This is a genomic window from Streptomyces sp. NPDC044044 (genome assembly GCF_056434405.1).
Window position 1 is genome coordinate 902787 of record NZ_JBWKFG010000003.1, and the last position, 57671, is coordinate 960457.

The window sequence follows — 57671 nt, forward strand, 5'->3', positions numbered from 1 at the left end:
GAGGCCGGCGGCTGCGGCTCCTGGGAGACGATCCTTTCCCCGTACGTCGAGGACCGCTGGGAGTACACACGGCTCGGCGTCAACTACCGCACGCCGGTGGAGATCATGGACGTGGCCGCCGAGGTGCCCCGCGTCGAGTACCCCGATTTCCAGCCGCCCAGCTCCGTGCGGTCCACGGGCGTGGTGCCGTGGGCGCGCCGCACCGACGACCTGGCGACGGCCGTGGCCGACGCGGTGGCCGCCGAGACACGGGACGACGGCCGCCTCGCGGTCATCGCCCCAAGCGAGCTGCACGACGAGCTCGCCGGAAAGCTCCCCGGGGTGACGGCCGGGGATGCCCCGGACCTGACGCGGCCGGTCGTCCTGATCGACCCGCGTCAGGCCAAGGGCCTGGAGTTCGACACGGTCCTGGTGGTGGAGCCGGGCCGCTATGGAACGAGCGACCTGTACGTGGCCCTGACCCGGGCCACGCAGCGGCTGGGCATCCTGCACGCGCAGGAGCTTCCGGTGGCGCTCAAACAGGTCGCAGCCACACCGTAGCCAGCGGTGGCAGGGTGAGGCGCAGGGACGCGGGGCGGCCGTGCGACGCCACCGGCTCGGTCTTGACCGGGTCGGGGTTGGTGACGTCGCCGCCGCCGTAGCGCGCCGCGTCCGTGTTCAGGACCTCGTGCCATGCGGTGAACTCGCCGGGGACGCCCAGGCGGTACTCGTGCCGCACCACCGGCGAGAAGTGCGAGATGGCCAGGAGCGGCGCGCCGTCCGTGCCGTCGGCGGCCTCGGTGGCATACCGCAGGAACGCGAAGACGTTGTCCTCGGCCGCATCGCCCTCGACCCAGGCGAAGCCGCCGGGGTCGGTGTCGCGCTGCCAGAGGCACGGCTCGCGGCGGTAGACGGTGTTCAGGTCGCGTACGAGGTCGCGTACGCCCCTGTGGTCGGCCTCGGCCCCGTAGGCGGGGTCGAGCAGCCACCAGTCGGGGCCGTGCCCCTCCGCCCACTCGGCTCCCTGCGCGAACTCCTGTCCCATGAAGAGGAGTTGCTTGCCGGGGTGGGCCCACATGAAGCCGAGATAGGCGCGGTGGTTGGCGCGCTGCTGCCACCAGTCGCCCGGCATCTTCGACACCAGGGACCGCTTGCCGTGCACGACCTCGTCGTGCGAGATCGGCAGGACGTAGTTCTCGCTGTACGCGTACACCATCGAGAACGTCATCTCGTTGTGGTGGAACTTGCGGTGCACGGGCTCCTTCGACACGTAGTCGAGCGAGTCGTGCATCCACCCCATGTTCCACTTCAGGCCGAAGCCGAGCCCGCCGAAGCCGCCCGGTCCCTCGTGGTGCGTCGCGCGGGTCACGCCGTCCCAGGCCGTGGACTCCTCGGCGATCGTGACGACGCCGGGGGCACGGCGGTAGACGGTGGCGTTCATCTCCTGGAGGAAGGCGACGGCGTCGAGGTTCTCGCGGCCCCCGTGCACGTTCGGGGACCACTCGCCCTCCTCGCGCGAGTAGTCGAGGTACAGCATCGAGGCGACGGCGTCGACGCGCAGGCCGTCGATGTGGAACTCCTCGCACCAGTAAGTCGCGTTTGCGACAAGGAAGTTGCGAACCTCCTTGCGGCCGTAGTCGAACTCCAGGGTGCCCCAGTCGGGGTGCGCGGCCCGGTTCGGGTCCTCGTGCTCGTACAGCGTCCGCCCGTCGAACTCCGCGAGCGCCCAGTCGTCGCGCGGGAAGTGCGCGGGCACCCAGTCCATCAGGACGCCGATGCCCGCTCTGTGCAGGGCGTCGACCAGGTACTTGAAGTCGTCGGGCGGGCCGAGGCGGGCCGTCGGCGCGTAGAAGCCGGTGACCTGATAGCCCCAGGAGCCGCCGAAGGGGTGCTCGGCCACGGGCATCAGCTCGACGTGCGTGAACCCCAGGTCGGCCACGTACGCGGGCAGCTGCTCGGCCAGCTGGCGGTAGGTCAGGCCCGGTCGCCAGGACGCCAGATGCACCTCGTACACGGAGAACGGTGCCTCGTGGACCGGCACCTCCGCACGGCGCGTGAGCCATTCCGCGTCATGCCACTCGTGGTGCGACTCGTGCACGATGGAGGAGTTCGCGGGCGGGGTCTCCGTGCGGCGGGCCAGCGGGTCGGCGCGCAGCGTCGTCGAGCCGTCGGGCCGCGTGATCTCGTACTTGTAGAGCTCGCCCTCGCCGACCGAGGGCACGAAGAGCTCCCAGACACCGCTGCCGCCGAGCGAGCGCATCGGGAATCCGGTGCCGTCCCAGAAGTTGAAGTTCCCCACCACGCGCACGCCCTGGGCGTTGGGCGCCCACACCGTGAAGCGCGTGCCGGTCGCCCCCTCGTGCACCATCGGGCGTGACCCGAGCGCGTGCCACAGCTGCTCGTGCCGGCCCTCGCCGATCAGATGGAGATCGAACTCGCCGAGCGCGGGCAGGAAGCGGTACGCGTCGTGGATCTCCAGCTCGGTGTCCTCGTACGTGATCCGGAGCCGGTAGTCGTCGGGAATCTCCCGCAGCGGAAGCACCCCGGAGAAGAACCCTTCCCCGTCGTCCTGCAGCTCCGCCCGCAGATCCTTGGCGACGACGGCGACGGAGCGCGCGTACGGCCGCAGCGCGCGGAAGGCTATGCCCTCGCGCACGACGTGGGCGCCGAGCACCCCGTGCGGGTCATGGTGCGTGCCGCCCAGGAGGCGGGCACGGTCGGCCCGGGGGACGGGCGACGTGGGGCGGCTGCTCTTCGGCCTCTGCTTCGGTCGGTCGGGCTCCGGTTTCCGCTTGCCCTTCTTGCTGGCCTCGTCGGACGGTTTGCGCGGCTGCGGGCGGGGGGTCACGGGGGAGCCTCCTCGGCGATGGCAGGTCAGTGGGGTTCGGTGGCGGGGCCGTTCGTGGCGAGGCGCTTGATCGCGGCGAGGGGCACGGGGAGCCAGTCGGGGCGGTGGCGGGCCTCGTAGAGGACTTCGTAGACCGCCTTGTCCGTTTCGTAGGCGCGCAGCAGCACCGGGTCCATACGGGGATCGCGGCCGGCGACCTCCGCGTACCCCGTGCAGTACGCGGCCCGGCAGTCGCCCGCCCAGTCGGTCGCCCACGGCTCGCGCGAGCGCGCCGCGTAGTCGAAGGACCGGAGCATGCCCGCCACGTCGCGCACCGGCGGCTGCGGCATCCTGCGCTCGGACAGCGCGCGCGAGGGCTCGCCCTCGAAGTCGATGAGCGACCACTCCCCGGCGGGCGAGCGCAGGCACTGCCCCAGGTGCAGGTCCCCGTGGATGCGCTGGGCCGTCCACTGGGCCTCGCCCCGGCCCAGGTCGGCGAGGGCCTCGAAGGTCGTGTGCAGGGCGGCGGCGTACGGCTGCAGGGCGGGCACCGCCTTGGCCGCCGCGTCCAGGCGGTCCGCCATGCCCCCGGCGACCAGCTCCATCTGGGCGCGGCCCAGGGTGACGGTGGGCAGCGCGCGGGCGAGCGCCAGGTGCACGTCGGCGGTCGCGCGGCCGAGCGCCCGCGCCTCGCCGCTGAAGTCCCGGCCGGCGGTGAGCTCCCGCAGGGCCAGCTCCCAGCCGTCCGCCGTGCCCTTCAGATAGGGCTGGAGCACCCCGAGGACGTTCAGATCGTCCGCGACGTCCGCAAGCAGCCAGGCGGCGGGCGCGGGCACCTGCGCGCAGCCCTCGCGGGCCAGCATCAGGGGCAGCTCCAGGTCGGGATTGACCCCGGGGACGATGCGGCGGAACAGCTTCAGGATGAACGTGTCGCCGTACACGAGCGAGGAGTTGGACTGCTCGGCGGCAAGCACACGCGGCGCGAGGTCGTCGCCGATGTCCTTGCGCGGGTCGCGCTCGAAGCGGAGCTTTCCGACCCGCGCCTGCATCCGCAGCGCCTCCAGGAGGAACCCGGACATGCGGGCGTCGTGCATCGCCTCATAGACCGTGAACCCGGCGAGGGGCCCGCGCGTCACATGGCCGATCAGCGCGGGCGCGAGCCGTGGCGGCAGCTCGCGCCGTACGCCCAGGAGGAGTTGGTAGCAGTCGGCGGGAGGAGCGGGCGCGCCGCCCGGGGTCTGCGCGGGCACCTGCGGCTGCCGCACCCGTACGAGCAGGTGAAGAAGGCCCAACTCGGAGGTCGGCGGCAGCAGTTCGGTCGCCGTGACCAGGGCGAAGTCGGTGATGGGATGGCCCTTGCCCGCGAACCAGCGCTGCCGTGGCAGCCACGCGCGCAGCAGCGGATCGAGCGAGGCGAGCAGCGCGTCCGTGGTGATGCCCGGGCGGGTGACGGCTTCCGACATGGCGTCGCGTCCTTTCCGCGGTGCGGACAAGGGAGGAGTGCGGGAGTGCCGGTTGTGCGGGAGAGTGCCCAGGGCGGGGCGGTGGAAACCGCCCCGCACAGGAGTAGCAGGGGTGGAGCCTACGCCGCGTCCCCGCGCAGCCGGAACCAGTAGAAGCCATGTCCCGCCAGAGTCAGCAGATAGGGCAGCTCGCCGATGGCCGGGAAGCGCACGCCACCGATCAGCTCCACCGGGTGGCGGCCGTTGAAGGTCTGCAGATCCAGTTCGGTGGGCTGCGCGAACCGCGAGAAGTTGTGCACGCACAGCACGAGGTCGTCCCCTCCTTCCTCCGATGGAGGGGCCTCGCGCAGGAACGCGATCACCGCCGGGTTCGACGACGGCAGTTCCGTGTACGAGCCGATCCCGAACGCCGGGTTCTGCTTGCGGATCTCGATCATCCGGCGCGTCCAGTGCAGGAGCGAGGACGGCGACGACATGGACGCCTCGACGTTCGTGACCTGGTACCCGTAGACCGGATCCATGATCGTGGGGAGGTAGAGCCGTCCCGGGTCGCAGGAGGAGAAGCCCGCGTTGCGGTCGGGCGTCCACTGCATCGGCGTACGCACCGCGTCGCGGTCACCGAGCCAGATGTTGTCGCCCATGCCGATCTCGTCGCCGTAGTACAGGATCGGCGATCCGGGCAGCGAGAGGAGCAGGGCCGTGAACAGCTCGATCTGGTTGCGGTCGTTGTCCAGGAGCGTGGCAAGGCGCCGCCGGATGCCGATGTTGGCGCGCATCCGCGGGTCTTTGGCGTATTCCGCGTACATGTAGTCGCGCTCTTCGTCCGTGACCATTTCGAGGGTGAGCTCGTCGTGGTTGCGCAGGAAGATGCCCCACTGGCAGCCCGAGGGGATGGCCGGGGTCTTGGCGAGGATCTCGGAGACCGGATAGCGGGACTCGCGGCGCACGGCCATGAAGATGCGCGGCATGACGGGGAAGTGGAACGCCATGTGGCATTCGTCGCCGCCGTCCTTGAAGTCGCCGAAGTAGTCGACGACGTCCTCGGGCCACTGGTTGGCCTCGGCGAGCAGCACCGTGTCCGGGTAGTGGGCGTCGATCTCGGCCCGTACGCGCTTGAGCAGGCCGTGCGAGCGGGGGAGGTTCTCGCAGTTGGTGCCCTCCTCGGCGAAGAGGTAGGGCACGGCGTCCAGGCGGAAGCCGTCGATGCCCAGGTCGAGCCAGAAGCGCAGGGCCGAGATGATCTCCTCCTGGACGGCCGGGTTCTCGTAGTTGAGATCCGGCTGGTGGGAGAAGAAGCGGTGCCAGAAGTACTGCTTGCGCACCGGGTCGAAGGTCCAGTTCGACGCCTCGGTGTCGACGAAGATGATGCGGGCGTCCTGGTACTGCTTGTCGTCGTCCGCCCAGACGTAGTAGTCGCCGTAGGGCCCTTCGGGGTCGCTGCGGGACTCCTTGAACCACGGGTGCTGATCGCTGGTGTGGTTCATCACGAAGTCGATGATCACGCGCATGCCGCGCTGGTGCGCGGAGTCCACGAACTCCACGAAGTCGGCGAGGTCGCCGAACTCGGGCAGGACCGCGGTGTAGTCCGATACGTCGTAACCGCCGTCCCGCAGAGGTGACTTGAAGAACGGCGGCAGCCACAGGCAGTCCACGCCAAGCCACTGCAGATAGTCCAGCTTGGAGGTGATGCCCTTGAGGTCGCCGATGCCGTCGCCGTTGCTGTCCTGGAAGGACCGCACCAGGACTTCGTAGAACACGGCGCGCTTGAACCACTCGGGGTCGCGGTCCTTGGCGGGCGTGTCCTCGAAGGTGTCCTGGACGGGCTCGTTGATGATCATGGTGTGGGTGACCCTCCGATCAACGGTGAGGACGGTCGCAGGACCCTGAAGACGTGCGCGGGCGTGCGGCCCGGTTCGAGGCGCACATAGTTGGCCCTGCCCCAGTGGTAGGTGACGCCGGTGAGCTCGTCGCGCACCGGCACGGTCTCGTGCCAGTGGAGGCCGAGTGTCGGCATGTCCAACGAGACCGTGGCCTCCTGGGTGTGGTGGGCGTCGAGGTTCACGACCACCAGAACCGTGTTCGATCCGTCCGTGTCGTCGGCCGTCTTCGAGTACGCGATCACAGCTTCCTGGTCCGTGGGGTGGAAGTGCAGGTCACGCAGTTGCCGCAGGGCGGGGTTGGCGCGCCGCACGCGGTTCAGCGTGGTGATGAGGGGCGCGAGGGTGGAGCCGGTGCGCTCTGCCGACTTCCAGTCACGCGGGCGCAGTTGATACTTCTCCGAGTTCAGATACTCCTCGCTGTCGGCCCGCGCCGGGGCGTTCTCGCACAGCTCGTATCCGCTGTAGACGCCCCACGTCGGCGCGAGGGTTGAGGCGAGCACGGCGCGGACCTCGAAGGCGGGTCGTCCGCCGTTCTGGAGGTAGGCGTGCAGGATGTCGGGGGTGTTGACGAAGAAGTTCGGCCGGAGGTAGTGCGCGGTCTCGGTGGCCAACTCACTGAGATAGTCCGTTAGTTCGCCCTTCTCGTTCCGCCAGGTGAAGTACGTGTAGGACTGCTGGAAGCCGATCGCGGCCAGCGTGCGCATCATCGCCGGGCGCGTGAACGCCTCCGCCAGGAAGATGACGTCCGGGTCGGTCCTGTTGATGTCGCCGAGCACTTCCTCCCAGAAGGCGACGGGCTTGGTGTGCGGATTGTCGACGCGGAAGATACGCACGCCGTGGGCCATCCAGAACCGCAGCAGGCGTAGGGTCTCGGCGATCAGGCCCGGCATGTCGCGGTCGAAGGCCAGGGGGTAGATGTCCTGGTACTTCTTCGGCGGGTTCTCCGCGTACGCGATGGTGCCGTCGGCGCGGTGCGCGAACCACTCGGGATGCTTGTCCACCCAGGGGTGGTCGGGGGAGCACTGGAGCGCGAAGTCGAGGGCGACTTCGAGGTCGAGGGCGGCGGCGCGGCGCACGAAGGCGTCGAAGTCCTCCAATGTGCCGAGGTCCGGGTGGACCGCGTCGTGGCCGCCCTCGGGGGAGCCGATCGCCCAGGGCACGCCGACGTCGTGCGGCCCGGGGGAGAGGGAGTTGTTGGCACCCTTGCGGAAGGTGGTCCCGATGGGGTGGATCGGCGGCAGATAGACGACGTCGAAGCCCATCGCGGCGATGGCCGGGAGCCGCTCGGCGGCGGTGCGGAAGGTGCCCGACCGCGGTGGCTCGCCCTCGCGGACGACGGCGCCCTCCGAGCGCGGGAAGAATTCGTACCAGGACCCGAAGAGGGCGCGCGGACGCTCCACGAGCAGCGGCAACCGGTCCGACTCCGTGACGAGTTCGCGCAGCGGATGCTCGGCGATGACCGCGTCCACCTCCGGGGTGAGGGCTGCGGCAAGGCGGGCCGCGACGGGGCGGTCCGTGTCGCGCAGGGACTCGGCGGCGCTGCGCAGGGTGGCGCGGCGGCCCTTGCTCACGGGGGCGTCGGCCGCGGCGCGCTCGTGCAGGCGGGCGCCTTCCTCCAGGACGAGCTCGGTGTCGATGCCCGCCGGGATCTTGATGTGCGCGTGGTGCCGCCACTGGGTGAGGGGATCGCCCCACGCCTCGACGGAGTAGGTCCAGTTCCCCTCCGCGTCCGGGGTGACGTCCGCGCCCCACCGGTCGGTGCCGGGGGCGAGTTCGCGCATCGGCGTCCACGGTCCCGGGCGTCCTTCCGGGTCCCGCAGGACGACATTGGCGGCGACCGCCTCGTGCCCTTCGCGGAAGACGGTGGCGGTGACCTGGAAGGTCTCACCCACCACGGCCTTGGCGGGCCTGCGTCCGCCGTGGACGAGGGGCGCGATGTCGAGGACGGGTATGCGGCCGGTGAGGGTGCCCGGCCGGGCGGGTCGAGGGGGTGGATCCTGCGGGTCCTGGGGCTGCGGGTCCTGCTGTGCTGCCGGGGATGTGGGCGCCCTTGTGGGGGCCTTTCCCGAGGGCGTCGCCGACGGGCGAGTTGAGGGCATGACCGCTCCTGTCCGCGTTACATGAGTGGGGCGGATACGGGGGTGTGGAGGGGTTCTGCGACTGCGTGCCGCGCTGTACTGGCGGTTCTGAGCCGTGACTGACCGTACTGAGCCATGTGCGTACGGGGGAGCCTTCCCACCAACTTTGGGTGGGCAATCCGGCGCTTTGTTAACTACTGGTGCGTAAGGCTCAAACAAGGCTGTCGCCCTATCGAGGGTGCTTCGGGTCGGCGCCGGAGGCAAGGCCAAAGCTCGGGCACGCAGAACGGGCCCCGCCGTGTGCGGCGGGGCCCGTTCGTGATGCGCGGTGCCTCAAGGGTTGTTGACCTGCAGCAACTTGTTCGGTGAGCCGAGACCGGCGCCCGTCACCTTGCCCGGCACGGCCCGATCGGTCAGCGCCTTGCTCACCGCGGCCGGTGTGGCCGATGGGTGGTCGGCGAGGTAGAGCGCCGCCACGCCCGCCACGTGCGGCGAGGCCATCGACGTACCCGAGATGGTGTCCGTGGCGGTGTCGTCCGTGTTCCAGGCGGAGGTGATGCCGACGCCCGGCGCGAACAGATCAAGGCTGCCGCCCCAGTTGGAGAAACTGGCCTTGGCGTCCTTGTCGTCGGTCGCGCCGACCGTGACCGCTTCCTTCACGCGGGCCGGTGAGAACAGGAAGGCGGGCAGCCCGTCGTTCCCCGCGGCGACCGTGTAAGTGACCCCGGAAGCAATCGAGTTGCGCACGGCCGCGTCCAGCTGGGCGTTGGCCGTGCCGCCGAGGCTCAGGTTGGCGACGGCGGGCTTCTTGGCGTTCTTCGTCACCCAGTCGATGCCGGCGATGACCTGGGCGGTCGTCCCCGAACCCGCGTCGTCGAGCACCCGCACACCCACGACGTCGGCCTTCTTGGCGACGCCGTGGCTCTCGCCCGCGACCGTCGCGGAGACGTGCGTGCCGTGTCCGTTGCCGTCCTGCGCGGTGGCGTCGTCGTCGATGAAGTCCCAGCCGCTGCCGGCACGGCCGCCGAAATCCTTGTGCGTGGTGCGGACGCCGGTGTCGATGACGTACGCGGTCACGCCCTGCCCGGCGGATTCGGGATAGGTGTAGGACTGGTCGAGCGGCAGACCCTTCTGGTCGATCCGGTCGAGCCCCCAGGAGGGCGGGTTCTTCTGGGTGTGGTCCAGGGACACGATGCTGTCCTGGACCACGGTGGCGACCCTGGAGTCGCCCGCGAGCTTCTTGGCCTCGGCCGAACCCGCCTTCACCGCATAGCCGTTGAGCGCGGTGCTGTAGGTGTGACTGATGTCCGCCCCGTACTCGGCGGCTATGTCCTTGCCCGTGTCCGACGGGGCCGAGGTCCCGCCCTTGAGCGTGACGATGTAACTCCCGCTGATGGAACCGGGCTCACCGGCGCCGAGTATCTCCCCGAGCGGGGGATCGGCGGGAGCGGCGTGTGCGGGCAGCGTGATGGCCGAAAGTACCGCTGCCGTGGTGGCGGCGGTGATGGCTCCCGCCCACCGCAAACGCTTCGTTCGCGTAAGAGTCATACGCTGGTTTCCCTCCCCAACTTGACGTGCCCACCGCAGAGTTGGCCGGTCAGTGCCGGATCCCCTGTATCTGCACGGGCGTCACTTGGCAGCCTCTCGTGCGGTGTGAGGGCCTACAAGACCACAGGGCAGGGGGGAATCGGCCATATCGCCCGTGGGGGTGCTGTGAGGGTTGCGCCGATTTTCGGACGGGTTCAGGATGCCTCCGTCAGGTGCGGGGCCACGGGGTGACCGTCGGTACGTCGACGTCCGATCACCGCCAGCCGACCAGCGCCGCAGCCGTCACGCTGACGGCATGACGACCCAGCACGAACCACTCGCGCCCGACTCCCTGACCGTCCTCACCGGCATGTACGAGGCGGAGTCCCGCTACCTGGCGGCCGGCGGTCCCGGCAACGCCACGTTCGACCTGCTCGCCCCCTACTTCGCCCCCGATGTCGTGATGCACCAGGCCGAGGCCCTCCCGTACGGCGGCACCTGGCACGGCCACGACGGCATGACCCGCTTCTTCCTCGCCATGAGCGAGACGTGGGAGTCCTTCGAGATCGGCGAACAGGAATTCCTGGCCACGGGCGAGACGGCGGTCGTGCACACCCAGGTCCGTGCGAGGGCCCGCGCCACGGGGCGCGAACTCGCCTTCCCCGTGCTGCAGACGATCACCGTGCGGGGCGGGCGGATCGCACAGGTGCGGCCGTTCTACTGGGACACGGCGGCGATCGTGGCGGCGACGACGCGGCCCTGAGGCGGCCCTGAGGCGGCACGGGGCGCGGCCCGACGCGAAGCGGGCCACCGCCGCACCGGCGAGGATGGCCGGGACGGCGAGTGTGCTCCCTGTGCGCCGTGGTGACAGGGGCGGCGCACCGCTAACGTCGATGCGACACGTCGATGCGCACGTCGTTACGCGAGGTACGAACGCCCCCGTCATACGCCCCGTCGGACACCCTGACAGAGGTGCACCGTGATGAAGGCCATCCGTCGATTCACCGTACGACCCGCCCTTCCCGAACCTCTCACCCCGCTCTCGGAGCTCGCGCGCAATCTGCGCTGGTCCTGGCACACCGGAACCCGTGAGCTGTTCCAGGCCGTCGACCCCGAGCGGTGGGCCGCCTCGGACTGCGACCCCATGCGGCTGCTCGGCAGTGTGCCGTCCGCGCGGCTCGCGCAGCTGGCCGGGGACGGGGCCTTTCTGCGGCGCCTCGCCGAGGCCTCGGACGGTCTTCGGGAGTACGTCACCGGGGACCGCTGGTATCAGGACCAGTCCGCCGAGAGCGGCGGTGAACTGCCGCGCGCCATCGCCTACTTCTCGCCCGAGTTCGGCATCACCGCCGCCCTTCCGCAGTACTCGGGCGGGCTCGGCATCCTCGCGGGCGACCATCTCAAGGCGGCGAGCGACCTCGGGCTTCCGCTCATCGGGGTCGGGCTGCTCTACCGGCACGGCTACTTCCACCAGTCGCTGTCGCGCGACGGCTGGCAGCAGGAGACATACCCGGTGCTCGACCCGAACGAGCTGCCCCTGTCCCTCCTGCGCGAGGAGGACGGCACCCCGAGCCTGGTGGCGATCGCGCTGCCCGGCGGGCGACAGCTGCGCGCGCACGTCTGGCAGGCCGGCGTGGGGCGCGTACCGCTCCTCATGCTCGACTCGGACGTCGAGGAGAACGACGTAGGGGCCCGCGAGGTGACCGACCGGCTCTACGGCGGCGGCAGCGAGCACCGGCTGCTCCAGGAGATGCTGCTCGGCATCGGCGGGGTGCGCGCCATCAGGACGTACTGCCGGCTCAGCGGGCACGCCGAGCCCGAGGTCTTCCACACGAACGAAGGCCACGCGGGCTTCCTGGGGCTTGAGCGGATCCATGAACTTGCCGCGCGGGGCGTGGAGTTCGACGCCTCGCTGGAGGCGGTGCGGGCCGGGACCGTCTTCACCACCCACACCCCCGTGCCCGCCGGGATCGACCGCTTCGACCGCGAGCTGGTCGCCCGGCACTTCGGCCCGCACGCCGAACTGCCCCGCATCGACGTCGAACGTATACTGCGGCTCGGCATGGAGACGTATCCCGGCGGTGAGCCCAACCTCTTCAACATGGCGGTGATGGGCCTGCGGCTCGGGCGCTGCGCGAACGGCGTCTCGACCCTGCACGGCAAGGTGAGCCGCGAGATGTTCGCGGGCCTGTGGCCGGGATTCGACGCCGATGAGATCCCGATCTCCTCCGTCACGAACGGCGTGCACGCCCCGACCTGGGTCGCCCCCGAGGTGTTCCGGCTCGGCGCCCGGCAGATCGGCGCCCAGCGGACGGAGGAGGCGCTGTCGGTGGGCGGCTCGGAGCGGTGGGACGCGGTCGCCGAGATCCAGGACGTGGACATCTGGGAGCTGCGGCGGGAGCTGCGCGGGCAGCTGGTGACGGAGGTCAGGCGGCGTCTGCACGCCTCGTGGCGCGGGCGGGGCGCGGCGAGCGCGGAGCTCGGCTGGATCGACGACGTGCTGGACCCCGACGTCCTGACCATCGGCTTCGCACGTCGCGTCCCGTCCTACAAACGCCTGACGCTGATGCTGCGCGACAGGGACCGCCTGATGGAGCTCCTGACGCACGAGGAGCGGCCGATCCAGATCGTCGTGGCCGGAAAGGCGCATCCGGCGGACGACGGCGGCAAACGCCTCATCCAGGAGCTGGTGCGCTTCACGGACGATCCGCGGGTGCGCCACCGGATCGTGTTCCTGCCGGACTACGGCATGGCGATGGCGCAGAAGCTGTATCCGGGGTGCGACGTCTGGCTGAACAACCCCCTCCGTCCACTGGAGGCCTGTGGGACGAGTGGAATGAAGGCCGCGTTGAACGGCTGCCTCAACCTGTCGGTCCTCGACGGCTGGTGGGACGAGTGGTTCGAGCCCGACTTCGGCTGGGCGATCCCCACGGCGGACGGGGCGGCGACGGACGACGACCGGCGGGATGAGCTGGAGGCCGCGGCGCTGTACGACCTGCTGGAGCGCCGGATCGCCCCCCGCTTCTACGAGCAGGGTCCGGCGGGCCTGCCCGACCGGTGGATCGAGATGGTGCGACGGACGCTGACCCGGCTGGGGCCGAAGGTGCTCGCGGGGCGGATGGTGCGTGACTACGTGGAGCAGCTGTACGTTCCGGCCGCGCGGGCGCATCGCACACTGGGCGGCGTGGACGCGGCGGGGGAGCTGGCTGTCTGGAAGGAACGGATCCGTGCGGCCTGGCCACAGGTGGCCGTCGACCATGTCGAGGCGTCGGCGACGGGGGCCACGGCGGAGCTCGGCGCCACGCTTGCGCTGCGGGTCCGCGTGCATCTCGGGGAACTGACGCCGGACGACGTGGAGGTCCAGACGATCGCGGGCCGGGTCGACCCCGAGGACTTCATCGCCGACGCGAGTCCGGTGCCGCTGAAACTGGTGGGCGGCCCTGACGCGGAGGGCCGCCGCCTCTACGAGGGCCCCCTGGCCCTCGACCGCACGGGGCCGTTCGGCTACACGGTGCGGATCCTGCCTTCGCACCGGCTGCTGGCGAGCGGGGCGGAGCTGGGGTTGGTGGCCGTGCCCTCCGAGGGGACGGGGGAGGCCGCGGGGGTGTTGCTGCGGTAGGGGCGGCCGGACACGACGACAGGCGGCACCCGGGGAAAGTGAGACCCCGGGTGCCGCCTGGTCGTGAAGGGGAGCTGAGTTACTTGACGTTCACGCCGGCCCAGGCCGCGTCCACGCCCTTGTACTCCGCGGAGTCCGCGCCGTACAGGTCCTTCGCGGCGCTCAGCGTGCCCTCGCGGGCCGCCTTGTAGTCCGTCGTCGTCGTGAAGTACGACGTCAGCGCCTTGAACCAGATCTTCTCGGCCTTGTCGCGTCCGATGCCCTCGACCTTGGAGCCGTCCGCGGTCGGGGAGTCGTACTTGACGCCGTTGATCTCCTTCGCGCCGCTGCCCTCGGACAGCAGGTAGAAGAAGTGGTTGGCGATGCCGGAGGAGTAGTGGACGTCTACGTTGCCCGCGTCCTCGCTCCAGTTGTCCAGGGACGAGCCGTCCTTGGAGGGCTTGTCCATGTAGCGCAGCGGCGATCCGTCGCCGTTGATGTCGATCTTCTCGCCGACCATGTAGTCGCCGATGTCCTCGGGGTTCTTGGCGTTGAACTCGACCGCCGCCGCGAAGATGTCGGAGGTGGCCTCGTTCAGGCCGCCGGACTCACCGCTGTACTCCATGTTGCCGGTCGCCGACGTGACGCCGTGCGTCATCTCGTGCGCGGCCACGTCCATCGACGTGAGGGGCTTCTTGTCGCCCTCGCCGTCGCCGTACGTCATGCAGAAGCAGCTGTCGTCCCAGAACGCGTTGACGTACGCGTTGCCGTAGTGGACGCGCGAGGTGGCGCCCTTGCCGTCGCCCTTGATGCCCTCGCGGCCGTGCACGGCCTTGTAGTAGTCCCACGTCAACTGGGCGCCGTAGGCGGCGTCGACGGCGGCGGTCTGGGCGTCGTCCGGCTTTCCGGTGCCCCACGTGTCGTCGTCGTCCGTGACGAGCTTGCCCTCGCCGCTCTGGCCGTGGGCCAGGTCGTACGTCGAGTGACCGCCGCGCGAGTCGTCGGTCAGGTCGAAGCCGTTGGTGCCCTTCTTGGAGCCGACCTCGACGTCGCCGCTGTACTGGCTGTGGCCCGCGCCGTTCTCGATGGCCTGGTACTGGAAGAGCTTCTTGCCCGTGGCCGCGTCGGTGATGACGTGCAGCTTGCTGGGCGTGCCGTCCTTCTGGACGCCGGTGACGACGGTCTCGTGGGCGAGGACCGGCTTGCCGGACGCGGCCCAGACGACCTTGCGCGGAGTCCGCGCGTCGGCCTTCTTGGTGTCGCCGGACTTCGAGGCGGTCGACTCGGCGGACTTCGCGGCCGACTTGGCCCCGACCTTCGCGGAGGTGGAGGCGACCTTGATGGTGGCCTTGGCCGCCTTGGTCACGCTCTTGACCGAGCCGCTCTTGGCGGTGTGCACGACGAGGTCGCCGCCGAGGACGGGCAGGCCGTCGTAGGTGCGCTCGTAGCGGGTGTGCGTGGTGCCGTCACGGTCCTTGACGACGTCGCGTACGACGAGCTTCTCCTTGGCGCCGAGGCCGATCTTCTCGGCGGTGGCGGCCTTCTCCGTGTTCGCGTCCTGCAGCAGGTCCGCACGGGCCGTCGAGGAGAGCGCGATCGGCGAGCCCGAGGGCGCGGCGGCCCGGTCGGGCTGGGCGGATGCGCCGGTGGTCAGACCGCCCGCGAGCAGGGCACCTGCGGCAACAGCGGTGGCGATGGCCAGCGTCGAGCGCTTCCGGGATATGTGGGGGGTCACGCATGCTCCTTCTGTGGGGGGCTCGGACGGCATGGGGACTGTCCGGGCTGAAAGATGCGGTGCGGGTGTGCTGGTGTGACTGATCGAGGGAAGAGTGTCAGTTGGGCCAGGTTCATGTCAGGTCCCTGACCGCAGGTTGGCCAGAAATCGTCCGTTGAGCGATGGTCCATGTACGCAATGCGAACGGGGAGTTACGCGGCCGGCGGCACACATGGGTGCGCCGCCCCGGGGATTCGATCCACCCGGAGCGGCGCAGTCTGCATGTGCCTCAAGCCTGGTCAGGGCTTACGGGAACGTCAGCTTCCAGCTGTTGATGCGGCCGACGTCCTGCGCGGCCACGTCCTGGACCTTCAGCTTCCAGGTGCCGTTGGCCACCTCGGACGAGGCGTTGACCGTGTACGTCTCGACGATGTTGTCCGCCGAGTCGTTCGCGCTCGAGTTCTTCAGGCGGTACGTCGAGCCGTCCGGGGCCACCAGGTCGACGACCAGGTCGCCGCGCCAGGTGTGCACGATGTCGACGCCGACCTTCAGCGCGGCGGGCGCGTTGCCCGTGCGTCCGGTGACGTTGACCGACGAGGTGACGGCCGCGCCCCGGTCCGGGATGGCCACATCGGTGGTGTTCTCGAAGTCCGTGCCGCCGCCGGGGCCGCCGCGCGTGCCGACGTTGACCGCGGCCCAGGCATCGCCCACCGCCTTGTACTCGGCGCTGGTGGTGCCGTACAGCTCACCGGCCACCGCGAGGGTCCCGGTGCGGGCCGCCGCGTAGTTGGTGGTCGTGGTGAACTTCGTCGTCAGCGCCTTGAACCAGATGAGCGACGCCTTGTCACGACCAATTCCGGCCACAGGCAGGCCGTCAGAGGTCGGCGAGTCGTACGAGACGCCGTTGATCACCTTGGCGCCGCTGCCCTCGCTCAGCATGTAGTAGAAGTGGTTGGCGACGCCGGACGAGTAGTGCACGTCCACGTTGCCGATGCCCGAGTACCAGGAGTCCTTGGACGCGCCGTCCTTGCTCGGCTTGTCCATGTAGCGCAGCGGGGTCCCGTCGCTGTTGATGTCGATCTTCTCGCCGACGAGGTAGTCGCCCTTGTCCTGCGCGTTGTTGGCGTGGAACTCCACGGCCGCCGCGAAGATGTCGGACGTCGCCTCGTTCAGGCCACCGGACTCACCGCTGTACGTCATGTTGCCGGTGGCCGCCGTCACGCCGTGCGTCATCTCGTGGGCCGCCACGTCGATGGACGTCAGCGGCTTGGCGTTGCCCGCGCCGTCGCCGTACGTCATGCAGAAGCAGCTGTCGGACCAGAACGCGTTGACGTAGTTGTTGCCGTAGTGGACCCGCGAGTACGCGCCGACGCCGTCACCGCGGATGCCGGAGCGGCCGTGCACGTTCTTGTAGTAGTCCCAGGTCAGCGCGGCGCCGTAGTGGGCGTCGGCGCCGGCCGTCTCCAGGTTGGAGGCCTGCCCGTTGCCCCACACGTCGTCCGGGCCCGAGAAGAGCGTGCCGGTGCCTGACGTGCCGCGGTTCAGGTTGTACGTCTTGTGGTTGCCGCGGCCGGTGTCCGTCAGGTTGTACGTGGACCCGGACTGGGCGGACCCCAGGGTGACTTGACCGCTGTACTGGGTGTTGCCCGTGCCGTTCTCGATGCCCTGCCACTGGAAGATCTTCTTGCCGGTGGCCGCGTCCGTGATGACGTGCAGCTCGTTCGGGGTGCCGTCGTGCTGCAGCCCGCCGACCACTGTCTCGTACGCGAGCGTCGGCTCGCCCTTGGCCATCCAGACGACCTTGCGCGGCGCGCGGTCCGCGTCGGTCTTCTTCGAGCCCTCGGCCTTCGCCAGGCCGAGCGCCTGCTTCTCGGCGGTCGACGCCTTCACGTCGGCGCTGGTCTCGACGCCCTTGAGCTCGGCCTTCGCGGCCTTGGTGACGCCCTCGGTCTTCCCGGACTTCGCCTCGTCGACGACCAGGTCGCCGCCGAGGACCGGGAGACCCTCGTAGGTGCGCTCGTAGCGGGTGTGGGTCGTGCCGTCGCCGTCCTTGGTGACGTCACGTACGACGAGCTTTTCCTTGGCGCCGAGCCCGAGTTCCTTGGCCGTGTCCGCCTTGGTGGCGTTGGCGTCCTTGAGGAGCGCGGCACGCTGGGCGGGGGTGAGCTTCACGGGCAGGGAGCCGGGGTCGGCCTTGCCTATCTTGGCGGCGGCCGGGGTCTTGGACGCCGATATCGCGGGGTCGTCGGCCGATGCCGGGCCCGTCTGGAAGGCCACCGCGACAAGGGCGGCGACGGCGGTCAGGGCGCCCGCGGCGGTGGCGCGTCTGTGGGAGGCAGGTCTGTGAGAGGTGCTTCTCAACACGGACTCCTTCTGCGTGGCCGTGGATGTGCGGCCAGGGGGACCGGTCGGCGCGGTCGTGCCGTCCGGGCAGAACAAGGCAGAACGTGGAGCGTGGTGGAGCTGGGAATCGAGGGGAAGAGTGGCACCGGCCCGCTCTGTTTGTCAGGAGTGCGTCAAGAGTTGGCCGGAACTGGTCCGCTGCCCGGTGGGTCACGTTCGATATACGGAGGGGTCGCTCAACGCCAGGGGCTCGCGATTGTTCGAGGTGAAACTTCACGGGGGTGCTCGAAGAGGTGTGGCCGATTCCGGACCCCAACTGGCTGCGGTCCCGGATGAGTTGAGGCAGCACGAAAGCCGGCCTGGAGCGCTGCGTCGCTCCAGGCCGGTGCTCGGTGGCGGGCCGCTGCTCAGAAGTCGTAGGGCTTCGTGGTGTTCCAGTTGGTGACCTCGGCGTCGGACCAGGTGAACTCCGACGGCGCGCCCTTGCCGTCGAAGGCGCCCGTCCCCGCGCCAGGACCGGTGTCGCCGGTCTGGTCGCGCAGGGCGAGGGAGAGCTCCGTCGCGGTGTGGGTCCTGGCGCTGTCGGTGAAGAGGGCCACGGCGGAGTAGACCGTGCCGCCGGGCTTGACCGTGATGCGGGCGGTGCCGCCCGGGGCGTCCTTGGCCGCGTGGGGCAGGACGTTCGAGGTGTCGCCGAGCATCACGGACGGGTAGGAAGTGACCCAGCACGGCTTGGAGTCGGCGTTCGTCGCGGTGATCAGGAGGTGCTCGCCCTCCTCCGCGGGGAAGCGGTGCAGCACGGAGTACGAGAGCTCGTCGCCCGTGCACGGCTGGGCCGCGGCGGCGCGTGCGGGGGCGGCCTTGCCCGCACCGGAGCCCGCGGTGCCCTGCTCGCCGCCGCTCGTCTCCGTCGTGACCGTCGTCCCGGATGCCTTCGCGGAGCCCTCCGCGCCGTCGGCCGTGGCGACGCTCCGGCCCGAACCGGCCTTCGACGCGCTGGTGCCGGAGCCGTCCGAGCCGCCACAGGCGGTCAGGGTCAGGGCGAGCGCGGCGGTGGTGGCGGCGAGGACGGTGGTGCGGATCCGGGTCGTACGCATGATGAGGTTCCCCCGTGCGGTGGTGGTGGTCGTGGCGGTGGTGGTGGTCGTGAGTGCGGAACTGGCTGGCCTTTCCCGCTGTTGACACCACTGTGTCCGCCCCCGCTGGCGTTCCGCTCACGCCATGCTGACGTCGCGCTGACGTGCGAGGGAGGCACCGCAAGCAGGGGTTGGAGGAGGCCTCCTCGCCCCTGTGTCAGCCGCGCCGCACCCTCACGTCCGTTCCGCGAGCCGCACCATCGCCGTGTCGTAGCGCGCCCGCAGCCCCACGTCCGCCGACACCCGCAGCAGCGCACCGAGCGCCCGTACCGCCCCCTCGTCGTAGCCGGACGCCTCCGCCTCGCTCGCCGCGCCCTCCAGACGACGGATCCCCTCGGCCTCGTCGCCCATGCCGATGAGGGCCTCGCCTCCCGCGGTGAGCAGCAGGACACGGGAGGTCGCCGGGGCCTTCGGAGAGCTCTCGATGTCCAGGGCCGCGACCGACGTGTCCAGGGCCGACTGCCATTGCCTGGTGTCCAGTTGATGCCGGGCGAGGTGGTGCAGGGCCAGGCGTTCGGTGTGCCGGTCACCTGCCTCGCGGGCCAGCTGCGCCGCCTGTACGCAGCCCTCGGCCGCCTCTTCCGGGCTGCCGAGCGCGGCCTGGGCGAGCGAGAGGTTGATCAGGGCCGTCGCCTCGGCGCGCCGGTCGCCCGCGCGGGCGGCGATCACCGGGGCGGCCTCCAGGTGCACGAGGGCCTCCTCGGTGCGGCCCTCCTCGGTGAGGACCCACCCGAGCAGGGCGAGCACACGCGACTCCGCGCGGGCGTCCGCCTCGGCCCGAGCCGCCTCAAGTGCCGTTTCGAGCAGGGGAGCCCAGCCGTCGAGGACCCGCCACACCATCTGCGGCCACAGCCCGAGGACGATCCGCCACGTCCTGCCGGGCAGCCCGGCCGCCTCCGCAGCGGCCGCCGCCAGCATCAGGTCGTCACGCTCGGCCGCGTACCAGTCCATGGCCTCGTCGCGGTCCGCGAACGTCCGTATCGCGTGCGGCGGCCGGAAGTCCGAGGGCAGCGTGAAGCACGACTCGTCGCCGGGCTCGGCCGCGTCGGCCGCCGCCAGGGCGGTGGCCACGCTGTGGTCGAGCACCCGGATCAGGGCGTCCGGCCCGGCGTCCAGATCACGCGCGTAGAGGCGTACGAGATCGTGCAAGGTCCAGCGGCCCGGCGCGGTCCGGGTGACGAGATGGGCGGCGGTCAGCCGGTCGAGGGCGGCCTCGGCCTCGTCCGGGTCCGTCCCCGCGAGGGCCGCCGCCGTGAAGCGGTCGACGTGCGTGCCCGGATGGCGGCCCAGGTGCGCGAAGTGGTGCGCGACGTCATCGGGCAGCCGCCGCACGGTGAGCCGCAGCGCCGCGCGTACGCCCGTGTCCTCCACGTCGAGCAGGGCCAACCGGCGTGATTCGTCGGCCAGTTCGGTGCTCATCGCCCGCAGGGACCAGTCCGGCTGGTCCGCGAGGCGGGCCGCGGCCACCCGCAGCGCGAGGGGAAGGCCGCCGCACAGTTCCACGAGCCGCCGGGCGCCCACCGCCTCCGCGAGCACCCGCTCCTTGCCGAGCACCGCGGCGAGCAGGGCCGTGCTGTCGTCCGGTTCCAGTACGTCCACGGGGACGGGCCGGGCGGCGTCGGACGCGATCAGGCCGCGCAGGCGGTACCGGCTCGTGACCACGGTGACGCAGCGGGTGCCTCCCGGAAGGAGCTCCCTGACCTGCTCGGAGCCGCGCGCGTTGTCCAGGACGACGAGGAGCTGCCGGTCGGCGGCGAGCGAGCGGTACAGCGCGGACGCGCCGTTCGCCGACTCCGGTATCCGGCGCGGCGCGACCCCCAGGGCGAGCAGGAACTCGCGCAGCACTTCGAGGTGCGTCGGCTCGCCCGTGTCGCTGAACCCGCGCAGGTCGGCGTAGAGCAGACCGCCGGGGAACGCGGCGCGATTGCGGTGCGCCCAGTGCACGACCAGGGCCGTCTTGCCCACGCCCGCGGGCCCGGTGACCAGGCATACGGGGGCTTCGCCCGCGGCCGCGCGGGACAGGTCGGTCAGTTCGCCCGCGCGCCCGTGGAAGCCGCGGGGCATGCGCGGCAGCAGGTCGACCGTGTCCGCCACGGGGGCGGTGGGTGCGCCGTGCGCGGGGACGGGGGCGACCGCGGCCGCAGCCGGGGCCGCCGCCCCTGCCTCGTCGTCCTCCCCGCGCAGCGCGACCCCGTAGGCGTCCGCGAGCTCACGGCCCGGGTCGACGCCGAGTTCGTCGGCCAGCAGCCGCCGGGTGCGGTGGAACCAGTCGAGCGCCTCCGAGCGGCGCCCCGCACGCTGGAGTTCGCGCATGAGCGCGGCGGACAGCGATTCGCGCAGCGGGTGGGCCTCGGCCTCCGCGCGCAGGACGGCCGCCGCGCGGTTGTGCTCGCCGAGGCGTGCGTAGGCCCCGGCCAGCATCTCCACGGAGGCGAGCCGGAGTTCGTCCAGGGCGTGCGCGGCGGCCTGGAGCGGCGGGCTCGGAAAGGTGCCGCTCAGCGCGGGCCCCTGCCACAGGGACAGCGCCTCCTGGTACATCGCCACGGCGTCGGCCGGCGCGCGCTGGCCGCGGGCCAGCGTCACCAGCTCCTCGAACCGGTGGGCGTCGAGCAGGCTCTCCGGCATCCGCAGGACGTAGGAGGTGCCCTGGGTGACCAGCTCCACCCCGAACATCTCGGCGTCCGCACCCGCGAACAGGACCCGCAGCCGCGACACGTGGCCCTGGATGACGCTCCGGGCGCGCGGCGGAGGTTCGTGATCCCACAGGGTGGCCGTCAGCTGGTCCACCGGCACCGGGCGGTTGGGCCTCAGGAGCAGGGCGGCGAGGAGGCTGCGCCGCTTGGCCGGACCGAGGGGCAGTTCGCCGCTCTCGGTGGCGACGGAGACCGCTCCGAGCAGCCGGAACTCCACTGATGCATCTCCTTCTGGGGGAAAAGTCCAGATTACCGGAGGTGCCCGTGCGGACCGCGCGTCGGCCTGCCCCACTGCCTGCCCCACTGCCCCCCGGGCCTACCCCACCACGCTGTCCCGCCACGCCCGGTGCAGGTCCGCGAACGACCCGCTTCCCGCGATCAGTTCGTCCGGTGTGCCGTCCTCCACGACGCGCCCGTGCTCCATCACGAGCACCCGGTCGGCGATCTCCACCGTGGAGAGCCGGTGGGCGATCACGACGGCGGTCCGGCCGCGAAGCACCGTGTGCATGGCGTGCTGCACGGCCCGCTCGCCGGGGATGTCGAGCGAGCTGGTCGCCTCGTCGAGGATCAGCACGGCGGGGTCGGCGAGCAGCGCACGCGCGAAGGCGACGAGCTGCCGCTGACCGGCGGAGATACGGCCGCCCCTCTTGCGTACGTCGGTGTCGTAGCCGTCGGGCAGCGACGTGATGAAGTCATGGGCGCCGATGGCTTTCGCCGCCTGCTCGACGTCCTCGCGGGTGGCGTCGGGGCGGCCGATGGCGATGTTCTCGGCGACCGTGCCGGAGAAGAGGAACGCCTCCTGGGTCACCATGACGACGCCGCGCCTCAGCTCGGCGTTGGCGAGGTCGCGCAGGTCGACGCCGTCGAGCAGGACCCGGCCCGCCGTCGGGTCGTAGAAGCGGGCGAGCAGCTTGGCGAGCGTCGACTTGCCCGCGCCGGTGGAGCCGACGACGGCGACGGTCTGCCCGGCGGGCAGCGTCAGGTCGAAGCGGGGCAGCACCTCGCCGCCGGTCCGGTAGGCGAACCGCACGCCGTCGAAGTCGACCTCGCGGCCCGGGTGTTCGGAGGCGAGAGCGGGCAGCGGGCGGGCGCGGTCGGGGTGGGGTTCGGGCACGGAGGGGGTCTGGGCAAGCAGTCCTGCGACCTTCTCCAGGGAGGCGGCGGCCGACTGGTAGGAGTTCAGGAACATCCCGAGCCGGTCGATCGGGTCGTACAGGCGCCGCAGATAGAGCACGGCGGCGGCGAGGACGCCGAGCGCGAGGGTGCCGTCGGTGACGCGGTAGGCGCCCCACAGGACGATGCCGGCGACGGCCGTGTTGGCGACGAGCCGGGAGCCGACGACGTAACGGGCCATCTCCAGCATGGCGTCGCCGTTCGACTGCTCGTGGTGGCGGTTGAGCACGCCGAACTCGGCCTCGTTGGCGCGCTCGCGCCGGAAGGCGCGGACCGGACGGATGCCGTTCATCGTCTCGGCGAACTTCACGATGACGGAGGCGATCGCGGTGGACCGCTTCCCGAAGAGGGGCCCGGCGCGACGCTGATAGCGGCGAACGAGCAGATACAGCGGCACGAACGACACGACCGCCGCCGCGCCGAGGCTCAGGTCGAGCCAGAGCAGCATCGCCGAGATGTAGACGAAGGACAGGATGACGGTGACCAGCTCCTGCAGCCCCTCGCTGAGGAGCTCCCGCAGGGATTCCACGTCGGTGGTGGACCGGGAGATGAGCCGCCCCGAGGTGTACTGCTCGTGGAAGTCCACGCTGAGGGCCTGCGCATGGCGGAAGATCCTCCCTCGCAGATCGAGCAGTACGTCTTGATTGACGCGGGCGGAGGCCACGATGAACGCGTACTGGAAGCCACCGGACGCGCCCGCGCAGAGCAGATAGCCGACGCCGATGGCGACGAGCGGCCCGTAGTCGTCGGCACGGACGGCGGGCACACCACGGTCGATGGCGTACGCGACGAGCAGCGGCCCGGCCTGCACGGCGGCCTGCTGCAGGAGGAGCAGGACGGTGGCGACGACGACGCGTCCCCGCAGGGGCGAGAGCAGCGAACGGAGCAGGGCGGAGGTGGCGCCGGGAGGCGCGGGGAGGGTGTCCTTGTCGAAGTGATCGTCGGGGGAGGGGAGTTCGGCCTCCGGGCCGCCGGAAGCGGCGCGCTCGGCTGAGAGGAGGTCTCCCTCGTCAGGCCCCGTGGTACGTGAGGCGGGCGTCGACGCGCTCATCGTGCGTCCTCACCTTCCGCGGACGCGGGGCCCGCTGCTGTCTGTGGGGGTGCGGGCGCGGATGGGGGCGAGGGCGCGGCGGCGGGCTCCGGTTCCACGCCCTGAGCCGCGGGGTCGGCCTTTGCCCTCGTCGGTTCGTGCGCGGGCGGCGGGTCCGTTTCTCCGGCCGTGGGGGCGGTCTTTGGCGTGGTCGGGGCGTGTGTGGGTGCGGCGGGCGCTTTCCCCTGCGCGGGGTCGGCCTTTGCTCTCGTTGGTTCGTGTGCGGGTGGCGGGTCCGTTTCCCCGGCTGTGGGGGCGGTCTTTGGCGTGGTCGGGGCGTGTGTGGGTGCGGCGGGCGCTTTCCCCTGCGCGGGGTCGGCCTTTGCTCTCGTCGGTTCGTGTGCGGGCGGCGGGTCCGTTTCCCCGGCCGTGGGGGCGGTCTTTGGCGTGGTCGGGGCGTGTGTGGGTGCGGCGGGCGCTTTCCCCTGCGCGGGGTCGGCCGTTGCCTTCGTCGGTCCGTGCGCGGGTGCCGGGTCCGTTTCCCCGGCCGTGGGAGCGGCGTCCGCGCTTGTCCGGTCGTGCGCGGACGCCCGGTCCGCTTCCCCTGTCGCGGGAGCGACCCCCGCCCCCGACATCAGCCACGCGTACTCCGCGTTCCCCCGCAGCAGTTCCTGGTGGGTGCCCACCGCGGTGATCCTTCCGTCGGAGAGCAGGGCGACGCGGTCGGCGAGCAGGACCGTGGAGGGGCGGTGGGCCACCACCAGGGCCGTCGTGTCCTTCAGGACGCGCCGCAGAGCCGCCTCCACCAGGGCCTCCGTGTGGACGTCCAGCGCCGAGAGCGGGTCGTCCAGGACCAGGAAGCGCGGGCGGCCCACCACCGCGCGGGCCAGGGCCAGGCGCTGGCGCTGGCCGCCGGAGAGGCTCAGGCCCTGTTCGCCGACCTGGGTGGCCGTGCCCTGGGGGAGTGCGTGGGCGAAGTCGGCCTGGGCGACCTCCAGGGCGCGCTCCAACTCCGCGTCACCCGCGGCCTCTCCCGCCCCCATGAGGACGTTCTCGCCCACCGTCGCGGAGAACAGCGTCGGCTCCTCGAAGGCGACCGCCACCAGCGTGCGCAGCCGCTCGCGGTCCATCTCCGCGATGTCCTCGCCGTCCAGCGTGATGCGGCCCCCGCTCACCTCGTGCAGCCGTGGCACCAGCGCCGTCAGCGTCGTCTTGCCGCTGCCCGTCGCGCCGACGAGGGCGAGCGTCTCGCCGGGGCGTATGTGCAGGTCGATCCGGTCGAGCGCGGGCGGCGCGTCGGGCGGCGCGTCCGGGTAGCGGAACTCCACGCCGTGGAAGCGGAGTCCGGCCGCACCGGACCCCGGGCCCTTGTCGGCGGCGGTCACCACCGATGACTCCGGCTCCGCGTCCATCACCTCGAAGTACCGCTCCGTGGCCGTCGCCGACTCCTGGCTCATCGCGAGCAGGAACCCGATCGACTCCACCGGCCAGCGCAGCGCGAGCGCCGTGGAGAGGAACGCGACCAGCGTGCCCGTCGACAGGTCGCCGTCCGCCACCTGCACCGTCCCCAGGACGAGCGCCGCACCGAGCGCGACCTCCGGCAGCGTCATGATCACCGCGTAGATCGCGGCGAGCAGCCGCGCCTTGACCAACTCCGTGCCCCGCAGCGTGTGCGACAGCTCGCGGAACGCGTGCGCCTGACTGCGGTGACGGCCGAAACCCTTGATGATGCGGATGCCGAGCACGCTCTCCTCGACGACCGTCGTCAGATCGCCGACCTGGTCCTGCGCCCGCCGCGCCACCGCCATGTACCGGCCCTCGAAGTACGCGCAGGCGACCACCAGCGGCAGCAGCGGGGTCAGCAGGACGAGACCGAGCGCCCAGTCCTGCGCCAGCAGGATCGCCATGCCCACCACGATCGTCGTCCCGTTCACGATCAGGAACGTCAGCGGGAAGGCGAGAAACATCCGGAGCAGCATCAGATCCGTCGTGCCGCGCGAAAGCAGCTGGCCCGAGGCCCAGCGGTCGTGGAAGGCCACGGGAAGCCGCTGCAGATGGCGGTAGAGATCCGCCCGCATCGCCGCCTCGACGGAGGCGAGCGGCCGGGCCACCAGCCACCGCCGCAGGCCGAAGAGCAGCGCCTCCGCGACACCGAGCAGCAGCAGGAGCAGCGCCCCGAGCCACACACCCGCCAGGTCCCGGTCCGCCACCGGGCCGTCCACGAGCCACTTCAGGACGAGGGGGAAGACAAGCCCCGTACAGGAGGCGATGATGGCGACAAATGCCGCGCTGAACAGGCGAGTTCGCACGGGTCGGACATACGGCCACAGCCGCAGCAGGGTCCGCGCCGCTGACCCTTCCCGGGTCGGTTCCTTGGTCGGTGCATCTGGTTTCGGCATCAGGAGCGAGCCTACGGACGGCCACCGACGCAGCCCACTGAGTTTTGGCCCGTCCCTGCTCGTCCGCTGGTCCTACGACCAGGCCGCGCCGACCCACGACCAGCCCGCACCGGCGAAGTCGTACCCCTCCATCAACCGATCGGCTGATGCCGCTTCGAGCGCGATGGGCGATGCCGCGGCCCCCGCCCACCGGCGAGGCTCGACCCATGCCCATCATCGAAGTGCAGGACCTGCGCAAGGCCTACGGCGGACGTGCCGTCGTCGACGGTGTCTCCTTCGCCGTCGAGGAGGGCGAGATCTTCGGCGTCCTGGGGCCCAACGGCGCGGGCAAGACCACCACCGTGGAGTGCGTCGAGGGCCTGCGCCTGCCCGACAGCGGAACCGTCCGCGTCGCCGGGCACGACCCCGTCGCCGACCACGACCGGGTCACCCAGATCCTCGGCGCCCAGCTCCAGGAGAGCGAGCTCCAGGCGAAGCTCACCGTGCGCGAGGCCCTTGAGCTGTACGCCGCGTTCTACCCGAACCCCGCCGACTGGCGCCCCCTCGCCGAACGCCTGCGCCTGACCGACAAGCTGGACAGCCGCTTCGGCAAGCTCTCCGGCGGCCAGAAGCAGCGCCTGTTCATCGCGCTCGCGCTGATCGGCAACCCGAGGGTCGTCGTGCTCGACGAGCTGACCACCGGGCTCGACCCGCGCGCCCGCCGCGACACCTGGGAGCTCATCGAGGACGTACGCGACAGCGGCGTCACCGTCCTCCTGGTCACCCACTTCATGGAGGAGGCCCAGCGCCTCTGCGACCGCATCGCGGTCATCGACCAGGGGCGGATCGCCGCGCTCGACAGCCCGGCGGGCCTCATCAGCCGGGCCGCCGGATCCACCGTCATGTCCTTCACACCGTCCGCGCCCCTCGACGAGCGGGAGCTCGCCGCGCTGCCCCGGGTCATCTCCGTCGACCAGCGTGACGGCCGCTACACGCTCAACGGCACCGACGAGACCGTCGACGCCGCCATCACGCTGCTTGCCAGGCACCACATCACCGCCCACCAACTGCGGGTCTCCGACGCCACGTTGGACGACGCGTTCCTCGACCTGACGGGAGCCACGGCATGACCACCACCGCCGTCGCCGCACCGCACACCACCGCGAGGAACAAGGCCTCGGCCGCCGTCCTCAAGGCCGAGCTCCGGATCTTCCGCCGCGAGCCCGGCGCCCTCTTCTGGATCATGGTGTTCCCCACGCTCCTCCTGGTGATCCTCGGCTCCATCCCCTCCTTCCGGGAGACCGACGCCTCGCTGGGCGGCATCCGCCTCGTCGACGCCTACGTCCCCGTGACGGTGCTGCTCTCCCTGATCATGGCGGGCCTGCAGGCCATGCCTCCGATGATCACCGGCTACCGCGAACGCGGCATCCTGCGCCGCATGTCGGCCACGCCGGTCCGCCCCTTTGCCGTGCTCGGTGCGCAGATGGGCATCCACGGCGCCGCCGCGCTCGTCTCGGCCCTGCTCTCCCTGACCGTGGGCCGCCTGGTCTTCGACGTGGCCCTGCCGCGCCAGGCCGTCGGCTACGCGATCGCGCTGCTCCTCGCCGTCCTGTGCGGGCTCGCGCTCGGCGCCATGGTCTCCGCGATCTCCCGCACGACCAAGGCCGCGACCGCGATCGGCTCCGCCGTCTTCTTCCCGATGATGTTCAGCGCGGGCGTCTGGCTGCCCGTGCAGGCGATGCCGGACGCGCTCGCCCGCGTCGTGGAGATCGCCCCGCTCGGCGCCGCGGCCCAGGCCCTTGGCGAGGCCGCGGCAGGCGACTGGCCCGGCCTGTCCCACCTCGGCGTGCTCGCGCTGTGGACCGTGGTCCTCTCGGCGGCGGCCGCGCGGTGGTTCCGGTGGGAGTGACCCGGACGCGGCCCGGCAGGTGACCGACACTGGGAGCGTGAGTACGACGACGGCGGACGCCACGCAGATGATCGAGCGGCGATGGGGCATGTTCCATCGCTGGGGCCCCTACGTCCTGCTCGGGTTCGGCATCCTCATGTCGGCCGCCACGAGCGGCGTCGTCGGCATGGGCCGCGACGCGTGGTACGTGGCGGGGGCCCTGGTCGTCGCCGCCGTGGCGCTCCAGCTGTGGTGGGGCGGCCTGGCCCCCGCCCGCCCAGGACCCTCGCGCGCGGGCGCCGCCTACTACGCCCTGCGCTGGGCGATCGCCTTCGTCCTCACCTGGATCAACCCGTTCTTCGCGTTCTACGCCGTCGTCGGCTACTTCGGAGCCGAGCGGCTGCTGTCCCCACGCCTGGTCAAGCCCGGCCTCTTCGCCACCGCCTTCATCATGGCGGGCTCCCAGTCGGGCGGACTTCCGCCCGACGAGAAACTCGGCTGGTCCGTCTTCGGCGGGCTGCTCGCCGTGAACATCGCGCTGCTCACCGTCTTCGCCCACCTCGCCGAGCAGGAGGAACAGCGCGCCCGCGACGCGACGGCCACCATCGTCGAACTGGAACGCACCAACACCGCACTCCAGCAGGCCATGGACGAGAACGCCGCGCTGCACGCCCAACTCCTCGTCCAGGCGCGGGAGGCGGGCGTCGCCGACGAGCGGCGCAGGCTCGCCGCCGAGATCCACGACACCATCGCGCAGGGCCTGACCGGCATCATCGCCCAGCTCCAGGTCGTCTCGACCGCCTCCGACGAGACCCTGGCCCGCGAACACCTCGGCCGCGCCGCGGACCTGGCCCGGCACAGCCTCGGCGAGGCCCGCCGCTCCGTCCACAACCTCTCCCCGACGGCCCTGGAGCACGACGCGCTGCCCGAAGCGCTGAAGAAGACGGTCGCCCAGTGGGCCGAACGCACCGGCGTCCGCGCCGACTTCACGGTCACCGGACCCGCCGAGCCGCTCCACGAGGAGATCGAAGCGACCCTCCTGCGCATCGTCCAGGAGGCCCTGTCCAACGCAGCCCGGCACGCGAAAGCCTCCCGCCTCGGCGTCACCCTCTCCTACATGGAGGGCGAGGTCGCCCTGGACGTACGCGACGACGGCCGCGGCTTCGACCCGCTGACCCTGGTACAGCGCAGCGGCTCCGGCGGCTTCGGCCTGGACGGCATGCGGGCCCGGGCCGAACGCATCGCGGGCTCGTTCACCGTCGAATCGGAACCGGGCAGCGGCACCGCGCTCTCGGCTCGCGTACCGTTGGTCCGCCATGGCTGACCTGATCACCCTGCTCATCGTCGATGACCATCCCGTCGTACGGGACGGTCTGCGCGGCATGTTCCGCTCCGACCCCTGCTTCGAGGTGCTCGGCGAGGCCGCCGACGGCGTCGAGGCCGTCGCCCTGGTGGAGCGCCTCGACCCGGACGTCGTCCTGATGGACCTGCGCATGCCGGGCGGCAACGGCGTCGACGCGATCGCCGAGCTGGGCCGGCGCGGCGCCCGCTCCCGGGTCCTGGTCCTCACCACGTACGACACGGACTCGGACACGCTGCCCGCGATCGAGGCGGGCGCGACCGGCTATCTCCTCAAGGACGCGCCCCGCGACGACCTGTTCACCGCGGTCCGCGCGGCGGCCCAGGGCCGAACGGTCCTCTCGCCCGCCGTCGCGTCCCGGCTCGTCTCACGCGTGCGTGCCCCTGGCAACGAGCCGCTGAGCACCCGTGAACGGGAGGTGCTCGCGCTCGTCGCCAAGGGCACGTCGAACCGTGCGATCGCCGTCGAACTCTTCATCAGCGAGGCCACGGTCAAGACGCATCTCACCCACATCTACGGCAAGTTGGGCGTCAAGGACCGGGCGGCGGCGGTGGCCACGGCGTACAGCAGAGGCATCCTGGGCTGAGGCCCGGGGTCAGGCCGTCTGCCACAGCGCGGGCGTGTTCGGCGGCTCCCAGCCGGGCTGGGCCTGGTGTCCCTGCAGGCACCGGTAGGTCGACCCGCCGTAGGTCACGGTGTCACCCGCCGCGTAGACCTTGCCCGCGGCCCACGTGCCGCCCGGCTCGGGATCACCGGGGCCGGGGCCGCCCCCGGTGGTCTTCAGCGTCAGGCCGTACTGCTGGAGCAGCGGATTGATCGGCTGGTGGAAGGTCGTCCCGCCGCTTGAGCAGTTGCCCGAGCCGCCCGACGTGACGCCCTGCGCCTGGCTCCCGGATATGTAGGAGCCGCCCGAGTCGCCCGGCTCCGCGCAGACCGTCGTCCGCGTCACGCCGCTGATGGTGCCCTCGGGGTAGGTGACACTGGTGTTGTGCTGCTGGATCGTGCCGCAGTGCCACCCCGTAGTGGAGCCGGAACGGCAGATCGACGCACCCACCGGGGACTGCGTGGAGCCCCCGACGCCGACCCGTTGCCCGCCCTGGCCCTTCACGTACGGGGTGGCGGTCCACTGGGAGTTGACGGCGACCCAGGCCATGTCCCTGCCGGGGAAGATCGACGCCTGGAACGTGCCCTGGGCCACCTGGTTGTAGCCGCTGGTCGCGGTGCCCGCGCGCCCGCAGTGGCCCGCCGTGGCGAAGCCCTGCTGCGTGCCCTTGGTGATCGGGAAGCCGATGGAACACCGGCCGCCCATGTAGTACGCGTCGCCGCCCACGAGGTCGTACAGCGGGCGCGGCCGGTCCTTGGCCCTCTCGATCCGTACGAGGGAGGACGCGACGCCCGCCGTGGAGACGAGGGACTCGGCGGCGGCGGTGTGCACGGCGCGCACCACGACCGCGTTGGACCGCACGTCGACGTACCAGACGGGAGCGTCGCGCGTCGCCGTCCGCTTCGCTGCCCGGTCCAACTTCCCCTTGGCGGCGTCCAGTTGAGCCGTGGAGTGCCGCACGACCTCGGCCCGCGCACCCCGCGCCTCGATCGCGGGGACGTCGGCGGCGTCGGTGGTGGCCACGGTGAGCCGCGCCGACGTGGCGCCGTGCACCCAGGCGCCCGCGAAGTCACGGCCGAGGGCGGCCCGCAGGGCTCCCGCGGCGGCGCCGGCCTCGGCCTCGTTGACCAGACGGGCCTCGGCCTGCGCCGACGTGAGGCCGAGGTCCCGCTGCATGGCCTTCAGGACCTCGGGCGATGTCCTGTCGACGGCGGCGGTCTCGGCGGGCGATGGCAGAGAGGCGCGGGCGGGATCGGCCTGGGCGTTGGCGGTGCCGGGCAGACCCGCGAGGACCAGGGCGCAGGACGCGGCGAGTGCGGCGCAGGCCGCCGCGGCGCGTCTGTGGTGGGTGGGGCGCATGGGGGCGTCTCCTCGGTTGCGAGGGGGTGAGCGGACCGGTGAGGGGGTCGGTCAGCGGATCGCCCACACCGTAGAAGCCTCAACTGCCTGCCAGTAGCTGTCAGTCGACCCCCTGCCCCGGCGTTATGGAACGCGCCACGCGGTCACGCCGAGGCCCCACCAGGCAGGTCAGGGAAGGCGGGGCAGGGAAGGCGGGTCAAGGGAGGCGGGTCGAAGGCGCCGCGAGCCACGCCGTGTAGCTCTCGCTGCGCGCCGCGGCCTCGGCGTGCGCCGCGCGGGCCTGCGCGAAGACGGCGGGCGCCGTGTCGCGGGCCGGGGCCGTCGGATGCCAGCCGAGCAGATGCCGCCAGTACAGCGGCGCCCCGGCGAGCGGCCGGGTCACCAGGCCGTGCGTCGGCGGGAACGTCGCCCGGCAGAGCCCCACCGCCCGCCCCACCTGGACCAGATGGACACAGGACGCGACATCCGTCTCGTAGACGGACGACGGAGTGAACCCCGCGCGGGCGCACGCGGCGGTGAAGCAGTCCGCGAAGCAGCCGTCGCCCGGCACGTCCGTCCACGCCTCGCCCGCGAGCGCCGCCAGGTCGATCTCCCGGCAGCCGGCCAGCGGGTGCCCGGTGGGCAGCATGACGAAGACGGGGTCACGGGCGACCTCACGCCACACCAGCAGCTCGCTCTCCGGTGGCGTGCTCGCCCCGCAGGTCCCCACCAGCGCGAAGTCCAGGCGCCCGTCGGCCGTGCGGGAGGCGATCTCCCGCTCCGACCAGGAGGTGTGGGTCGTCACCGGCACCCCCGGGTGCGCTGCGGCGAGCCGGTCCACCAGGGCGCCGAGCAGCGGCCCGTGCGTCGCGCCGAGCCGGAACCCCGCCCCGCCCTCCCAGGCCCGGCCGAACCGCAGCGCCTCCTCGCGCAGGCCGCTGACCGCGGGCAGCACGACCCGGGCACGGGCGAGCACGAACTCCCCGAGCGGGGTGGCGCGCACCCCGTGCCGCCCCCGCTCGAAGAGCTCCCCTCCCAGGGCGCGCTCGATCCGCTTCAGCTGTGCGCTCAGGGCGGGCTGCGCGAGCCCGAGCACGGTGGCGGCCTTGGTCAGGCTGCCCGCGTCGGCGATCGCCCGGATCGTCTTGAGGTGCCGCAACTCCAGGTCCATGGGCCGAGCTTGACCCGTGGCCCGGAGCGCTGCAATGGGCAGGTTCGTACCAATGCGGCCGCTGCGGGGCGCCGCCCCCGGGTGACGTCCCGGGTGACGTCAGCCTCCTTCACCCGTCACGTCGTCCCGTCGTCGCGCACCCGCAGCAACAGCACCGACCGCGCGTCCATCGTGACCGTCGTGTCCGCGCGCAGGACGGTGCCGGGCGCGGCCCCCTGCTCCTCCAGGGAGGTGTCCACCACCACCTCGTACGCCTGGGCCCACGGCACCCCCGGCAGCACGAAGCTCCCCGCGCGGTCCGCCGCGTGCAGGACCGCGAGGAAGCTGTCGTCGACGACGGGCGCGCCCCTGGCGTCACGTCCGGGAATGTCGCGGCCCGACAGATACATGCCGAGCGTCGCGGCCGGCGCGTACCAGTCGCCCTCCGTCATCTCCGTCCCGCGCGCCGTGAACCACGCCAGGTCCCGGAGCCCGTCCGCCGAATGCGCACGCCCGGAGAAGAACGCCCGCCGCCGCAGCACGGGATGCCGGTGCCGCAACGCGATCAGACGGGACGTCAGGTCGAACAGAGCCCGCCACCCCGGCTCGTCGAGCAGCCCCCAGTCCACCCAGCTGACCTCGTTGTCCTGGCAGTACGCGTTGTTGCTGCCCCGCTGCGTACGCCCCATCTCGTCCCCGGCGACGAGCATCGGCACCCCCGTCGAGAGCAGCAGCGTCGTCAGCAGATTGCGCAGCTGCCGCCGCCGCAGCCCGGCCACCCGCTCGTCCGCGCTCTCGCCCTCCACACCGCAGTTCCAGGCCCGGTTGTCGTCCGATCCGTCCCTGTTGCCCTCGCCGTTGGCCTCGTTGTGCTTGCGCTCGTACGTCACCAGGTCCCGCAGCGTGAACCCGTCGTGCGCCGTCACGAAGTTCACCGACGCGTACGGCCGCCGCCCGCCCCACGCGTACAGGTCGCTCGACCCGGAGAGCCGGTACCCAAGATCCCGCACATCGGGCAGCGCACCCCGCCAGAAGTCCCGCACCGCGCCCCGGTAGCGGTCGTTCCACTCCGTCCACAGCGGAGGGAACGCCCCCACCTGATAGCCGCCGGAGCCCACGTCCCACGGCTCGGCGATCAGCTTCACGCGCCGGAGGACCGGGTCCTGCGCGATCACCGCGAGAAAGGGGGAGAGCATGTCGACGTCGTGGAACGAGCGAGCGAGCGCCGCCGCGAGGTCGAAGCGGAAACCGTCCACGCCCATCTCGGTCACCCAGTAGCGCAAGGAGTCCGTGATCAGGCGAAGGACGTGCGGCTGCACCACCTGGAGCGTGTTCCCGCAGCCCGTGTAGTCCGCGTACCGCCGCGCGTCGGACGGCTGAAGGCGGTAGTACCCGCGGTTGTCTATGCCCTTGAGCGAGAACATCGGGCCCAGCTCGCCCGCCTCCGCCGTGTGGTTGTAGACCACGTCCAGGATCACCTCGATCCCGGCCTCGTGCAGCGCCCGCACCATCGACTTGAACTCGCCGACCTGCCCGCCCGCCGTCCCCGACGCCGCGTACGCCGCGTGCGGTGCGAAATAGCCGATCGAGTTGTAGCCCCAGTAGTTCCGCAGCCCACGCCGCAGCAGATGGTCCTCGTGCGCGAACTGGTGCACCGGCAGCAGCTCCACCGCCGTCACCCCGAGCCCGACGAGATGCGCGACCGCCGCCGGATGCGCGAGACCGGCGTACGTGCCCCGCAGCTCTTCCGGAATCCCCGGGTGCAGCTTGGTGAAGCCGCGTACGTGGACCTCGTAGATGACCGAGTCCGCCCACGGAGTCTTCGGGCGCCGGTCGTCGGTCCACTCGTCGTCCGGTGCGTCGTCGTGCACGACCACGCCCTTGGGGACGTACGCGGCCGAGTCCCTGTCGTCCCGCACCGTGTCGGCCACCTGCTGCTGGGGCCAGTCCCGCACATGGCCGTACACCTCGGGCGGCAGACCGGACGTGGCGAAGTCGCCGTCCACCGCGCGCGCGTACGGGTCGAGGAGCAGCTTCGCCGGGTTCCAGCGGGCGCCCGTCCACGGGTCCCAGCGGCCGTGCACGCGGTAGCCGTAGCGCTGCCCCGGACGGACGCCCGGCACGAAGCCGTGCCAGATCTCGTGCGTCAGCTCGGTCAGGGGCGAGCGCGTCTCGACGCCCTCGTCGTCGAACAGGCAGAGCTCGACGGCCTCAGCGCCCCCGGCCCACAGCGCGAAGTTGGTGCCCGCGACCCCGTCGGGCCCCACTCTGAACCGCGCACCGAGCGGCGTCGGCGCCCCCGGCCACACGGTCGGGCCGCGCGTGCTCGCTGCGGCCCGTGGCGCGGCGCGCGCCCCTGTCCGCGTCGACGGACCGCTCACGGCGGCGGCCTTCCCGTTCACGGCGGCCGCGCCCGTCCCGCGCCGCCCACCCCGGAGTGCTTCCTGTTCGGCTGCGCTGGACACCCATTCGCCTCCTGCGGCTCGACCCCTGCCGCGTCCCGGCGGCGGGGGCTTACCAGACCGGACGGCACGCTGGGACCCGAGGGTCCGTGCCGTCCTCCCCACTGTTCTGCCCAGCGTGTGCGTCGCACTCACGTTTCCCCAGGAGGGGGACGGTCGTTGGGACGGACGTGAGACAGGTAGCGAGGCGCGCTCGGCGCGCAGGGGCCGCGCTGGCCGCCGCAGTGACATGGGCAGGACTGCTTGCCGGTGCCGCGGGGTGCAGCGGTGACGGCGGAGGCATCGACCGGCTGATGGGCAAGCCACGGTCGCCCGCCGACGCGATCCGGGTGACGCCCGACGACGGCAGCAAGGGAGTCAAGGGCGACGAACCGCTCCAGGTCGAGGTCCCCGACGGACGCCTCGAATCGGTGAAGGTCGTCCGGGTCCAGGACGCCCAGGAGGCTCCGGTGCCCGGCCGCATCGACGAGGACGGCATGACCTGGAAGCCGCTGGACGAGGGCGACCTGGCGCTTGCCGCGAAGTACTCGGTGGACGCCGTCGCCCTCGACGGCCACGGCCGCCGCTCGGCCCGGCACACGACGTTCACGACCCAGGTCCCCGACGAGCGGTTCATCGGCTACGTGTCGCCGGAGAACCGGTCCACGGTCGGCACCGGCATGATCGTCTCCCTGGAGTTCAACCAGGAGATCGAGAACCGCGAGGCCGTCCAGCGCGCGATCAGCGTCACCGCGGACCCGGAAGTCGACGTACGGCCGCACTGGTTCGGCAAGACCCGCGTGGACTTCCGCCCCGAGAAGTACTGGAAGCCCGGCACGAAGGTCACCGTCGGCCTGCGCCTGCGCGACGTCGAGGCCGCCCCCGGCATCTACGGCCTGCAGGACAAGAGCTTCTCGTTCACCGTCGGCCGCAGCCAGACCTCCCTGGTCGACGCCGCCGAGCACACCATGGAAGTACGCCGCGACGGCGAGGTCCTCTCCACGGTCCCGATCACCGCGGGCGCCCCCAAGACCACGACGTACAACGGGAAAATGGTGGTCACCGAGATGCTGGAGGTGACCCGGATGAACAGCCGCACCGTCGGCTTCGGCGGGGAGTACAACATCCCCGACGTCCCGCACGCGATGCGCCTGACGACGTCCGGCACCTTCCTGCACGGCAACTACTGGTCGCCGAACGCCCCCGGCAACACGAATGTCAGCCACGGCTGCGTGGGCCTGCGCGATGTGAAGGGCGGCAGCTCACGGACCCCGGCGGGGTGGTTCTTCGACCGCACTCTGATCGGCGATGTGGTGGAAGTCGTCAACAGCGATGACAAGAAAGTCGCTCCTGACAACGGGCTCGGTGGCTGGAACATGGAGTGGAAGGAGTGGACGGCACCGCCCGGATCCAAGCCGGAGGCCAAGCCCTAGGGCCGGAACCGAGGCAGGACCGCACCCCATGCGCAGTTGGGACTGAACAGTGACATTGGCGGGGAGTCATCGGTCAGGGCCGTGTGGTTATCTAGCGCAGGCGCGTGTCTGTGCGCGCAGATGCACTGGGGTGCGGGCCTGACCAGGCCGTGCGAGGGGAGACACATCTTGAACGGGCGACCGATATCGGGGACGTCGGTTGGTGCGCGGGGGCGCGCACGGCGACGGGGCACCAAGGGCCTCTTTGCGGTGGCATCGGGTGTGACGCTGCTGTTGGTCACGGCATGCGGCGGGGGCGGCGGCTCGGACGCGGGCGGCGACGGCAAGGACAAGGCGGCCGACAAGAACGCGCCGTCGACCGCGGTGGTGAACATAGCGCCGAAGGACGGCGCCGACTCGGTGGCCACCAGCGGCGCACTGAAGATAGCCGCCGACAAGGGCAAGCTGTCCGAGGTCAAGGTAGAGGACAGCAAGGGCAATCCCGTCCCGGGCAAGATCACCTCGGGCGGAGCCTCGTGGGCGCCGGCGCATCACCTCGCCGCCTCCACGAAGTACAAGGTCCACGCGATAGCCAAGGACTCCGAAGGACGTGAGTCCGCCAAGGACACGACGTTCACGACGCTGACGCCGAAGAACACCTTCATAGGCCAGTTCACGCCGGAGGACGGCTCCAAGGTCGGCGTCGGAATGCCGTTCTCGGTCCACTTCTCGCGTGGCATCACCGACCCGGAGGCCGTCGAGAAGGCCATCGAGGTCAAGACCGAGCCGGCCGTGGACGTCGAGCCGCACTGGTTCGGCAACGACCGCATCGACTTCCGCCCCGAGAAGTACTGGAAGGCGGGGACGAAGGTCACCGTCAACCTCAACCTCGACGGTGTCGAGGGCCGGCCGGGGGTCTACGGCGAGCAGGCCAAGACCCTGAAGTTCACCATCGGCCGCAGCCAGGTCTCCACCGTCGACGCCAAGTCGCACCAGATGAAGGTCGTCCGGGACGGCAAGCAGATCAAGAAGATCCCGATCACCGCGGGCGCCCCCGGCACGACGACGTACAACGGCCAGATGGTCATCAGCGAGAAGCTCCAGGTCACGCGCATGAACGGCGAGACCGTCGGCTTCGGCGGCGAGTACGACATCAAGGACGTCCCGCACGCGATGCGCCTGTCCACGTCGGGCACGTTCATCCACGGCAACTACTGGTCGGGCGGCGCCTTCGGCAACACGAACGCCAGCCACGGCTGCATAGGCCTGAGCGACGTGCGCGGCGGCTACAGCAAGAAGACGCCCGCCGGGTGGTTCTTCAGCAACTCCCTCATCGGGGACGTCGTGGTCGTGAAGAACTCCGCGGACAAGACGATCCAGCCCGAGAACGGCTACAACGGCTGGAACATGTCCTGGGAGAAGTGGAAGGCCTGACCGGTCGGCAGACCCGTGCGGGGCACGGCTAACGTGCCCCGCATGACATCTGTGCATCTCGAAGTCGCCGAAGGCGTCGGTACGATCCGCCTCGACCGCCCCCCGATGAACGCGCTCGACATCGCCCTGCAGGACCGGCTCAAGGAGTTGGCCGAGGAGGCGACCCGGCGCGACGACGTACGCGCCGTGATCATCTACGGCGGCGAGAAGGTGTTCGCGGCGGGCGCGGACATCAAGGAGATGCAGGCCATGGACCACGCGGCGATGGTCGCGCGGTCCAGGGCGCTGCAGGACTCCTTCACCGCCGTCGCCCGCATCCCCAAGCCCGTCGTCGCCGCCGTCACCGGCTACGCCCTCGGCGGCGGCTGCGAGCTCGCCCTCTGCGCCGACTTCCGCATCGCCGCCGACAACGCCAAGCTCGGCCAGCCGGAGATCCTGCTCGGCCTGATCCCCGGCGCGGGCGGCACCCAGCGCCTGTCCCGTCTGGTCGGCCCGTCCAAGGCCAAGGACCTCATCTTCACCGGCCGCATGGTCAAGGCCGACGAGGCGCTCACCATCGGCCTGGTGGACCGGGTCGTGCCCGCGGCCGAGGTGTACGAGCAGGCGAAGCAGTGGGCCGCGCGGCTCGCGCAGGGGCCCGCGCTCGCGCTGCGCGCCGCCAAGGAGTCCGTGGACGCGGGCCTGGAGACGGACATCGACACCGGGCTCGCGATCGAGCGCACCTGGTTCGCGGGTCTGTTCGCCACCGAGGACCGCGAGCGGGGCATGCGCAGCTTCGTCGAAGAGGGTCCGGGCAAGGCGAAGTTCCTCTGAGGCGAGGTCCCGCGTCTCCCTGAGGCGACGTCCTACATTTCCCTGAGGTGGCGTCCCGCGTTCCGTCCGCGGCGTCCGAAGTTCCTCTGGATCACGTTCAGTTGAGGACGCGTCAGCCAAAGTGTCCCCCGAAGGAGCGGATTATGCGCAGCTTAAGAGAACCTTAAGTCTGCCTTGTTCGCGGCCGTAAGTGATCACTCGTAAGCGGGTAGTCATCGCAGGTCAACAGGGGTGCCATGGGGTCCCTTCTGCCCCTGGCATATGCCTACCCAGCCCCCCGGAATGGATGGTTCCGGGGGGCTTATTCCGTCGGAACGGCCCCGGAACACGCTCTGTGCGGCCATGATGGGGGGCATGGCGGGGCTGGAGGGTATCGAACAGCCGCGGCGACACGGGAGTGCGACCGCGGCGCGCTGGTCGCCGGCGGTTGAGGACGAACACGCGCTCAAGGCGCTCGAGTTGTTCGGCAATCCGACGGACGCGGAGGTTCCGCTGCCGTCGCGCCCGGAGTCCGCCGCCATCGCGCGCAGGCTCACCCAGGTCGTCGTGCTCCGTCACTGGGGGCTCTCCCCGAAGCTGACCGAGGACGCGGTGCTCCTCACCTCCGAGCTCGTCGGCAACGCCGTGCGGCACACCGGCGCCCGCGTCTTCGGGCTCCGCATGATGCGGCGGCGCGGCTGGATCAGGATCGAGGTGCGCGACCCCTCGCGCGGACTGCCCTGCCTGATGCCCGTCCAGGAACTCGACCTCAGTGGCCGCGGCCTCTTCCTCGTCGACAAGCTCTCCGACCGGTGGGGCGTGGACCTGCTGCCGCGCGGCAAGACGACCTGGTTCGAGATGCGGGTCGCCGACCGCTGAGGGGTCGCGCGGGCTCCGAGGCGGTGCGCGGGCTCCGGGGCGGTGCGGGGGCGGTACGCGAAAGCCCCCGGTCGCCGGCTACGGCATTGCGGGGGCCTTCGCGGAGCGCCGTGGACAAAGGGGTGTGGTCCACGGGCGCTGATGACGACCTGAGCCCGGGTCAATGGGGGTCGTGGCTCCGACTATGGCAGACAGGGGCCAGCGATCCAAAAGTCCCTATCCGGTCATACAGGTGCAAAGCGTGACACTCCAAAGGTGAATCCTTGGTGAGCTGGGACACCTGCCTGGTAAACGCTGGTTAAGTTCCGGCTGTGGCAGGTGTTCCGCAAGGGGCGATGAAGGGGGCAAGTACCCCCGTGGCCCCGACCCGCACAGGTGGAGCGCGGGCAATCAGCGGCTTTTGCCCGCTTTTACCATTAAATGGTCGCGTGATCGAGACTGACCGCCGCGGAGCCCTGCGCGCGGGCGCCGCACTGACCGTCGCCGGCGCGCTCACCGCAGGCTGCTCCGCCGCCGGATCCGCCCCCGCGGCACGCCAGGCCGCACCCGCCGCCCGGCACCCCGCCACGAAATCCCCGCGCGCCGCCCCCGCGCCCCGCCGCTTCCCCGGCCTGCCCGACCAGATCGCGCACAGCCCCCGAAACCGCCCCCAGGTCGCCCTCACCTTCCACGGCCAGGGCGACCCGGCCACCGCGCGATCCCTGCTCGCCATCGCCGAAAAGGCGGACGCCAGGATCACCGTCCTCGCCGTCGGCAGCTGGCTCGACGAACACCCCGAGCTCGCCCGCCGCATCCTCGACGGCGGCCACGACCTCGGCAACCACACCCACCACCACCGCACGATCAACGAGATGACCGAGGCCGAAGCCACCGCCGAGATCACCGGCTGCGCCGACCGACTGCGCCGCCTCACCGGCTCCATCGGCACCTGGTTCCGCCCCTCGCGCGCCGAGACCGCGACCCCGCTCGTCGCCCGCCTCGCACGCCGCGCGGGCTACCCGCACGTCCTCTCGTACGACGTCGACTCACTCGACTTCACCTCGCCGGGCGCCCAGGCCGTCACCCGCAAGGTCGCCTCGGAGGTGCGCGCGGGCTCCGTGGTGAGCCTGCACTTCGGGTACGCCGACACCGTCGCCGCGCTGCCCGCCGTCCTGGAAGCCCTCGACCGCCGCGGCCTGCGCGCGGTGACCACCACGGAGTTGCTGACCTGATGACCCTGCACCTGAACCTCACCCAGCGCACCGGAGCGGTCATCGCCGCCGGTGCCGTCGTCGCCGCGGCACTCGCCGGCTGTGGCGCGGACGCACGCGAGAACGAAGCCCTCAGCACCCAGGGCATCCAGAAACCCGCCAAGCCCAAGATCGCGCCCGGCCTCCCGGGCATGCCGCCCGTCCTGGACCCGAAGGACGTCTACGCGGCGGACCGCCCCAACAAGCTCTCCCCGGTGGTCAAGGACTTCCCCTCCCGGATCTACGTCCCCAACACCAACTCCAACACCGTCTCGGTCATTGACCCCGAGAAGTACGAAGTGATCGACACGATCGACGTCGGGGTCCAGCCCCAGCACGTCGTCCCCTCCTGGGACATGAAGACGCTCTGGGTCAACAACAACCGCGGCCACACGCTCACCCCGATCGACCCCAAGACCGGCAAGGCGGGCAAGCCGGTCGACGTCCACGACCCGTACAACCTCTACTTCACGCCCAACGGCAAGTACGCCATCGTGATGGCCTCGATGGACCGCGAACTGGTCTTCCGCGACCCGCACACCATGAAGAAGGTCAAGACCGAACCGGTCAGCTGCTACGGCGTCAACCACGCCGACTTCTCCGCCGACGGCCGCTACTTCATCGTCTCCTGCGAGTTCTCCGGCGAACTCCTCAAGGTCGACACGGAGAAGATGAAGGTCATCGGCCAGCAGAAGCTGCCCTTCAAGGGCGCCATGCCGCAGGACGTGAAGATCTCGCCCGACGGCAAGACGTTCTACGTGGCCGACATGATGGCCGACGGCATGTGGGTCCTGAACGGCGAGAAGTTCGAGAAACCGAAGCTGCTGCCCACCGGCAAGGGCACCCACGGCCTGTACGTCAGCCGGGACTCACGCGAGATGTACGTGTCCAACCGCGGCGAGGGCACCGTCTCCGTCTTCGACTTCCCCAAGAACAAGCTGACCAAGAAGTGGAAGCTCCCCCAGGGCGGCAGCCCCGACATGGGCGGTGTCTCGGCGGACGGCAACACCCTCTGGCTCTCCGGGCGTTACGACTCCGAGGTGTACGCCATCGACACCCGCACCGGAGTCCAGACGGCCCGCATCCCGGTGGGCGGCGGCCCGCACGGCCTCGCGGTGTACCCGCAGCCCGGCCGCTACTCGCTGGGCCACACGGGGATCTTCCGCTGAGCGGTTCAACGGTTGACCATCCCGGCCACCGGGCACGAGAAGGGTAGATCCACCTGCCCTCCCTCTGCCGCTCAGGAGGTCGCCCGTGCTGAAAGGCATCGACGTCAGCTCGTACCAGTCCACGTTCGACACAGACGGCCTCTCCTTCGTCATCATCAAGGCGACGGAGGGCCGTTCGTACGTCAACCCAAGACTGACCGCACAGACGAAGCGGGCCAGGGACGGCGGCTGCGTGGTCGGCTTCTACCACTTCCTGTGGCCGGGGAACATCACGGCACAGGCGGAGTACTTCGTGAGCAAGGCCCCGGAGAAGGCGGGGGACTTGCTGGCGGTGGACTGGGAATGGACGGGCGATCACACGCGCGCGAGCAACGCGGAGAAGGACCGCTTCATCCGGGAGGTGAAGCGACTGCGCCCGAACCACCGGGTGATCTTGTACTGCAACCGCGACTTCTGGCTGAACCACGATGACACCTCGTACGCGGGCGACGCACTGTGGATCGCCGACTACGTCACGGCGGGCAAGCCCCGCATCCAGGCGAAGTGGCGGATCCACCAGTACACGTCGACGCCGCTGGACAAGAATGTGGCGGACTTCGCGAGCGAGGACGCGCTGCGGGACTGGGCCAAGCCGTAGCCGTAGGCCAAGCCGTAGCCCTAGGCGTAGGCGTCCCGCGCGCGGCCCGTCGCTCGGTCAGGTCAGGCGCGCCACTCCGCCGTGCGCTCCGGGGATGCCTCGGCCAGTGCCTTGGTGATCGCTTCGGTGTTCTTGGCCAGGCCGTAGACCGGTGTGCCCGGCTGCTGGCGCCAGGAGTCGTCCTGGCCGCCCGTGTCGACCGTGTCGAAGCCGATCTCGTCGATGAGGTCGCGTACGACCTTCTTGGCGGCCTCGTCGTCGCCGGACACCGGGAGGGCGACGCGGTCGGGGGTGCCGCTCGGCTGGGGCTTGTCGAGGATGTCCTGGGCGTACGTGCCGTTGAAGGCCTTGATGACCGGGTGGCCGATCTGGCGCTCGGTCCAGCGGCTCTCGGTCAGGCCGTCCTCGATCTCGGCGATCTTCCCGTCGCGCTGCGGGTAGTAGTTGCCGGTGTCGATGACGGCGACGTTCTCGGCCGCGCCGTCGAGGAAGCCGGACGGCAGGTTCGGGACGGCCTTCAGGGGGATCGTCACGACGACGACCTGGGCGCCGCGCGCGGCCTCCTCGACCGTCACCGGCGTCGCGCCGGTCTCCTCGGCGAGGGCGGTGAGGGTCTGCGGGCCACGGGAGTTCGCGACGGAGACCTCGTGGCCGAGGGTCGTGAGGCGGCGCGTCAGGTTGCCGCCGATGTTGCCCGCGCCGATGATGCCGATCTTCATGACTGGCCCTTCCGGGGGTTGGTTCGCTGGGGTCGTAGCGGAGCCAACCTCCGGAACGGCTGAGGTATTCCGGCCGGGTGGTTCCGGTTGGGTGGGTCGGCCTCTCTCAGAGTTTCACCACGATCTTGCCGGTGTGCGTATTGGACTCCATCAGGCGGTGCGCGTCCCCGATGCGGTCGAGGCCGTCGAAGACTTCGGCGATCGGCGGTCGGAAGGCGCCGTCCCGCAGGCCCTGGTTGAGGAAGGCCGTGGAACGGCGGCGGCCGCCCGGCGTGGTGGTCAGCTGGAGGTTGGCGTAGACGTGGATGCTGAGCCCGGCGATCCACGGGAGCTCGGCGGGGCGTGGGTCGAGCCAGCCGTAGGAGACGATGGTGCCGCCCTCCGGCACGAGTGTCTCGGCCAGGGTGCGGTAGCCGGGGCCGCCGATCGCGTCGAAGACGAGGTCGACGCCGCGCCCGCCGGTGAACCGCTGGGTCTCCTTCACGACGTCCTCGTCGTCCGTGACGACGACGTGCGCCGCGCCGAGATCGAGGAGCTGCTGCTTCTTCGCCTCGGTACGCGTCGTGGCGATGGGCACGGCTCCGACGCGCCGGGCCACCTGGATGGCGGCCGTGCCCACCCCGCTGGACGCGCCGGTGATCAGGACGTGGTCGCCGGGACGGAGGCCGCCCGTCTCGATCATTCCGCCGTACGCCGTGGTGTAGGTGAGCCAGGCCGCGGCGCCGGTGACCGCGTCCACCTCGGCGGGACGCGGCACGACGGCCGACTCGGGCAGGACGACGCGCTCGGCGTACACGCCCTGTGCGCTCATCTCGATGCCGGGCCCGGTGAACACCGTGTCGCCCACGGCGAATTCGCCGACGCCCTCGCCGATCTGCTCGACGGTGCCCGCGGCTTCGTAGCCGAGCCGCGAGCCGGGCAGGGTGGGCTGGTAGTAGTAGCCGCCGGAGCGGAAGAGGACTTCGGCGCGGTTGAGGCCCAGGGCCTCGACGCGGATGAGGAGTTCACCGGGGCCGGGGGCGGGCAGGTCCACCTCGCGGATCTGGAGGACTTCCGAGTCGCCGATCTCGTCGAAGAACACGGTGCGGGCGGTGGTTGTGCCGTTCGATTCGCCGTTCGTTGTCATGGCGAGAACGCTAGGTGGGCCGCGCGAGACGAACCATGCTTGCCGATCTCGGTTTCCTGTCCGTGCGTCTCGCTGCCCGTGGTGGTCGCTACCGTACGGACATGGACGTACTGAGCGACGCGATCGCGGCGATGCGGACGGGGCGCCCGCACTCCAGCATCCGGGACAAGTACGCCCCCTGGGGTGTGCACTTCGATACGCACGACGGTGCCGGGTTCCATGTGGTGCTGCAGGGCTCGGCCTGGCTGATCCCGGACCGGGACGGCGCCGAACCCGTCCGGCTCGGCCCCGGTGACGTGGTGTTCCTCGCGCACGGCTACGGCCACGCGCTGGCCAGTGATCCGGCTGCGCCGCTGGAGCGGTTCGAGCTGGAGCCCGACGGTTCCTGGCCCGCGCCGCCGGAGCGGGGTTCGGTCACGGGCGAAGGCCCTGCCACCGTGCTGCTCTGCGGGGCCTATCGGCTCGACCGGGCCCGCGCGCACCCGCTTCTCTCGGAGCTCCCCGAGGTGGTTCATCTGCCCGCCAGGGTCGGCGCGTACCCCTCGCTGCGGGCCGCCGTCGAACTGCTCGGTGCCGAGCTGGAGGAGCCGCAGCCCGGCGCCGACATCATCGTCTCCGCGCTGCTCGACACGATGCTGCTCTACATCCTGCGGGCGTGGTGGCTCCGGGAGCGGCACGGCTCAGGGCACCCGACGGGCTGGTCCGCCGCGCTCGCCGACCCGGCGGTGGCGGCCGCGCTGCGGGCCGTCCACGGCGACCCGGCGCATCCCTGGACGGTGGAGGAACTCGGCGCGCTCGGGGGTCTGTCGCGCGCTCCCTTCGCCCGCCGGTTCGCGGGGACCGTGGGGTCGCCCCCGCTGGCGTATCTGACGTGGTGGCGGATGACGACGGCCGGGCGGCTGCTGCGCGAGGCGGACCTGCCGCTGCGGCAGGTCGCCGAACGGGCGGGCTACACCTCGGAGTTCGCCTTCTCCAAGGCGTTCAAGCGGGAGTTCGGGGTGGCGCCGGGGCAGTACCGGAGGCTGCGGGCCGCGGGGCTGCCGGTCAGTGAAGTGGTGTGACCGGGTCAGTGAAGTGGTGTGACGCGGCGGGGCGGTGTGGGTGGTGTGACGAGGGGCACAGGAACGCGTCCGGGGGTGCGGAGAGATACGTGGTGTGAGGCCTACTGAATTGGGAGATGGCATCCATGCACGGATACGGGCAGGTGAGCGGGAAGCCTTCGGCGAGTTGTACGAGGCGTACGCGCGGACGGTCTACAACCACGCCCTGCGGCTGACCGGCGACTGGTCGACCGCCGAGGAGGTCATGTCCGAGACCTTCCTGGCGGCCTGGCGCACCCGCGACCGGCTGGAACCGGACGGCGGTTCGCTCAAGCCGTGGCTGCTCGGCATCGCGACGCACAAGGCGCAGAACGCCAATCGCGGACTGAGACGGCGACTCGCCTTTCTGTCCCGTCAGTCGTCCCCGCCCCAAGTGGCCGACTTCGCCGAGGAGTCGGCGGGGCGGATGGACGACGCGCGACGCCTTGCGGCGGTGCACGGCGCGCTGCGCCGGCTGCGCCGTCAGGAGCGCGAGGTGCTCGTCCTGTGCGTGTGGTCGGGGCTCGACTACGCGCAGGCGGCCGAGGCGCTGGGCGTTCCGGTCGGCACGGTGCGGTCGCGGCTCTCGCGGGCCCGTGCACGGCTGCGGAAGCTCAGTGAGGACGGGAGCGGCAGGAGCGATGGGACTGCTGAGTCGGCAGTGAAGGACGTGACGGAACCTCTCCGTGGCCGCGGAGAGGTAGAGAGTGAGGCCGCGTTCGCGGCCCTGCCCCTGCGGGAGGAATTCCGATGAACGCCGCCACCCCGTCCCGGGGAGAGGCCGAGGCCGCTGAACTGGCGCGCCTGCTGCCGGAGTCGGACGGAGACGAATGGGAACTCCCGCCGGGGCGTCACCTTCACCACAAGGACGTCCTGATGCAGCAGATCGACCGAGACACGGCCCGTGACGACTCCGCCCGCGACGGCTTCGCTCACGGCGACATCGCCCGTGACGACTCCGCCCGCGACGGCTTCACCCACGACGACACCACCGTCCGTGAAGCGCCCCGCCGCAGGCTGCTGCGTCCCGCGGTGCTGATGCCGGCGGCCGCCGCGCTCGCCGTGGCCGGGATCCTGACCGCCGCGCTTCCCTTCGGGAACACCGACGGCGTGCGCGACATGGGCGCGGGCCCGGGGGCCGCTCCGGGTGCCGCGCCGGGTGCGGCCACGGGTGCGGCCGTGACCCTCGACCGGATCGCCACCGCGTCCCTGGAGGCCGAATCGGAGCCGGTGAAGGACAGCCAGTTCGTCTACGTGCGCAGCCTGGTCCGGAGCAACGAAGGCAAGATCAATGGCAAGGTGAAGCTCGGCGACCCGTACACGCAGCAGGTCTGGATGTCCCAGAATCCCGCCCCCGTCACGGACATCGGCATGATCCGCGAGAGCGGCAAGGGGGCGTCGATGCCCGGACAGGATCTGCCCATCGAGGCATCCGCCGTGGACGGTTCCGATGACACCGGCGCCATTCCGGAGGGGCCCGAGCGCCCCACGTACGACTGGCTCGCCTCGCTGCCCACCGATCCCGACGCCCTCCTGAAGAAGCTGTATGCCCAGACGCGGGTGAGCGGTGAGCGGGAGACGAAGGCGCAGGCCGTCTTCGACCGGATCGGTGACCTGCTCAGCCAGACGATCATGCCGCCGGAGAACGCCGCCGCGTTCTACAAGGCGGTCGCCAAGCTCCCCGGGGTGGTCGAGGTGCCCGACGCGGTGGACGCGGCGGGCCGGCACGGGATCGGCATCACCATCGAGGAGTCGGCGTTCGCGACGCGCAACGAATGGATCTTCGACAAGAAGTCCTTCGCCTACCTCGGCTCGCGCGGCTACATGACCAAGAACCACAAGCCGGGCGGCAGGCCGGGCAAGGAGGGCAACGCCGAGGTCCTCGGCGGCAGCGTCGCCGTCCTGGGCCGCGCCGTCGTCGATCAGCGCGGCATGGAGCCCGCGGGCGAGCGCGGCTGAGCGAGGTCCGTCCGCCGGGCCAGGACCGCCCGCATCGCCAGGAAGAGCAGCAGTCCGAACGGTGAGAGGAGAATCGTCAGGACCAGGAGCGGTCCCATCACCAGCGGGTGGATGCCGATGCGCCGCGCCTCGTGGTACATCCACTGTCCGATCAGCAGGTCCCAGGCGATGACCTGGGCCCAGATCGCGCCCGCCCCGTTGGCGAGGACGAGCAGGTCGCGGAATCCGTCGATGTCCGGACTGCTGACGGCGGCCCAGAGTTCGGGCATGACGGGCAGCGCCATCGCGACGTAGACGGCGAGGACCGGTACGACGGTGAGGGGAGAGGCGGCGACGCGGGCGGTCGTCCGCCACCCCGGGGCGAAGATCATGAGCAGCCAGACCGGGGCGGCCAGCCAGAAGGAGAGTTCGAAGAGGAAACCGGTCATGACACAAGCTCCTTGTTGTTGTCGTCGTCTTCTTCGTTGCTTCCGGGTGTTGCGGGGGTTCCGGGTGTTCCAGATGCCTGAACCAGGCGGTTGTCAGGGGGAGTCGGGGTACGCAGGGCTCCGTACGCGCCTGCGGCCGTGGCGGCGATGATCAGTCCCGCCGCCGTCAGCGTCGCGCCGTCCGGACGCAGGAGCGGCTGGCCGCGCAGGGCCTGCCAGGTGACCAGGGCGAAGAAGGCCGCGTACGCACCCGAGGCGACGAGCACGATCCGCAGCCGCGTCCGCTCGTCGGCCAGGCGGCCGTGGCGGGGGCGCGCGGCGAGTGCCGTGAGGCCCATGAGGAGCAACGGGAGCAGCTGCAGCGCGTGCATGCCGACGAAGTGCGGGATGCGCAGGTCACCGCCGGTGGTCGACCAGCCGGTCAGCGGCATGGAGGGGCCGCCGTCCGGTACGCCGACGCTGTGGGCGCCGACGATCGACGAGGTGCCCCGCTCCTGATCGGGTGTCGGCTGCGTCATGAGGAAGCCGACGGCGGCGCCGGCGAGCGCGATGGCGATCCCGCAGCGCATCGCCCAGGCGGAGGCGCGGTCGGCGATGCGGGCGCGCAGCAGCAGGATCGCGATGAGCAGGGTGCCGAGCCACAGGATGACGACGGTGACGGCCATCGCGTTGAACAGCGCTTCGTCGAACGGGGTCTGATGGTTGAAGTGGCTGCGCTTCCCCCGCACCACCTGCCCGGTGATGATCACCATCTCGACGAGGCTCGACACGGCGACGACCGTGCCCGCCCACCAGCCCGCCCTCCGGCCGCGGTCGAGCAGCGACAGCATCCAGGCGAGCGAGAGCCCGTAGGCGATGAACGAGACCGAGAACTTGAACGGCTTGAACCAGATCGGCGAGCCGACGAGTAAGCGATCGTCGACGGCCAGGCCGATGCCGGACAGAACGGCCAGAACGGCCATGGCCGCGGAGAACGCCACGAGCGGCCGGTGCCATGAATGCCATGAAGACATGGGGAACCCCCGAGATGGTCGCTGAGAAGAGAGAAGAGAGGGGCGAAATGGATAGTGGCACTTTCCGCTATCCGATAGCGCCACTATCTATGATGGGGGTCGGGGATGGCAAGGGCGTAGCCGGTGGCAGAGTGGCGAGCGGCAGCGCGAACAGGAGAGTGGGCAGGCCGTGCGTATTGGCGAGTTGAGCCGCAGGACCGGTGTGCCGGTGCCGACGATCAAGTACTACGTCCGTGAAGGGCTGTTGCCGCCGGGCGAGTTGAGCAGCCCGAACCAGGCGCACTACGGCGAGGCCCATGAGCGAAGGCTGCGTCTCATCCGCGCGCTGCTCGACGTGGGCGGCCTGAAGGTGGCCGCGATCGCGGAGGTGCTCGGCGCGGTCGACGACCCCGAGCGCCCGCTGCACAAGGTGCTCGGTGCTGCCGCCGACCGGCTCGGTTCGGCGGGGGAGGGTGACGACGACGCCGAGGCGGCGGCGGCGAATGCTGCGGTCGCGGAGCTGATCGCGCGCCGCGGCTGGCGCACCCACGAGTCGAACCCCGCCGGGGCCGACCTGTCACGGGCCCTTGCCGCCATGGGGCGCGTCGGCCACGGAGCGTTCGCGGAACTGCTCGACGAGTACGCCGACGCCGCCGAGATGGTCGCCCGCGCCGACCTCGGTTACGTGGACCGGCGGGTGGCGGTCGAAGACCTGGTGGAGAGCGTGGTGATCGGCACCGTGCTGGGGGAGGCGGTGTTCAACGCGATGCGGCGGATGGCGCATGTGGACGCGTCGGCGCGGATGTACGGGATGGACGGTGAGGGGCTGGGCGGGCGAGACGGAAACTGATAGGCGACTCGTACGCCCCCGTCGGCGGGTGCCTTCGCCCCAGGCCTTCCCGGTCCACGGCTTTATCCGCGGCTGTAGTTGAGTTCTGCGTCGATCCGGTGCCCATCGGGTGACTGGACGGGCGGCCTGCGTCCCATGGCCTGTCTTGAGCCCTCAGGCTTTGAGGGCGGCGACTTCCCTCGCGCGTCCCGCCAGTTGCTTCACCGGCCGCGCGCCGGCGTGAGCGCGCATCTCTCGGCGCATTGTCCCGAAGTGCTCGTCGCCGCGTGCGGAGGAGACGAGCTCGTACTCGTTCAGGAAGCGGTTCCAGGAGGCACACGCCGCGTCCAGATGCCCATGGGCGAGCTGCCGTTGAGCCAGCAAGGCGTAGGAATGCACACGGCCCTGCCGCTCCTGTGCGGGCTGCACCTTGATGGAGTCCTGCAGCGCCTTGATGCTGCCGGGCAGGTCCCGCTCCTCGTACAGGACATGCGAGAGGTGGAAGAGCCATGCGGTGCGGTCGTATCCACCCACGGCGTCCCGCCGGTTGTCGGCCTTGGACAGTGCGGCCTCGGCCTCGCTCAGCCGCGTGTGGGCCTGCCTGCGGTCCTTCACCATGGACGCGGCGTGGGCCTGCTGGCCGCGCAGGAACGCCACCAGACGAGGACCGGCCTGCGGTGCGGCTTCGGCGGCGCTGTCGGCGAACTCCAACCCCTTGTGGCCGTGGCGAAGGCTCGTCATCTGCAATGACATGCCCCGCAGTGTGCGGCAGTACGTCACGTGGTCCCCGGCTTCGTCGGCGAGGGAGAGGGCTTTGAGGTACCAGCGCTGGGCGGCGGCGTGGTCCTTCTCGTACATCGCCATCCAGCCTGTCAGATACGTCAGATCCGAGGCCGCGGCCTTCATGTCGGCCGCGACCGCCTCAGACGCCTGTGCCTTCATCCACGGTCCCACCGTGTTCACGAGGAACGCTGCCGCCATCGGCCGCGCGTGACCTGCACCGTCCTCGTCCAGGATGTCCGCGATCCTGATGGTCGTGCGCCTCACCGAGGCGACCTGCGAGCCGCCGATCCGAGTGGTGGCCTTGCCTGGTGCGACCGGCTCGCCGGCGTGCGCTGTCGCTGTGCCGAAGACGGGCACGGCCAGCGCCGCGGTAAATACACCGGCTGCGAGAACGCCGCGTCGAGAGGGATCCATATCCGCCCTTCCCAGGTCGATCAACTCCTCAACAGTGTCGAGGTGTTGACATCCATCGGAGGGGGTGGCGGGGGTCAGGCCCGCTTCCTCGTGCGTGACGGGCCTGCCGAGCTTCTCCGACAGAGCAGCCACCACTACCGCCCTGACCTGCTGCTTTGGCTGGTGCCCGCGAAGCCACATGGAGACGGACTGTCCGCTGTAGGTCAGTGGCATCCCGGCGAGGGTGCCGATGCGGTTCACAGCGCGGGCGAGCTCTTCGCGCTGGCATTGCCCCTGGTCAAGCAGGGTTGCCAGGCTGGTGTTCGGCGTACGCGGTGTGCCTGCCATGGGTGATTCTCCCGACAGATCCGAGTGCTTTTACGGCGTTTACGTGCGCGCTCTTCCTTCACGGTACCCGCGCAGCGTGACCGGTAGTTGGCTGTACGTCAGGAACAAGACGGAACCATCACGTCCAGCCAGGGAGCCCACGGTGACCCTCATGACCACACCCCACCCCCACCACCGGACCAGCACCCCCGTGGACCTGGCCCTCGTCGACAGCGCGGTCCACCGCGCCGAAGGACTCGCTGTCACCGACCCGACCAGCCGACTCGCCGAGGCCGTGGCCGCCGAACTGACCGTTCACCTGGCCGCGCTCATCACGCCCGCCGAGTACCACCTGGGCCGCATGCCGCGCCGCAGCCCTGCCGAGCAACGCGCTCGCGACGTACTCGCCGACAGCATCGGCCATGCCAGATCCGTCCACCACGATCAGCAGACCGGGGCCTTCACCAACCCCGCAGCCCGCCTCTACCTCCTCGCCGGGGCGTGCCGCCTTCTGAAGAACGCGATGGTCCCGTCGTGGTGAGCCACGGGGATGCCCGCCGGGCCCGGCGCCCGGTGCGCTCCCGAGTGACCGAGGCGGTCATTGCCACCGCGCTGGTGTCGCTGGTCGTGATCACCTTCGGCGCGCTGCTCATCCACACCCTCACCAGGCGCTAGCGCCCCTCTCGAACTCCCGTGCCGGGCTTGGCCGTCCGCCCGAGTCCCCTGCGAGGCGGCCCGGCACGGGTCCTGCGGGCAGAGTCGCCCGCTCCGGAGCACCACTGACGATGGGAACCCGCCGTGAAGCAACGACTGGACCAATCCACCAGCCTGCGATCCACCATGCTCGGCGACATCGAGCTGGGTCCGCTGTTCACCGACCGCGCCCAGTTCGAGGTGCCTGACTTGGCAAGCCGCTTTGCCTACAAGAAGGAAGCAGGCTCCTCGGACACCAACCACGAGTACGACAGCCTCAAGGTCTGACCCGCCCCGGCTCCTTCAGTGCGCCAGGCCGGCCGGGCCAAGACCCTGCCCGGCCGGGCCCGCGCCCCACCTCGTGGAGGACTCGTGCTCAAGCTCCGCATCGAACCCGCCCCAGCCCGCCGCGAGACCAGCGGCTGGGCGTGGAACAACACCCGTCTGGAACGCGGCTCGTCCTGGGTCGCCCCCTTTGATCATCCGGCCGTGGATGCACTCGCTCTCACCGACCGCGACACCGGGCAGGCGCTCATCCATGTCCGTGAACGCAACGCCCACCGCGTGGGCGAGGGCCGACGCGCTGTCGTGGAGCTGCCCTCTGCCACCTTCCGCAGGCTCCGCGCAGAGCTTCTGATGTGGCCTCTGGACTTCGTCGCCATCGACTTTGCCCCTGAGGGCACCGTCAGCGTACGAGCCAGTGAACGTGGCACCGCACCGCTCCACCTCACCGCCAACGACGGTGTGCTGTACGGATCATGGACCACTGCGGACCTCGTCAGGCGACTGCCGCGTGTGGACTTCCATGTCATGGAGACGGCACGACTGCTCAGCCTGTGGTTCCGCTACAGCCATCACACCTGCTTCACCGGCCTGTACCGGTTGCCCGAGCGCGCAACCGCCCACTACAACGGCCACGGGACGATCCACTTCGAGCATCCTGCACCGGCGCTGCACTCCAAGGCCCGCACCCTCGCGGAGAGCGCCGACGTACTGACCGCCTACGGCACCATGCTCGACACGGTGCTCGCCCGTCACCTCTACGACCCGGACACCACCAGTGCGCACGTCTCGGGCGGCTTCGACTCGGCCATCACCGGCACCCACCTGTCCCTGCGACACCCCGAAAGGATCACGGCTTCGGCGATGACGCTGCCGGGCCCGATGGGGAGGCAACAGCGTGCACGCCGGGCCGAGATGATCCGTATCGGACGCTTCCGCACCGACATCACCACACCCGCCCTTCCTCCGCTGCACCACGGCGGACGACGCGCCCTGGGAGGCTACGTCTACCCCTACGAAGAGCCCTACCACGAGGCCACTGCCGCCCTTGTCGAGCAGTTGACCGGAACCGGCATCCGTACCGTGGTGACCGGGATCGGCGGCGACGAGATGCTCGCCCTCACTCCCGAGGAAGCTCCGCACCAGCCTGTCGGGCCAGGGCACGCGATGACCGAATGGCTGGGCCCAGTGGCCCGAGAGGCCCTCATGGATGTGGACGGGGACACCTCCCCACCCGCCGTCGTCAACGAAATGACCCTGCTCGCGATGGCATCGGCCGCTCCGTTGCTGCTCGATGCCGGGATCTGGCCCCTGCATCCCTTCGCCGATCCGGACATGATCCGCTTCGGTGAATGGCTGCCCCGATCCTGGCGCTCACGCAAGAATCTGCACCGCCACCGCCTGACTGCGCTGGGCCTTTCCGAGCTGGTGGTGGAGCCACCGTTGCCGGAGAACTTCACCGGCGTCATGAACGCCGCGATCCGCACCACATTGCCCGCACAGGTGCGACGCCTGCTCGGCGAGGGGTCCCCTCTCATCGACGCCAAGCTCGTGGACGCCGACCTCCTCACCCGGGCACTGACCCGCATCGAATCCGGTGACATCCGTGCCACGGACGACCGCCTCGCCGACGTCGTCACCGCTCACCTCGCCTACCGTGCCGCCCACCTCTGAGAGCCTCGAAGACATGTACCTGATGCGTCCCGCCACCGCCCACGACCGGAGCGCCTACGCCGAACTGATCCGCGCCCGTGCCGCCTGGATGGTGAGCACGGGCAAGGTCGGTGGCGAGGACCTCCTCGAAGGCGGCCGGGCCGAACAGATCGCCGCGCAGGCCGGGAACGGTCACACCCCCGTCTGGGCGCTGACCACGCCTGAGGGCGAACTCATCGGCTGCAGCAGCCTCTACGACCGGACTCCCGAGTGGGGCTGGAGCGACGTCGAGCGCTCCGATCCGGCGCTCTTCCTGGCCACCACGTTCACGCACCCCGATCACCGGGCCGCCCGGCCGGGCGCGCTGATCGCCTGGTGGGCCCTGGGGCACGCCGCGCGGACCGGGAAGCTCTGGGTGCGGCGCGGCTGCGGACACCTGGGGCTGGTGGGCTACTACCGCGACCGTCAGGGCTTCGATCTGATCCACGAGACCGAGCGCGGAGGCCACCCCGCCTATCTTTTGGCCCGTAAAGCCGAGGAGCTCAGCCACCTGCCGGTCACCACCGACTCAACAGGAACGTGCATCTGACTCCTCGGGAGGCGCACGCATGCGCAGCGCTGCCGACGAGCTGGGGCGCGGCACCGGCCACCACCCCCACCAACTAGCCGTGGGCCAGCAACCGGCCCAGCGTGTCCTGGAGTTCGGCGTGCGCCACGCGTGCCGCTTCCTCGGCGTCCTTCGCCTCGACGGCCCGTACGAGCGCGGCGTGGGCGGCGTCCCCGTGGTTCGTCTCCTCCGTGCGTACGTCGATCAGGTCGAGCAGGCTGATCAGGCCCTCCCGCAGTACGGGGGCGAACTCCGCGAAGAGATCCGTGAGGACGGGGTTGCGGGCCGCCGCCACGACCGCCGCGTGCAGGGCGATGTCGGCGTCGATGAAGGCGGCGTCGCTCGCCGACGCGGTGGCCCTGCGGCCTTCGAGTGCGGCGCGCATCGCCGTGATGTCCTCGTCGGTGCGCCGCATCGCCGCGAGCCGCGCGGCCTGCACCTCCACCAGCATCCGCACCTCGTACACGTCCGACACCGCCGCCCGCCGCAACCGCGTCGGCCAGTCTGCGACCGGCTGTGTCGCGATGACGAAGACGCCGGCGCCCTGCCGTGGCTGGACGAGACCGGCCCCGGCGAGGGAGCGCAGTGCCTCGCGGACGGTGGAGCGGCCGATGCCGAGCTCCTTGGCGAGGGCCGTCTCGGCGGGGAGTCTGCTGCCGATGGGCCAGTGGCCGCCGGTGATCTGCTCGCGCAGGCGCTCGGTGGCCTGTTCGACCAGGGGGCTGGGGTGCAGGGAGCCGAGCGGCATCCGGGGGCCTTTCGGGGTGGGGGTGGGGGAGGGGTGCTGATCTGGGGATCTGCTCCTCGGAGGACTGACTCCTCGGAGGAGCGGCTCCTCGGACGACCGACTCCTCGGAGGAGCTGCGGACCAACTTGTCTGAGGAGTACTTGTCTGAGGAGCTGAGGTGTGGCTAGTGTAGCGCCATGATCTTCTGCGGTCTCCTTCTTCTCGGCTGCCGCGGCGGGGCCTGAAGCGACCGGCACCCCGCCGCGGGGTGCCGTGCTGCCGGTCGGCCACCGATCGCGAGCCGAAGGACACCGCCTCTCATGAGCGCCGACGCCGCTGCCTCCACCGCCGCGTACGACCCCGCGTACGACTGGAACCCGCAGCGCCCCAGCCCCATGCCGCACCACCGCTACCGCCCCTACCAGGACCGGGTCGATGTTCCCTCGATCCAGCGCAGTTGGCCCGACGCCCGCATCGAGCGCGCCCCCCTGTGGGTCCCCGTCGACCTGCGCGACGGCAATCAGGCGCTCGCCGAGCCGATGGACACCGGCCGCAAGCGGCGCTTCTTCGATCTGCTCGTCTCGATGGGGTTCAAGGAGATCGAGGTCGGCTATCCTTCGGCCAGCCGCGCCGACTTCGGCTTCGTGCGCGACCTCGCCGCGCTGAGCGCGAGCGGCGGCATCCCCGACGACGTCAGCATCGTCGTCTTCACACCCGCCAAGACCGAACTCATCGACCGTACCTTCGAGTCGATCGAGGGACTGCCCCGCGCGGTCGTGCACCTGTACATCCCCACCTCGCCCGTCTGGCGCGACGTCGTGCTCGGGCGGTCGCGGGCGCAGGTGCGCGCCGTCGTCACGGAGGCCGCCACGCACATGGCCCGCCTGGCCGACGCGCGGCCGGGCGCGGACATCCGGTTCCAGTTCTCGCCGGAGACCTTCAACCTCACCGAGCCCGACTACGTACTCGAAGTCTGCGACGGCCTGACCGAGTTGTGGGACGCGAGCCCGGGTCGTCCCGTCACCCACAACCTGCCGGCGACCGTGGAGATCGCGACCCCGAATGTCTACGCCGACCAGATCGAGTACCTGCACCGCAACCTCTCCCGGCGCGGCTCCGTCATCCTCTCCGTCCACCCCCACAACGACCGCGGTACCGGCGTCGCCTGCGCCGAACTCGCCGTCCTGGCCGGGGCCCAGCGCGTCGAGGGCTGCCTCTTCGGCAACGGCGAGCGCACCGGAAACGTGGACCTTGTGACCCTCGCCCTGAATCTGTACGCCCAAGGCGTCGACCCCATGGTCGACTTCTCCGACATCGACGCCGTGCGCGAGGTCGTCGAGCACTGCAACCGGCTGCCCGTGCACCCCCGCCACCCGTATGCGGGCGATCTCGTCCACACCGCCTTCTCCGGCACCCACCAGGACGCCATCAGCAAGGGTCTGGCCCATCACGCCCGCCGGGCGGCCGAGTCGGGGGTCCCGGAGAGCCGGGCGCCGTGGGACGTGCCGTATCTGCCCATCGACCCCGCCGACATCGGCCGCTCCTACGAAGCCGTCATCCGCGTCAACTCCCAGTCGGGCAAGGGCGGAATGGCCTATCTGCTGCAGACCCGGCACGGCCTCGACCTGCCCCGGCGGATGCGGCCCGACTTCTCGCGCGTGGTGCAGGATGCCACCGACGACAGCGGGCGGGAGGCGAGCGCCAAGGAGCTGTACGAGCTGTTCCGCGCGACCTACGTCGCACCGGGGCAGGGCGGCGGCGACGTGGAGCTGAGCTCCTGGACCACCGGCCGGGCCCCGGACGGAGCCCACCGCTTCGTCTGCACCCTCCAAGTGGGCGACCGCACAGGGGACTTCGAAGGCGTGGGCAACGGCCCGCTGTCCGCGTTCGTCGAGGCGCTCGCCGCGGCCGGGGTCACCGTCGACATCCTCGACTACTCCGAACACGCCACCGAGGCGGGCGGCGGCAGCGAGGCCGTCGCGTACGCGGAGTGCCGGGTGGGCGATGCCGTCCGCTGGGGCGCGGGAGTGGACACCTCGGTCCTGACCGCGTCCGTGCAGGCCGTGCTCGCGGCGGTCAACCGCGCGGCGGTCGCCTGATGACGGCCTCGGTCAATCACGCGGCGGTCGCCCGATGGCGGCCTCGGTCCTGCACGCCGACAACGTCAGCGTCGTCCGCGAGGGGCGCCCCATCCTCGACGAGGTCACCCTCACCGTCCGCCCCGGCGAGCACTGGGCGCTGCTCGGCGCGAACGGCGCGGGCAAGTCGACCCTGCTCGGCCTCTGCGGCGCCGTCACCCACCCCACGCACGGCACGGTCGAGGTCCTCGGCCGCCGCCTGGGCAGCGTCGATCTGCGCGAACTCCGCGCGTACGTCGGTCATGTGAACCCACGTCACCCGCTCCGCTCCTCCCTGCGCGTGCGCGACGTCGTGCTCACCGGGCTCACCAACAGCGTGGAACCGCTGCCCCGTTGGCACCCCACGCCCGAGCAGGAGGAGCAGGCCGACCGCCTGATCGCCATGCTCGGCCTCGCGCGCCGCACGGACGCGCGCTGGCCCACGCTCTCCCAGGGCGAGCGCGGACGGACCCTGATCGCGCGCTCGCTGATGCCGCGGCCGCGGCTCGTGCTGCTCGACGAACCGGCCACCGGTCTCGACCTCGCGGGCCGCGAACGCCTCCTCGACAGCCTGGACACCCTGCGCGAGAGCCACCCCGAGCTCGCCACGGTCCTGGTCACGCACCACCTGGAGGAGCTCCCGGCCGGTACGACGCACGCGCTGCTCCTCCGCGACGGCCGCGCGCTCGCCTCCGGTGCCGTGGACGACGTACTGACCAGCGATCAGATCAGCAAGTGCTTCGACCACCCGGTGCGGCTGGAGCGCACCGAGGGCCGGTGGAGCGTGCGGGCCGCGCGACGCGCCCCG

At 71.0% G+C, this 57671-nt stretch carries 44 protein-coding genes and 1 pseudogene (2 of these 45 cut by a window edge); 25 read left to right on the forward strand and 20 right to left on the reverse strand.

Translation table 11 applies throughout. The annotated features are described in order from the left end of the window. Window positions 1–540, forward strand: partial view of a HelD family protein gene (locus AC07AG_RS15065; protein ID WP_478755278.1) — the 3' end only. It extends 1710 nt beyond the left edge of the window; 540 of the gene's 2250 nt are visible here — the last part of the coding sequence; its start codon lies off the left edge, out of view; the stop codon is at window positions 538–540. On the opposite strand, the gene glgB is transcribed toward AC07AG_RS15065, so the two are convergent. The 5 genes from glgB to AC07AG_RS15090 all read right to left on the reverse strand — a co-directional run bounded on the left by glgB (window position 515) and on the right by AC07AG_RS15090 (window position 9775). After that, on the reverse strand, window positions 515–2827 hold the full coding sequence (gene glgB, locus AC07AG_RS15070; RefSeq protein ID WP_478755280.1) for a 1,4-alpha-glucan branching enzyme: 2313 nt from the start codon (window positions 2825–2827) through the stop codon (window positions 515–517). The genes AC07AG_RS15065 and glgB overlap by 26 nt on opposite strands. 26 nt (window positions 2828–2853) lie before the next feature. Continuing rightward, window positions 2854–4269: a maltokinase N-terminal cap-like domain-containing protein gene (locus tag AC07AG_RS15075; protein WP_478755282.1), complete on the reverse strand. Its 1416-nt coding sequence runs from the start codon at window positions 4267–4269 to the stop codon at window positions 2854–2856. 119 nt (window positions 4270–4388) lie between these two features. Then, the gene (treS, locus tag AC07AG_RS15080) at window positions 4389–6107 is read right to left on the reverse strand and encodes a maltose alpha-D-glucosyltransferase (RefSeq protein ID WP_478755284.1); all 1719 of its coding nucleotides are present in this window, start codon (window positions 6105–6107) and stop codon (window positions 4389–4391) included. Further along, entirely contained in the window at window positions 6104–8248 is a 2145-nt protein-coding gene (locus AC07AG_RS15085) for an alpha-1,4-glucan--maltose-1-phosphate maltosyltransferase (protein WP_478755286.1), read from the reverse strand. Before AC07AG_RS15085 ends, treS begins: the two co-directional genes overlap by 4 nt. A gap of 312 nt (window positions 8249–8560) precedes the next feature. Next, complete coding sequence (locus AC07AG_RS15090; protein WP_478755288.1) at window positions 8561–9775, reverse strand: S8 family peptidase; 1215 nt, start codon at window positions 9773–9775, stop codon at window positions 8561–8563. 295 nt (window positions 9776–10070) lie between these two features. Here AC07AG_RS15090 and AC07AG_RS15095 point away from each other — a divergent pair, with 295 nt between their 5' ends. Together AC07AG_RS15095 and glgP are read left to right on the forward strand one after the other, a co-directional pair. Further along, entirely contained in the window at window positions 10071–10517 is a 447-nt protein-coding gene (locus tag AC07AG_RS15095; protein WP_478755290.1) for a nuclear transport factor 2 family protein, read from the forward strand. 219 nt (window positions 10518–10736) lie between these two features. Then, complete coding sequence (gene glgP / locus AC07AG_RS15100) at window positions 10737–13370, forward strand: alpha-glucan family phosphorylase (RefSeq protein WP_478755292.1); 2634 nt, start codon at window positions 10737–10739, stop codon at window positions 13368–13370. Window positions 13371–13449: 79 nt separating this feature from the next. On the opposite strand, the gene AC07AG_RS15105 is transcribed toward glgP, so the two are convergent. From AC07AG_RS15105 to AC07AG_RS15130, 6 genes and pseudogenes are all read right to left on the reverse strand, one after another. Further along, window positions 13450–15084 (reverse strand): M4 family metallopeptidase, encoded by a 1635-nt coding sequence (locus tag AC07AG_RS15105; RefSeq protein ID WP_478755294.1) that lies wholly within the window; start codon window positions 15082–15084, stop codon window positions 13450–13452. Between the two features lie 285 nt (window positions 15085–15369). Then, entirely contained in the window at window positions 15370–17424 is a 2055-nt protein-coding gene (locus AC07AG_RS15110) for a M4 family metallopeptidase (RefSeq protein WP_478755296.1), read from the reverse strand. Between the two features lie 389 nt (window positions 17425–17813). Beyond that, on the reverse strand, window positions 17814–18503 hold the full coding sequence (locus AC07AG_RS15115) for a DUF4232 domain-containing protein (RefSeq protein ID WP_478755298.1): 690 nt from the start codon (window positions 18501–18503) through the stop codon (window positions 17814–17816). A 213-nt stretch (window positions 18504–18716) separates the two neighbouring features. Next, entirely contained in the window at window positions 18717–21452 is a 2736-nt protein-coding gene (locus tag AC07AG_RS15120) for an AfsR/SARP family transcriptional regulator (RefSeq protein ID WP_478755300.1), read from the reverse strand. 99 nt (window positions 21453–21551) lie between these two features. Beyond that, on the reverse strand, window positions 21552–23459 hold the full coding sequence (locus tag AC07AG_RS15125; protein ID WP_478755302.1) for an ABC transporter ATP-binding protein: 1908 nt from the start codon (window positions 23457–23459) through the stop codon (window positions 21552–21554). Window positions 23460–24054: 595 nt separating this feature from the next. Continuing rightward, window positions 24055–25837 (reverse strand): annotated as a pseudogene (locus AC07AG_RS15130) (ABC transporter ATP-binding protein); the annotation flags it as partial. Between the two features lie 206 nt (window positions 25838–26043). On the opposite strand from AC07AG_RS15130, the gene AC07AG_RS15135 reads away from it, so the two are divergent. From AC07AG_RS15135 to AC07AG_RS15150, 4 genes are all read left to right on the forward strand, one after another. Further along, window positions 26044–26946, forward strand: a complete 903-nt coding sequence (locus AC07AG_RS15135; protein ID WP_478755304.1) for an ABC transporter ATP-binding protein — start codon at window positions 26044–26046, stop codon at window positions 26944–26946. After that, the gene (locus AC07AG_RS15140; protein WP_478755306.1) at window positions 26943–27725 is read left to right on the forward strand and encodes an ABC transporter permease; all 783 of its coding nucleotides are present in this window, start codon (window positions 26943–26945) and stop codon (window positions 27723–27725) included. The genes AC07AG_RS15135 and AC07AG_RS15140 overlap by 4 nt, the downstream gene beginning before the upstream one ends. A 67-nt stretch (window positions 27726–27792) precedes the next feature. Next, window positions 27793–29028, forward strand: a complete 1236-nt coding sequence (locus AC07AG_RS15145) for a sensor histidine kinase (RefSeq protein WP_478755583.1) — start codon at window positions 27793–27795, stop codon at window positions 29026–29028. Further along, window positions 29021–29650: a response regulator gene (locus tag AC07AG_RS15150; protein WP_478755308.1), complete on the forward strand. Its 630-nt coding sequence runs from the start codon at window positions 29021–29023 to the stop codon at window positions 29648–29650. Before AC07AG_RS15145 ends, AC07AG_RS15150 begins: the two co-directional genes overlap by 8 nt. Window positions 29651–29659: 9 nt before the next feature. Here the strand turns inward: AC07AG_RS15150 and AC07AG_RS15155 are convergent, their stop codons facing one another. The 3 genes from AC07AG_RS15155 to glgX all read right to left on the reverse strand — a co-directional run bounded on the left by AC07AG_RS15155 (window position 29660) and on the right by glgX (window position 34621). Continuing rightward, complete coding sequence (locus AC07AG_RS15155) at window positions 29660–31027, reverse strand: carbohydrate-binding protein (protein ID WP_478755310.1); 1368 nt, start codon at window positions 31025–31027, stop codon at window positions 29660–29662. A gap of 196 nt (window positions 31028–31223) precedes the next feature. Continuing rightward, complete coding sequence (locus AC07AG_RS15160) at window positions 31224–32177, reverse strand: LysR family transcriptional regulator (protein WP_478755312.1); 954 nt, start codon at window positions 32175–32177, stop codon at window positions 31224–31226. 116 nt (window positions 32178–32293) lie between these two features. Further along, a complete protein-coding gene (gene glgX, locus AC07AG_RS15165; protein ID WP_478755314.1) occupies window positions 32294–34621 on the reverse strand; it encodes a glycogen debranching protein GlgX in 2328 nt (775 codons plus the stop codon). A 290-nt stretch (window positions 34622–34911) separates the two neighbouring features. Here glgX and AC07AG_RS15170 point away from each other — a divergent pair, with 290 nt between their 5' ends. From AC07AG_RS15170 to AC07AG_RS15200, 7 genes are all read left to right on the forward strand, one after another. After that, the gene (locus tag AC07AG_RS15170; protein ID WP_478755316.1) at window positions 34912–36030 is read left to right on the forward strand and encodes a L,D-transpeptidase; all 1119 of its coding nucleotides are present in this window, start codon (window positions 34912–34914) and stop codon (window positions 36028–36030) included. Window positions 36031–36198: 168 nt separating this feature from the next. Further along, on the forward strand, window positions 36199–37443 hold the full coding sequence (locus tag AC07AG_RS15175) for a L,D-transpeptidase (RefSeq protein ID WP_478755318.1): 1245 nt from the start codon (window positions 36199–36201) through the stop codon (window positions 37441–37443). A 42-nt stretch (window positions 37444–37485) separates the two neighbouring features. After that, complete coding sequence (locus tag AC07AG_RS15180) at window positions 37486–38256, forward strand: enoyl-CoA hydratase/isomerase family protein (protein ID WP_361049810.1); 771 nt, start codon at window positions 37486–37488, stop codon at window positions 38254–38256. Between the two features lie 354 nt (window positions 38257–38610). Beyond that, complete coding sequence (locus tag AC07AG_RS15185) at window positions 38611–39114, forward strand: ATP-binding protein (RefSeq protein WP_249587637.1); 504 nt, start codon at window positions 38611–38613, stop codon at window positions 39112–39114. 428 nt (window positions 39115–39542) lie between these two features. Continuing rightward, window positions 39543–40325, forward strand: a complete 783-nt coding sequence (locus tag AC07AG_RS15190; RefSeq protein WP_478755321.1) for a polysaccharide deacetylase family protein — start codon at window positions 39543–39545, stop codon at window positions 40323–40325. Further along, the gene (locus AC07AG_RS15195) at window positions 40325–41512 is read left to right on the forward strand and encodes a YncE family protein (protein WP_478755323.1); all 1188 of its coding nucleotides are present in this window, start codon (window positions 40325–40327) and stop codon (window positions 41510–41512) included. Before AC07AG_RS15190 ends, AC07AG_RS15195 begins: the two co-directional genes overlap by 1 nt. Window positions 41513–41597: 85 nt before the next feature. Further along, window positions 41598–42149, forward strand: a complete 552-nt coding sequence (locus tag AC07AG_RS15200) for a glycoside hydrolase family 25 protein (protein WP_478755324.1) — start codon at window positions 41598–41600, stop codon at window positions 42147–42149. A gap of 62 nt (window positions 42150–42211) precedes the next feature. On the opposite strand, the gene AC07AG_RS15205 is transcribed toward AC07AG_RS15200, so the two are convergent. Further along, window positions 42212–42868, reverse strand: a complete 657-nt coding sequence (locus AC07AG_RS15205) for an NADPH-dependent F420 reductase (RefSeq protein ID WP_478755325.1) — start codon at window positions 42866–42868, stop codon at window positions 42212–42214. Window positions 42869–42974: 106 nt separating this feature from the next. Next, on the reverse strand, window positions 42975–43994 hold the full coding sequence (locus AC07AG_RS15210; protein ID WP_478755327.1) for a zinc-dependent alcohol dehydrogenase family protein: 1020 nt from the start codon (window positions 43992–43994) through the stop codon (window positions 42975–42977). 101 nt (window positions 43995–44095) lie between these two features. Between AC07AG_RS15210 and AC07AG_RS15215 the strand changes: the two genes are divergently transcribed. The 3 genes from AC07AG_RS15215 (at window position 44096) to AC07AG_RS15225 (ending at window position 47032) form a co-directional block, all read left to right on the forward strand. Further along, the gene (locus AC07AG_RS15215) at window positions 44096–45055 is read left to right on the forward strand and encodes an AraC family transcriptional regulator (protein ID WP_478755329.1); all 960 of its coding nucleotides are present in this window, start codon (window positions 44096–44098) and stop codon (window positions 45053–45055) included. A gap of 121 nt (window positions 45056–45176) precedes the next feature. Then, complete coding sequence (locus AC07AG_RS15220; protein WP_478755584.1) at window positions 45177–45827, forward strand: RNA polymerase sigma factor; 651 nt, start codon at window positions 45177–45179, stop codon at window positions 45825–45827. Next, entirely contained in the window at window positions 45824–47032 is a 1209-nt protein-coding gene (locus AC07AG_RS15225) for a CU044_5270 family protein (protein WP_478755330.1), read from the forward strand. The genes AC07AG_RS15220 and AC07AG_RS15225 overlap by 4 nt, the downstream gene beginning before the upstream one ends. Here AC07AG_RS15225 and AC07AG_RS15230 read toward each other — a convergent pair. Continuing rightward, window positions 46996–47460 (reverse strand): ABA4-like family protein, encoded by a 465-nt coding sequence (locus tag AC07AG_RS15230; RefSeq protein ID WP_478755332.1) that lies wholly within the window; start codon window positions 47458–47460, stop codon window positions 46996–46998. The two genes, AC07AG_RS15225 and AC07AG_RS15230, sit on opposite strands and share 37 nt — an antisense overlap. Continuing rightward, a complete protein-coding gene (locus tag AC07AG_RS15235; RefSeq protein ID WP_478755334.1) occupies window positions 47457–48473 on the reverse strand; it encodes a hypothetical protein in 1017 nt (338 codons plus the stop codon). The genes AC07AG_RS15230 and AC07AG_RS15235 overlap by 4 nt, the downstream gene beginning before the upstream one ends. Before the next feature lie 169 nt (window positions 48474–48642). On the opposite strand from AC07AG_RS15235, the gene AC07AG_RS15240 reads away from it, so the two are divergent. Continuing rightward, the gene (locus tag AC07AG_RS15240; protein WP_478755336.1) at window positions 48643–49302 is read left to right on the forward strand and encodes a MerR family transcriptional regulator; all 660 of its coding nucleotides are present in this window, start codon (window positions 48643–48645) and stop codon (window positions 49300–49302) included. Window positions 49303–49455: 153 nt separating this feature from the next. Here the strand turns inward: AC07AG_RS15240 and AC07AG_RS15245 are convergent, their stop codons facing one another. After that, the gene (locus AC07AG_RS15245) at window positions 49456–50805 is read right to left on the reverse strand and encodes a hypothetical protein (RefSeq protein ID WP_478755338.1); all 1350 of its coding nucleotides are present in this window, start codon (window positions 50803–50805) and stop codon (window positions 49456–49458) included. 151 nt (window positions 50806–50956) lie between these two features. Here AC07AG_RS15245 and AC07AG_RS15250 point away from each other — a divergent pair, with 151 nt between their 5' ends. The 5 genes from AC07AG_RS15250 to AC07AG_RS15270 all read left to right on the forward strand — a co-directional run bounded on the left by AC07AG_RS15250 (window position 50957) and on the right by AC07AG_RS15270 (window position 54001). After that, window positions 50957–51325, forward strand: coding sequence for a hypothetical protein (locus AC07AG_RS15250; protein ID WP_478755340.1), 369 nt, complete (start codon window positions 50957–50959; stop codon window positions 51323–51325). Further along, window positions 51319–51459 (forward strand): hypothetical protein, encoded by a 141-nt coding sequence (locus AC07AG_RS15255; RefSeq protein WP_478755342.1) that lies wholly within the window; start codon window positions 51319–51321, stop codon window positions 51457–51459. Before AC07AG_RS15250 ends, AC07AG_RS15255 begins: the two co-directional genes overlap by 7 nt. 123 nt (window positions 51460–51582) lie before the next feature. Further along, on the forward strand, window positions 51583–51765 hold the full coding sequence (locus tag AC07AG_RS15260) for a hypothetical protein (protein WP_478755344.1): 183 nt from the start codon (window positions 51583–51585) through the stop codon (window positions 51763–51765). An 84-nt stretch (window positions 51766–51849) separates the two neighbouring features. Beyond that, on the forward strand, window positions 51850–53433 hold the full coding sequence (locus tag AC07AG_RS15265; protein WP_478755346.1) for an asparagine synthase: 1584 nt from the start codon (window positions 51850–51852) through the stop codon (window positions 53431–53433). Between the two features lie 13 nt (window positions 53434–53446). Then, on the forward strand, window positions 53447–54001 hold the full coding sequence (locus tag AC07AG_RS15270; protein ID WP_478755348.1) for a GNAT family N-acetyltransferase: 555 nt from the start codon (window positions 53447–53449) through the stop codon (window positions 53999–54001). A 73-nt stretch (window positions 54002–54074) separates the two neighbouring features. Here the strand turns inward: AC07AG_RS15270 and AC07AG_RS15275 are convergent, their stop codons facing one another. Further along, on the reverse strand, window positions 54075–54767 hold the full coding sequence (locus tag AC07AG_RS15275) for a FadR/GntR family transcriptional regulator (RefSeq protein WP_478755350.1): 693 nt from the start codon (window positions 54765–54767) through the stop codon (window positions 54075–54077). Between the two features lie 299 nt (window positions 54768–55066). Between AC07AG_RS15275 and leuA the strand changes: the two genes are divergently transcribed. Together leuA and AC07AG_RS15285 are read left to right on the forward strand one after the other, a co-directional pair. Next, window positions 55067–56845, forward strand: a complete 1779-nt coding sequence (leuA, locus tag AC07AG_RS15280; protein ID WP_478755352.1) for a 2-isopropylmalate synthase — start codon at window positions 55067–55069, stop codon at window positions 56843–56845. 34 nt (window positions 56846–56879) lie between these two features. After that, a protein-coding gene (locus tag AC07AG_RS15285) for an ABC transporter ATP-binding protein (protein WP_478755354.1) crosses the window boundary here: on the forward strand, window positions 56880–57671 show its 5' portion. The gene runs 6 nt beyond the window's last position; only the first 792 of its 798 coding nucleotides appear in the window; its start codon is at window positions 56880–56882; the stop codon falls past the right edge of the window.

Bases quoted from the DNA above. Each gene is read 5' to 3' on its own strand.
- AC07AG_RS15115 (WP_478755298.1), bottom strand. From the start codon at position 18,503: ATGCGTACGACCCGGATCCGCACCACCGTCCTCGCCGCCACCACCGCC.
- AC07AG_RS15230 (WP_478755332.1), bottom strand. From the start codon at position 47,460: ATGACCGGTTTCCTCTTCGAACTCTCCTTCTGGCTGGCCGCCCCGGTC.
- AC07AG_RS15125 (WP_478755302.1), bottom strand. From the start codon at position 23,459: ATGAGCGCGTCGACGCCCGCCTCACGTACCACGGGGCCTGACGAGGGA.
- AC07AG_RS15085 (WP_478755286.1), bottom strand. From the start codon at position 8,248: ATGCCCTCAACTCGCCCGTCGGCGACGCCCTCGGGAAAGGCCCCCACA.
- AC07AG_RS15215 (WP_478755329.1), top strand. From the start codon at position 44,096: ATGGACGTACTGAGCGACGCGATCGCGGCGATGCGGACGGGGCGCCCG.
- AC07AG_RS15270 (WP_478755348.1), top strand. From the start codon at position 53,447: ATGTACCTGATGCGTCCCGCCACCGCCCACGACCGGAGCGCCTACGCC.
- AC07AG_RS15090 (WP_478755288.1), bottom strand. From the start codon at position 9,775: ATGACTCTTACGCGAACGAAGCGTTTGCGGTGGGCGGGAGCCATCACC.
- AC07AG_RS15235 (WP_478755334.1), bottom strand. From the start codon at position 48,473: ATGTCTTCATGGCATTCATGGCACCGGCCGCTCGTGGCGTTCTCCGCG.
- AC07AG_RS15275 (WP_478755350.1), bottom strand. From the start codon at position 54,767: ATGCCGCTCGGCTCCCTGCACCCCAGCCCCCTGGTCGAACAGGCCACC.
- leuA (WP_478755352.1), top strand. From the start codon at position 55,067: ATGAGCGCCGACGCCGCTGCCTCCACCGCCGCGTACGACCCCGCGTAC.
- AC07AG_RS15250 (WP_478755340.1), top strand. From the start codon at position 50,957: ATGACCACACCCCACCCCCACCACCGGACCAGCACCCCCGTGGACCTG.
- AC07AG_RS15180 (WP_361049810.1), top strand. From the start codon at position 37,486: ATGACATCTGTGCATCTCGAAGTCGCCGAAGGCGTCGGTACGATCCGC.
- AC07AG_RS15205 (WP_478755325.1), bottom strand. From the start codon at position 42,868: ATGAAGATCGGCATCATCGGCGCGGGCAACATCGGCGGCAACCTGACG.
- AC07AG_RS15170 (WP_478755316.1), top strand. From the start codon at position 34,912: ATGGGCAAGCCACGGTCGCCCGCCGACGCGATCCGGGTGACGCCCGAC.
- AC07AG_RS15145 (WP_478755583.1), top strand. From the start codon at position 27,793: ATGATCGAGCGGCGATGGGGCATGTTCCATCGCTGGGGCCCCTACGTC.
- AC07AG_RS15195 (WP_478755323.1), top strand. From the start codon at position 40,325: ATGACCCTGCACCTGAACCTCACCCAGCGCACCGGAGCGGTCATCGCC.
- AC07AG_RS15075 (WP_478755282.1), bottom strand. From the start codon at position 4,269: ATGTCGGAAGCCGTCACCCGCCCGGGCATCACCACGGACGCGCTGCTC.
- AC07AG_RS15095 (WP_478755290.1), top strand. From the start codon at position 10,071: ATGACGACCCAGCACGAACCACTCGCGCCCGACTCCCTGACCGTCCTC.
- AC07AG_RS15155 (WP_478755310.1), bottom strand. From the start codon at position 31,027: ATGCGCCCCACCCACCACAGACGCGCCGCGGCGGCCTGCGCCGCACTC.
- AC07AG_RS15150 (WP_478755308.1), top strand. From the start codon at position 29,021: ATGGCTGACCTGATCACCCTGCTCATCGTCGATGACCATCCCGTCGTA.
- AC07AG_RS15245 (WP_478755338.1), bottom strand. From the start codon at position 50,805: ATGGCAGGCACACCGCGTACGCCGAACACCAGCCTGGCAACCCTGCTT.
- AC07AG_RS15160 (WP_478755312.1), bottom strand. From the start codon at position 32,177: ATGGACCTGGAGTTGCGGCACCTCAAGACGATCCGGGCGATCGCCGAC.
- AC07AG_RS15185 (WP_249587637.1), top strand. From the start codon at position 38,611: ATGGCGGGGCTGGAGGGTATCGAACAGCCGCGGCGACACGGGAGTGCG.
- treS (WP_478755284.1), bottom strand. From the start codon at position 6,107: ATGATCATCAACGAGCCCGTCCAGGACACCTTCGAGGACACGCCCGCC.
- AC07AG_RS15140 (WP_478755306.1), top strand. From the start codon at position 26,943: ATGACCACCACCGCCGTCGCCGCACCGCACACCACCGCGAGGAACAAG.
- glgP (WP_478755292.1), top strand. From the start codon at position 10,737: ATGAAGGCCATCCGTCGATTCACCGTACGACCCGCCCTTCCCGAACCT.
- AC07AG_RS15210 (WP_478755327.1), bottom strand. From the start codon at position 43,994: ATGACAACGAACGGCGAATCGAACGGCACAACCACCGCCCGCACCGTG.
- AC07AG_RS15135 (WP_478755304.1), top strand. From the start codon at position 26,044: ATGCCCATCATCGAAGTGCAGGACCTGCGCAAGGCCTACGGCGGACGT.
- AC07AG_RS15225 (WP_478755330.1), top strand. From the start codon at position 45,824: ATGAACGCCGCCACCCCGTCCCGGGGAGAGGCCGAGGCCGCTGAACTG.